The sequence below is a fragment of the Neorhizobium puerariae genome, assembly GCF_042429745.1.
Taxonomy (GTDB): Bacteria; Pseudomonadota; Alphaproteobacteria; order Rhizobiales; family Rhizobiaceae; genus Neorhizobium; species Neorhizobium puerariae.
Genome location: NZ_JBHMAA010000011.1, coordinates 282,088 through 339,511, shown reverse-complemented (window position 1 = coordinate 339,511; position 57,424 = coordinate 282,088). Strand labels below are relative to the sequence as shown.

Annotated in this window: 52 protein-coding genes (2 of these 52 running past the window's edge); 36 read left to right on the top strand and 16 right to left on the bottom strand. The window is 64.6% G+C overall.

Annotation, left to right across the window (positions count from 1 at the left end; genetic code table 11):
- The 6 genes from ACFFP0_RS10310 to ACFFP0_RS10285 all read left to right on the top strand — a co-directional run.
- Positions 1–770: the 3' portion of a branched-chain amino acid ABC transporter ATP-binding protein/permease gene (locus tag ACFFP0_RS10310; RefSeq protein ID WP_377260013.1), read on the top strand. Its footprint begins 1,129 nt before the window's first position; only the last 770 of its 1,899 coding nucleotides appear in the window; the start codon falls outside the window, past its left edge; the stop codon is at positions 768–770.
- 50 nt (positions 771–820) lie between these two features.
- Positions 821–1,948 carry an ABC transporter substrate-binding protein gene (locus ACFFP0_RS10305; protein WP_377260010.1) on the top strand — a complete coding sequence of 376 codons (1,128 nt, stop codon included), beginning with the start codon at positions 821–823 and terminating at the stop codon, positions 1,946–1,948.
- Between the two features lie 101 nt (positions 1,949–2,049).
- Entirely contained in the window at positions 2,050–2,802 is a 753-nt protein-coding gene (locus ACFFP0_RS10300; protein WP_377260007.1) for an ABC transporter ATP-binding protein, read from the top strand.
- Positions 2,803–2,823: 21 nt separating this feature from the next.
- Positions 2,824–4,206 carry an FAD-binding oxidoreductase gene (locus ACFFP0_RS10295; RefSeq protein ID WP_377260004.1) on the top strand — a complete coding sequence of 461 codons (1,383 nt, stop codon included), beginning with the start codon at positions 2,824–2,826 and terminating at the stop codon, positions 4,204–4,206.
- A gap of 50 nt (positions 4,207–4,256) precedes the next feature.
- Positions 4,257–5,255 (top strand): dihydroxyacetone kinase subunit DhaK, encoded by a 999-nt coding sequence (locus tag ACFFP0_RS10290; protein ID WP_377260001.1) that lies wholly within the window; start codon positions 4,257–4,259, stop codon positions 5,253–5,255.
- Entirely contained in the window at positions 5,252–5,866 is a 615-nt protein-coding gene (locus ACFFP0_RS10285; protein WP_377259998.1) for a dihydroxyacetone kinase subunit L, read from the top strand. The genes ACFFP0_RS10290 and ACFFP0_RS10285 overlap by 4 nt, the downstream gene beginning before the upstream one ends.
- Before the next feature lie 6 nt (positions 5,867–5,872).
- On the opposite strand, the gene ACFFP0_RS10280 is transcribed toward ACFFP0_RS10285, so the two are convergent.
- Entirely contained in the window at positions 5,873–6,682 is an 810-nt protein-coding gene (locus tag ACFFP0_RS10280) for an IclR family transcriptional regulator (RefSeq protein WP_377259995.1), read from the bottom strand.
- A gap of 197 nt (positions 6,683–6,879) precedes the next feature.
- Here ACFFP0_RS10280 and ACFFP0_RS10275 point away from each other — a divergent pair, with 197 nt between their 5' ends.
- The 9 genes from ACFFP0_RS10275 (at position 6,880) to ACFFP0_RS10235 (ending at position 18,000) form a co-directional block, all read left to right on the top strand.
- Positions 6,880–7,785 (top strand): dihydrodipicolinate synthase family protein, encoded by a 906-nt coding sequence (locus ACFFP0_RS10275; protein ID WP_377259991.1) that lies wholly within the window; start codon positions 6,880–6,882, stop codon positions 7,783–7,785.
- An 84-nt stretch (positions 7,786–7,869) separates the two neighbouring features.
- Positions 7,870–8,718, top strand: coding sequence for a fumarylacetoacetate hydrolase family protein (locus ACFFP0_RS10270; RefSeq protein WP_377259988.1), 849 nt, complete (start codon positions 7,870–7,872; stop codon positions 8,716–8,718).
- Between the two features lie 185 nt (positions 8,719–8,903).
- On the top strand, positions 8,904–9,950 hold the full coding sequence (locus ACFFP0_RS10265) for a DctP family TRAP transporter solute-binding subunit (RefSeq protein WP_377259985.1): 1,047 nt from the start codon (positions 8,904–8,906) through the stop codon (positions 9,948–9,950).
- 134 nt (positions 9,951–10,084) lie between these two features.
- Complete coding sequence (locus ACFFP0_RS10260) at positions 10,085–10,654, top strand: TRAP transporter small permease (protein WP_377259982.1); 570 nt, start codon at positions 10,085–10,087, stop codon at positions 10,652–10,654.
- Positions 10,651–11,931: a TRAP transporter large permease gene (locus ACFFP0_RS10255; RefSeq protein ID WP_377259979.1), complete on the top strand. Its 1,281-nt coding sequence runs from the start codon at positions 10,651–10,653 to the stop codon at positions 11,929–11,931. The genes ACFFP0_RS10260 and ACFFP0_RS10255 overlap by 4 nt, the downstream gene beginning before the upstream one ends.
- 547 nt (positions 11,932–12,478) lie before the next feature.
- Positions 12,479–13,543: an extracellular solute-binding protein gene (locus tag ACFFP0_RS10250; protein ID WP_377259976.1), complete on the top strand. Its 1,065-nt coding sequence runs from the start codon at positions 12,479–12,481 to the stop codon at positions 13,541–13,543.
- A gap of 233 nt (positions 13,544–13,776) precedes the next feature.
- Positions 13,777–14,814, top strand: a complete 1,038-nt coding sequence (locus tag ACFFP0_RS10245; RefSeq protein WP_377259973.1) for an ABC transporter ATP-binding protein — start codon at positions 13,777–13,779, stop codon at positions 14,812–14,814.
- A complete protein-coding gene (locus ACFFP0_RS10240) occupies positions 14,814–16,607 on the top strand; it encodes an ABC transporter permease subunit (protein WP_377259970.1) in 1,794 nt (597 codons plus the stop codon). The genes ACFFP0_RS10245 and ACFFP0_RS10240 overlap by 1 nt, the downstream gene beginning before the upstream one ends.
- Positions 16,608–16,629: 22 nt before the next feature.
- Positions 16,630–18,000 (top strand): LLM class flavin-dependent oxidoreductase, encoded by a 1,371-nt coding sequence (locus ACFFP0_RS10235; protein WP_377259967.1) that lies wholly within the window; start codon positions 16,630–16,632, stop codon positions 17,998–18,000.
- A gap of 114 nt (positions 18,001–18,114) precedes the next feature.
- On the opposite strand, the gene ACFFP0_RS10230 is transcribed toward ACFFP0_RS10235, so the two are convergent.
- The 9 genes from ACFFP0_RS10230 to ACFFP0_RS10190 form a co-directional block, all read right to left on the bottom strand.
- Positions 18,115–18,963, bottom strand: coding sequence for a sulfurtransferase (locus ACFFP0_RS10230; protein WP_377259964.1), 849 nt, complete (start codon positions 18,961–18,963; stop codon positions 18,115–18,117).
- Positions 18,964–19,063: 100 nt separating this feature from the next.
- Positions 19,064–19,789, bottom strand: coding sequence for a GntR family transcriptional regulator (locus tag ACFFP0_RS10225; RefSeq protein WP_377260138.1), 726 nt, complete (start codon positions 19,787–19,789; stop codon positions 19,064–19,066).
- Between the two features lie 142 nt (positions 19,790–19,931).
- Entirely contained in the window at positions 19,932–20,909 is a 978-nt protein-coding gene (locus tag ACFFP0_RS10220; RefSeq protein WP_377259961.1) for a hypothetical protein, read from the bottom strand.
- A complete protein-coding gene (locus ACFFP0_RS10215; protein WP_377259958.1) occupies positions 20,906–21,442 on the bottom strand; it encodes a flavin reductase family protein in 537 nt (178 codons plus the stop codon). Before ACFFP0_RS10215 ends, ACFFP0_RS10220 begins: the two co-directional genes overlap by 4 nt.
- Before the next feature lie 13 nt (positions 21,443–21,455).
- Positions 21,456–22,721: an NAD(P)/FAD-dependent oxidoreductase gene (locus ACFFP0_RS10210; RefSeq protein ID WP_377259955.1), complete on the bottom strand. Its 1,266-nt coding sequence runs from the start codon at positions 22,719–22,721 to the stop codon at positions 21,456–21,458.
- The gene (locus ACFFP0_RS10205) at positions 22,718–24,379 is read right to left on the bottom strand and encodes a thiamine pyrophosphate-binding protein (protein ID WP_377259953.1); all 1,662 of its coding nucleotides are present in this window, start codon (positions 24,377–24,379) and stop codon (positions 22,718–22,720) included. Before ACFFP0_RS10205 ends, ACFFP0_RS10210 begins: the two co-directional genes overlap by 4 nt.
- Positions 24,376–25,587, bottom strand: a complete 1,212-nt coding sequence (locus ACFFP0_RS10200) for a pyridoxal phosphate-dependent aminotransferase (protein ID WP_377259950.1) — start codon at positions 25,585–25,587, stop codon at positions 24,376–24,378. The genes ACFFP0_RS10205 and ACFFP0_RS10200 overlap by 4 nt, the downstream gene beginning before the upstream one ends.
- Before the next feature lie 34 nt (positions 25,588–25,621).
- Positions 25,622–25,972, bottom strand: a complete 351-nt coding sequence (locus ACFFP0_RS10195) for a RidA family protein (protein ID WP_377259947.1) — start codon at positions 25,970–25,972, stop codon at positions 25,622–25,624.
- Positions 25,973–26,004: 32 nt separating this feature from the next.
- Positions 26,005–26,931: an NAD(P)-dependent oxidoreductase gene (locus ACFFP0_RS10190; RefSeq protein WP_377259944.1), complete on the bottom strand. Its 927-nt coding sequence runs from the start codon at positions 26,929–26,931 to the stop codon at positions 26,005–26,007.
- A 286-nt stretch (positions 26,932–27,217) separates the two neighbouring features.
- Between ACFFP0_RS10190 and ACFFP0_RS10185 the strand changes: the two genes are divergently transcribed.
- Positions 27,218–28,546 carry an LLM class flavin-dependent oxidoreductase gene (locus tag ACFFP0_RS10185; protein WP_377259941.1) on the top strand — a complete coding sequence of 443 codons (1,329 nt, stop codon included), beginning with the start codon at positions 27,218–27,220 and terminating at the stop codon, positions 28,544–28,546.
- A complete protein-coding gene (locus ACFFP0_RS10180) occupies positions 28,539–29,903 on the top strand; it encodes an MATE family efflux transporter (protein ID WP_377259938.1) in 1,365 nt (454 codons plus the stop codon). The genes ACFFP0_RS10185 and ACFFP0_RS10180 overlap by 8 nt, the downstream gene beginning before the upstream one ends.
- A gap of 18 nt (positions 29,904–29,921) precedes the next feature.
- Here the strand turns inward: ACFFP0_RS10180 and ACFFP0_RS10175 are convergent, their stop codons facing one another.
- The 5 genes from ACFFP0_RS10175 to ACFFP0_RS10155 form a co-directional block, all read right to left on the bottom strand.
- A complete protein-coding gene (locus ACFFP0_RS10175) occupies positions 29,922–30,419 on the bottom strand; it encodes a flavin reductase family protein (protein WP_377259935.1) in 498 nt (165 codons plus the stop codon).
- A gap of 10 nt (positions 30,420–30,429) precedes the next feature.
- Entirely contained in the window at positions 30,430–32,070 is a 1,641-nt protein-coding gene (locus tag ACFFP0_RS10170; protein ID WP_446692709.1) for an ABC transporter ATP-binding protein, read from the bottom strand.
- Positions 32,071–32,122: 52 nt separating this feature from the next.
- Positions 32,123–33,121 carry a flavin reductase gene (locus ACFFP0_RS10165; RefSeq protein WP_377259932.1) on the bottom strand — a complete coding sequence of 333 codons (999 nt, stop codon included), beginning with the start codon at positions 33,119–33,121 and terminating at the stop codon, positions 32,123–32,125.
- Between the two features lie 132 nt (positions 33,122–33,253).
- The gene (locus ACFFP0_RS10160; RefSeq protein WP_377259929.1) at positions 33,254–34,018 is read right to left on the bottom strand and encodes a GntR family transcriptional regulator; all 765 of its coding nucleotides are present in this window, start codon (positions 34,016–34,018) and stop codon (positions 33,254–33,256) included.
- 219 nt (positions 34,019–34,237) lie between these two features.
- Positions 34,238–35,584, bottom strand: a complete 1,347-nt coding sequence (locus ACFFP0_RS10155; RefSeq protein ID WP_377259926.1) for an LLM class flavin-dependent oxidoreductase — start codon at positions 35,582–35,584, stop codon at positions 34,238–34,240.
- A 366-nt stretch (positions 35,585–35,950) separates the two neighbouring features.
- Between ACFFP0_RS10155 and ACFFP0_RS10150 the strand changes: the two genes are divergently transcribed.
- The 8 genes from ACFFP0_RS10150 to ACFFP0_RS10115 all read left to right on the top strand — a co-directional run bounded on the left by ACFFP0_RS10150 (position 35,951) and on the right by ACFFP0_RS10115 (position 44,064).
- Positions 35,951–36,988: an ABC transporter permease gene (locus ACFFP0_RS10150; protein ID WP_377259923.1), complete on the top strand. Its 1,038-nt coding sequence runs from the start codon at positions 35,951–35,953 to the stop codon at positions 36,986–36,988.
- The gene (locus ACFFP0_RS10145; RefSeq protein WP_377259920.1) at positions 36,985–37,869 is read left to right on the top strand and encodes an ABC transporter permease; all 885 of its coding nucleotides are present in this window, start codon (positions 36,985–36,987) and stop codon (positions 37,867–37,869) included. The genes ACFFP0_RS10150 and ACFFP0_RS10145 overlap by 4 nt, the downstream gene beginning before the upstream one ends.
- Positions 37,870–38,005: 136 nt before the next feature.
- Positions 38,006–39,226, top strand: a complete 1,221-nt coding sequence (locus ACFFP0_RS10140; RefSeq protein WP_377259917.1) for an FAD-dependent monooxygenase — start codon at positions 38,006–38,008, stop codon at positions 39,224–39,226.
- A 4-nt stretch (positions 39,227–39,230) separates the two neighbouring features.
- A complete protein-coding gene (locus ACFFP0_RS10135) occupies positions 39,231–39,875 on the top strand; it encodes an isochorismatase family protein (protein WP_377259914.1) in 645 nt (214 codons plus the stop codon).
- Between the two features lie 69 nt (positions 39,876–39,944).
- Positions 39,945–40,706, top strand: a complete 762-nt coding sequence (locus ACFFP0_RS10130; protein ID WP_377259912.1) for a maleate cis-trans isomerase family protein — start codon at positions 39,945–39,947, stop codon at positions 40,704–40,706.
- A 1-nt stretch (position 40,707) separates the two neighbouring features.
- Complete coding sequence (locus tag ACFFP0_RS10125; RefSeq protein WP_377259909.1) at positions 40,708–41,532, top strand: alpha/beta fold hydrolase; 825 nt, start codon at positions 40,708–40,710, stop codon at positions 41,530–41,532.
- A 27-nt stretch (positions 41,533–41,559) separates the two neighbouring features.
- Positions 41,560–42,591 carry a 2,5-dihydroxypyridine 5,6-dioxygenase NicX family protein gene (locus ACFFP0_RS10120; protein ID WP_377259906.1) on the top strand — a complete coding sequence of 344 codons (1,032 nt, stop codon included), beginning with the start codon at positions 41,560–41,562 and terminating at the stop codon, positions 42,589–42,591.
- 138 nt (positions 42,592–42,729) lie between these two features.
- A complete protein-coding gene (locus ACFFP0_RS10115) occupies positions 42,730–44,064 on the top strand; it encodes an LLM class flavin-dependent oxidoreductase (protein WP_377259903.1) in 1,335 nt (444 codons plus the stop codon).
- A gap of 16 nt (positions 44,065–44,080) precedes the next feature.
- Here ACFFP0_RS10115 and ACFFP0_RS10110 read toward each other — a convergent pair whose 3' ends face one another.
- Positions 44,081–45,529: an MFS transporter gene (locus ACFFP0_RS10110; RefSeq protein ID WP_377259900.1), complete on the bottom strand. Its 1,449-nt coding sequence runs from the start codon at positions 45,527–45,529 to the stop codon at positions 44,081–44,083.
- Positions 45,530–45,934: 405 nt separating this feature from the next.
- Here ACFFP0_RS10110 and ACFFP0_RS10105 point away from each other — a divergent pair, with 405 nt between their 5' ends.
- From ACFFP0_RS10105 to ACFFP0_RS10055, 11 genes are all read left to right on the top strand, one after another.
- On the top strand, positions 45,935–47,575 hold the full coding sequence (locus tag ACFFP0_RS10105; RefSeq protein ID WP_377259897.1) for an ABC transporter substrate-binding protein: 1,641 nt from the start codon (positions 45,935–45,937) through the stop codon (positions 47,573–47,575).
- A gap of 456 nt (positions 47,576–48,031) precedes the next feature.
- A complete protein-coding gene (locus ACFFP0_RS10100; protein ID WP_377259894.1) occupies positions 48,032–48,787 on the top strand; it encodes an IclR family transcriptional regulator in 756 nt (251 codons plus the stop codon).
- A gap of 5 nt (positions 48,788–48,792) precedes the next feature.
- Positions 48,793–50,502 (top strand): hypothetical protein, encoded by a 1,710-nt coding sequence (locus ACFFP0_RS10095; RefSeq protein WP_377259891.1) that lies wholly within the window; start codon positions 48,793–48,795, stop codon positions 50,500–50,502.
- The gene (locus tag ACFFP0_RS10090; protein WP_377259888.1) at positions 50,499–51,221 is read left to right on the top strand and encodes a hypothetical protein; all 723 of its coding nucleotides are present in this window, start codon (positions 50,499–50,501) and stop codon (positions 51,219–51,221) included. Before ACFFP0_RS10095 ends, ACFFP0_RS10090 begins: the two co-directional genes overlap by 4 nt.
- A complete protein-coding gene (locus ACFFP0_RS10085) occupies positions 51,218–52,189 on the top strand; it encodes a dipeptidase (RefSeq protein ID WP_377259885.1) in 972 nt (323 codons plus the stop codon). Before ACFFP0_RS10090 ends, ACFFP0_RS10085 begins: the two co-directional genes overlap by 4 nt.
- Positions 52,190–52,204: 15 nt before the next feature.
- Positions 52,205–53,245, top strand: coding sequence for an ABC transporter substrate-binding protein (locus ACFFP0_RS10080; protein ID WP_377259882.1), 1,041 nt, complete (start codon positions 52,205–52,207; stop codon positions 53,243–53,245).
- A gap of 198 nt (positions 53,246–53,443) precedes the next feature.
- Positions 53,444–54,292 carry an ABC transporter permease gene (locus tag ACFFP0_RS10075; protein ID WP_377259879.1) on the top strand — a complete coding sequence of 283 codons (849 nt, stop codon included), beginning with the start codon at positions 53,444–53,446 and terminating at the stop codon, positions 54,290–54,292.
- A gap of 4 nt (positions 54,293–54,296) precedes the next feature.
- Positions 54,297–55,103, top strand: coding sequence for an ABC transporter permease (locus ACFFP0_RS10070; protein ID WP_377259876.1), 807 nt, complete (start codon positions 54,297–54,299; stop codon positions 55,101–55,103).
- A gap of 15 nt (positions 55,104–55,118) precedes the next feature.
- On the top strand, positions 55,119–56,183 hold the full coding sequence (locus tag ACFFP0_RS10065; protein WP_377259873.1) for an ABC transporter ATP-binding protein: 1,065 nt from the start codon (positions 55,119–55,121) through the stop codon (positions 56,181–56,183).
- Between the two features lie 11 nt (positions 56,184–56,194).
- Positions 56,195–56,575 (top strand): RidA family protein, encoded by a 381-nt coding sequence (locus ACFFP0_RS10060; RefSeq protein ID WP_377259870.1) that lies wholly within the window; start codon positions 56,195–56,197, stop codon positions 56,573–56,575.
- A protein-coding gene (locus tag ACFFP0_RS10055; RefSeq protein ID WP_377259867.1) for an FAD-binding oxidoreductase crosses the window boundary here: on the top strand, positions 56,572–57,424 show its 5' portion. Its footprint extends 518 nt past the window's final position; only the first 853 of its 1,371 coding nucleotides appear in the window; the start codon lies at positions 56,572–56,574; its stop codon lies beyond the right edge, outside the window. Before ACFFP0_RS10060 ends, ACFFP0_RS10055 begins: the two co-directional genes overlap by 4 nt.

The following is a 57,424-nucleotide window of genomic DNA, read 5'->3' as shown; positions in this document are numbered from 1 at the left end:
AATCCTTCGGCGGGATCGTCGCCCTGAAGGATGTGTCGTTCGACGTCGGGCGCGGGGAAATCCTGGGGCTGATCGGTCCTAACGGTTCCGGCAAGTCGACGATGATCAACGCCTGTTCCGGCATCGTGAACGTTTCGTCGGGGCGGATCGCGCTCGATGGCCAGGTCATCTCCGGCCTGCCGGCCTGGGATGTGCATGCGGCCGGCGTGTCGCGCATTTTCCAGAACGTGCGCGTCTGGAATTCCATGGCGGTGCTCGAAAACGTGATGATCTGCCATCCGGCGACCCGGCAGGCCAGGGTGCTCGCCGGCGCGATCGGCACCGGCAGGGCGCGGGCCGACGAGGAACTGGCGCGCGACGACGCGCTGAAGGCGCTCGATCTCATGGGTATACGCCACCTTGCCGGCCGCCGTGCGGGCGACCTTTCCTTCGGGCAGAGCCGGCTTGTCGAACTGGCGCGCTCGATCGTCAACAAGCCCAGGCTTCTGCTGCTGGACGAACCCGGCGCGGGCCTGCGCGGCGGCCTGATCATGGAGCTTGCGGAAATCCTGAAGCAGCTTCGAGACCAGGGCATGACGATCCTGGTGGTCGAGCACCGGGTGAAGCTGGTCGTCAGCATGTGTGACCGTATCGTTGTCCTCAATCTGGGGGACAAGATCGCCGAGGGCCCTGCCCAAGGCGTGGCACGCGATCCGATCGTGATCGATGCCTATCTGGGAGGAAAGGTCGAGCGCAAGCGCAGGCCTGAAGTCGTGGAGATTGCGACCTGAGCATGCCGGTCAGAACGGCATCCGGTTGCAGGGAGAGGAGAGGAATGAACATGCACAGGAATTTCAAAGCGGCGCTTCTTGCGGGACTGCTGGCTGCCGGAGGTTTCGCGGGCGGCGCCGGCGCGGCTGATCTCACCATTGGCGCTTCCGCTCCGATGACCGGCCCCCGGGCCCTTCTCGGGAAATATTTCAAGCAGGGCGTCGACATGGCCGTCGAGGAGATCAATGCCGCGGGTGGCGTGCTTGGCCAGAAGCTCGCCGTGACCTTCGAGGACGATCAGGCGGACAATCCGAACGCCGCCCTCAACGCCATGAGCAAGCTGATGGAGGTCGCCAAGGTGCCGGTCGTCCTCGGTCCCCATTTCTCTGTCGCGCAACTCGCCACGATGAAAACCTATTGCAACGGCTCGCTCATCTCGATCACCGGGGCCAGCGGCGTTCCCGTCACCGCGCAGAACTGCAATTATGTCATCCGCATTCGCGGCAGCGACACGCTCCAGGCCGAAGCACTGGTGGCCTACGCGCTCGACCACCTCAAGGCGAACAAGATCGGCGTCATCTCCATCCATGACGACTTCGGCAAGGGAGGCGCCGAGCGTGTGATCGCCGCGCTCAAAACCAAGGGCATCACGCCCGTCGCGACCGAGAGCCACAATGCGGGCGATACCGATTTCTCCGCCCAGCTCTCCCGCCTGCGCGACGCCGGCGCGGAACTGGTGATCATGTGGACCCATGACAACGAGTCGGCCCTGATCGTCCGCCAGGCCCGCCAGTTCGGGCTGAACTTCAAGTTCGCCGGCAGCACGTCGCTCAGCCAGCCCGCATTCATCAATCTGGCGGGGCCGACCGGCGAAGGTGTGATCAGCGCGACGGACTTCCTGCCGGCCAATCCCGATCCGAACGTCAAGGCCTTCGTCGAGAAGTTCCAGAAGAAATACGGCGAATTGCCGGAACTCTACGCCGCCACCTACTATGACAGCGTGAAGCTCGCTGCGGAGGCGATCAAGATGGCGGGCAGCACCGATCCCGCAAAGGTCCGGGAGGCTTTCGGCAATATCGACACCCAGGGCGTCCTGGCGCGCTACAAGTGCGAGGCCAACGGCGACTGCAACCATCAGACCAACATCATCGAGATCAAGAACGGCAAGCCTTCCCTGCTGACCGTCGTCAAGTTCTAGCGCGGTCGAGCTTTCGCAGAACCGCTCTATCTCGTTGTTTTTACGCAATTCCGGATGAAAAGCGCGGCGTGCTTTTCCCGGGATTGCCCTAAGGAGCAGCCATGCTGTCTGTAACGGAAAGCTCGCCGGCGGAAGTCGGCGAGGTCATGCTCAAGCTCTCCAACGTCGACTCCTATTACGGCAAGGCGCAGATCCTCTTCGATCTGTCGCTGGAAGTCAGGGAGCGGCAGGTCGTCGCCGTCATCGGCGCCAACGGGGCGGGCAAGTCGACGACGCTCAACGTCATCATCGGCCGCGTGAAACCGGCGTCCGGCAGCGTCACGCTGGACGGACGCCCGATCGCCGGCGACAGCGTCCAGACGATCGTCGGGAAGGGCATCACCTGCGTTCCGCAGCGCCGCCGGATATTCCCCACGATGACGGTGCGGGAAAACCTGGAGGTCGGGTCCTATGCGCGCCGGCACGACAGGCAGGGAACGCGCCGCGTCATGGAGGAGGTGCTGGACCTCTTCCCCGTCCTGGCGAAGAAATCCGGTCTGCTGGGCGGCGTCCTGTCGGGAGGCGAGCAGCAGATGCTGGCGATCGGGCGCGGCCTGATGGCGCAGCCGCGCGTGCTGCTGCTGGACGAGCCGTCCATGGGCCTCTCTCCCAAGCTGACGACCGAGATGTTCGAGGATATCCGCCGGATCGCCGATACGGGGCGCACGGTTCTCATCGTCGAGCAGAATGCCTATGCCGCCCTGTCCGTGGCCGACCGCGGCTATGTCCTGGAGAACGGGCGGGTGGCCCTGTCCGGAGACGCCGACGACCTGATCGAGAACGATTATGTGCGGCAGACCTATCTCGGGGCGTGATCACGTCGACAGGTGAACATCGTGAACCAGACATTCCAGGACGAACTTGCCGGCATGCTCGGCGAAAGAGTTTCCTTCTCGCTCCCGCTGAGGGAGCAGCACAGCCATGGCGAAGGCTATACGGCGAAAGGCATGCCGGACGCGGTGGTCTTTGCGGAAAGCACCGAGCAGGTGGCGTCCGTCCTCAGGCTCTGCCGCAAGCATCTCGTCCCGGTCGTGCCCTTCGGGGCGGGATCGTCGCTTGAAGGCCATGTGGCGGCCGTGCGGGGTGGTGTCAGCCTGGACCTGACACGCATGAACGGGATTCTGCAGGTCTCCGCCGAGGCGCTCGACTGCCGCGTCGAGGCGGGCGTGACGCGCGAGGCGCTCAATGCCCATCTTCGCGCCGGGGGCCTCTTCTTCACCGTCGATCCGGGTGCGGACGCGACCATCGGCGGCATGGCCGCGACGCGTGCGTCCGGAACCAATGCGGTCCGCTACGGGACGATGCGCGAGAACGTGCTGGGCCTCACGGTCGTCACCCCGGCCGGCGATGTCATCAGGACCGGCGGGCGGGCGCGGAAGTCCTCCGCCGGGCTCGATCTGACGCGCCTCTACGTGGGAAGCGAGGGCACGCTCGGGGTGATAACCGAAATCCAGCTCAGGCTTCAGGGCCTGCCGGAGGCGATCGTCGCCGCGACCTGCCAGTTCGAACGGTTCGAGGATGCGGTCGGCACGGTGACCACGGCGCTGCAATCGGGCCTGCGCATGGCCCGCATCGAATTGCTGGACGAGGTCCAGATGCGTGGCTGCATCGGGTATTCCAGGCTGGAAGGTTTTGAGGAAAAGCCGACGCTGTTCCTCGAATTTCACGGCAGCCCGTCCGGCGTCCGGGAGGACGCCGAGGGCATGCAGGAACTGGCTCTCGCCTTCAACGGCAACCTCTTCCGCCACGCGGAGCGGCCCGAGGAGCGCACGCTCCTGTGGAAGGCGAGGCACAATTGCTATCACGCGTCCAAATGGCTGGCGCCGGGCAAGGACAATATGGGAACCGACGCCTGCGTGCCGCTTTCGGAATTTTCCGCCTGTATCAACGAGACGAAAGAGGACGTGCGCGAGAGCGGTCTGGTCGCGCCGCTGGTCGGCCATGTCGGCGACGGCAACTTTCATCTGGGCATCATGCACGATCCGCAAGACGCGGAAGAAACGGCAAGGGCCGAGGCGCTGGCCGCCCGGGTCGCCGAGCGGGCGATCCGCTACGGAGGCACCTGCACGGGCGAGCATGGCATAGGCCTGCACAAGAGGCGCTACATGGCGGCGGAGCACGGGGCGGCCCTTGATGTCATGCGGGCGATCAAGCTGGCGCTCGATCCGGACAATATCATGAACCCGGGCAAGATGCTGCCCGACGGTCCAGGTGGCTAGCGGCGCTCAATGATGGAATATATTCCCGTTATTCGGAATTTGGAGGATTTATGAAGAAACTGATGAACACGGCCTCAGGCTATGTGGACGAGGTTCTGGAAGGACTTGTCCTTGCCCATCCGCGTCTTGTCCTCGGCGGTTCTTCCAAAAGGGTCGTCTGCCGCGCCGAGGGGGCAAGAAAAGGAAAGGTCGGAATCGTATCGGGAGGCGGCTCGGGGCATCTGCCGCTTTTCACCGGTTATGTCGGCAGGGGAATGCTGGACACCTGCTCGATCGGCAACGTCTTCGAAGGCCCGAATGTCGACAGCTGCATCGAGGCGATCAAGCTCGCGGATGGCGGCGCCGGCGTGCTTCGCCTTTACGGCAATTACGGCGGTGACCGGATGAATTTCGACATGGCCGGCGAATTCCTCGAAGACGAGATCGAGACCACGACGGTCCTCGGGACGGACGACATCGCCAGCGCCTCTCCGGAAGAGGGCGCCAAACGCCGCGGCGTTGCCGGCATCATCTATGCCTACAAGATCGCCGGCGCGCGGGCGGAGGAGGATGCCGGTCTCGCCGACGTGACCGGGACCGCCCGCAAGGCGGTCGCGGCGACGAAGACGATCGGCATCGCCCTGTCGCCCTGCCAGGTCCCGGGTTCGGCCAGGCCGACCTTCGAGCTTGCCGACGATGAATTCGAGATGGGCATGGGCATCCACGGCGAACCCGGCCTTTGGCGAAGCAGGATGAAGCCGGCCGACGAGATCGTCGACGAGATGATGACGCGGCTTTTGGCCGAGCGCCCCTCCGGGCATCGGGGCAGGACCTCGATCCTGGTGAACAGCCTCGGCGCGACCCCGCTCGAGGAACTGCTGATCCTCTACCGGCGCGCGGCGTGGACGCTGAAGGCGCATGGCCTGGAGATCGTCCAGCCGCTGGTGGGGCATTACGCGACATCGATGGAAATGGCCGGCGCTTCCATCAGCCTCTGCTTCCTGGACGAGGAACTGGAACGGCTGCTTCGAGCGCCGTCCGGCAGCCCCTTCCTGGAGGTGCGGGCATGACCGGCATCACGGTTCACACGCTCGGTCAGGCGGTCAAGACGGCCAATGCGCGGATGGCCACTCTGGAAGGCGAGCTGAACGCGGCGGATTCGCTGCTCGGCGACGGCGACACGGGCGTGATGCTCGCCCGCGTGCTCGGCAAGTTCGCCGAAACCGGGATCGAGGCCGGCGCCGATCTCGGAGCTGCGTTCCAGTCGCTTGCGCGGGCGGCGGCGGCCGCGACCGGGTCGAGCCTCGGAACGCTTTTCGCCACCGCATTGCTGGCGGTCGGGAAAAGGACGAAAGACGTCGAAGAGGTGGCCTGGGCCCAGTTGTCGCCTTTGCTGCAGGCGGCCCTGGAGGCGATGATCCAGCGCGGCGGCGCATCGCTCGGCGACAAGACGGTCCTCGACGCGGTCGATGCCGTCGTTCGCGCCACCGCCGGTCTTGACGACGCGGATGAGATTTCGATCGCGGCTTGCGAAGCGGCGAACCGAACGCTGGCGTCCTTCAGGGACAAGCCCTGCAGGATCGGCCGTGCCCGGATGTTCGCCGAGAAAAGCATCGGCATGGACGATCCCGGCATGCTCGGTTTTGCCCGGCTCGTCGAGGCGCTGGCGGCGAAGGCCTAGGTTATTTCAGGGGTGGTGGCCTATCCGCTGGCCGATGAGGTTGGCGTGATGGATCACCACCTTCGACAGTTCCTCGATATCCGACATGTTGATCTGCCAGCTCGGCCCGCTGACGCTGATCCCGGCGATCACCTGACCGTTCTGGCCGCGGATGGGCGCGCCGACACATCGCAATCCCGGCTGGTGTTCGCCGTCGTCTATCGCGTAGCCGCGCTGGCGGGTCTTTTCGAGTTCCGCCAGAAGCGCCGGCCCCGAGGTGATCGTCGCGTCCGTATAAACTCGCAGGCCGGCATTGATCACCTTCTGGATGACGGCTTCCGACTGCCACGCCAGGATCGCCTTGCCGACGCTCGTGCAGTGGACCGGGGCGTTCTCGATCGAGGTCGAGGTGGGCGCGTGATCCGGCGACGGGTCGGCCCGGTGGATCACGACCGCGCTCTGGCCGTCGAAAATGGCCAGATGCACCATCTGGCCGCTCATTCGCTTCAGCGAGTCGACGATCGGGCGCGCTTCCCGGTGCAGATCGAGATTCATCAGGACGATGTTCCCAAGCTCGAACAGCTTCAGCCCAAGCCGGTATTTGTCCCGCTCGCGATCCTGGTCGAGAAAGCCGACCTCCTTCAGCGACGCCATCAGCCGATGCGTCGTGCTGCGCGGGAATCCGGTCCTTTCGCAGATCTCCGACAGCGACAGGGCCCGGTCGTTGACGGAGAAACACTCGAGCACCCGCATGATCTTCATCAGGGATTTCAGGTTCTCGTCGGATGCGCGGGCGGAGGAGGTCTTCGTTTGGGTTGGTTCATTCGTGGCGTCCATGGGCGTTCTTATAACACCAATCCCGGTATGCGGTACAGATGTTCCGAAAAAAAATTAAAAATGCCCGCCGGACCCCTGCCATCGTGTTGACACCGGTCTCGGCGGCCCATATCCTCAAAATACGAAACGTCATCCCGCATTACGGAATTATAGAGAGCCTTGATGAGGCGTTTCAGGCGATCAAGGAGGAGAGGATCATGCAGCAGGAAAGCAAGCTGGCACTGAAGAGAAAATTGCGGGGCATTCTGCCGCCCGTGACGATGCCTTTTGACGAGAAGGGGAAGCTCGTCGCTTCCGGCATCAGGAAGCAGATCGATTTCATGATCGAATCGGGCGTGCATGCCGTCGTTGCCGGCGGCAGCACCGGTGAAGGCCATACGCTTTCGACGGAAGAATTCGTGGAGTCCATGGAGGCGACCCATGAGGCGATCGCCGGACGCGTGCCCTTCGTCGTCGGCCTCATCGTCAATTCCACCATCGAGGCGGTCGAGCGGACCCGCAAGATCGCGCACCTGAAGCCGGATGCGCTGCAGGTCACCCCCGTCCACTACCTGTTCAAGCCCGGCCCGGAAGCGACCATCCGCCACTTCCGCGAGATCTACGATGAAAGCGGCGTTCCGGTCCTCATCTACAACGTCATTCCCTGGAACTATCTCTCCGCGGACCTGATGCTGAAGATCATGGACGAGGTTCCCGGCGTCGTGGGCATGAAACAGAGTTCGGGCGACCTCAAGTCGCTTTCCGACCTTCTCCAGCAGGCAAAGCCGGACAATCTGGTCCTGACCGGTATCGACGCCATGCTCTATCCGGCCTTCACCCTCGGCGCGGACGGGGCGATCTCGGCCCTGACCTCGGCCGTCCCGAAGCAGACCGTCAAGCTCTACGAAGCGGTCAGGAAGGGCGACCACGAGACGGCGCTTGCGCTTCACTGGAAGCTCAACGGTCTCTGGAACGTCGTTCGCCACGACAATCTTCCGGCCTGCACGAAATACATCCAGTCGCGCCAGGGCGTCGATTTCTTCCTCCCCCGCGCGCCGATGGAGCCGGTCAGCGACGAGCAGAAGAAGGTCATCGACGGGGCGCTCAAGGCGCTCGGCATCTGAAGGCCGCGTCGCGATGCGTCCCGATGATTGGGGACGCGTCGCCCTGCCGCGGCGGCATGGCCGCAATTGTGGAGGAGGGTGGATATGAAGCTGATCCGGTTCGGAGAGCCCGGACATGAACGGCCCGGGATCGTCGACCCCTCGGGGGCGATCCGAGCGCTCGGGGCGCTTGTCGACGATATTTCGGGCGAGCATCTTTCCAGGGCGGCACTCGGCAGGATCGCGGCCGTCGATCCCGACAGCCTGCCGGTCGTGCCGCCGCATGTCCGCATCGGCCCCTGCGTCGCGACTGTCCGCAACTTCATCTCGGTCGGCCTGAACTATGTCGACCATGCGCTGGAAAGCAATGCGCCCATCCCGCCCGAGCCCGTGCTGTTCAACAAGCTGACGTCGTGCGTTTCGGGGCCGGATGATCCCATCGTGCTCATGAAGGGATCGGAGAAGACGGACTGGGAGGTGGAGGTCGCCATGGTCATCGGCGAGCCTGCCTATCTCGCCGATGAAGCTGAGGCGTTGTCCGCCGTTGCCGGCTTCTGCGTCTGCCACGATGTCTCCGAGCGCGAATTCCAGCTCGAACGCGGCGGCCAGTGGATGAAGGGCAAGAGCGGACCGACCTATGGGCCGCTGGGGCCGTGGCTTGTGACGCCCGATGAACTCGATGTCGGGAACCTCGATCTATGGCTCGACGTCAACGGGCAGCGCATGCAGACGGGCAATACCGCCAGGATGATCTTCAGCTTCGCGAAGATCGTCTCGTACATCTCCCGGTTCATGAAACTCATGCCCGGCGACGTGATCACGACCGGCACACCCCGGGGCGTCGGCATGGCCATGAACCCGCCGCGGTTCCTGAAGGCGGGCGATGTGGTGACGCTTGGGGTTACGGGCCTTGGCCAGCAGCGCCAGAGCGTCGTGCCGCATCGGACCGTCTAGGGCATCCTGCGTTCAGGTGGAATCGCCTGATCGCAGATAAGATGCTCTGGATTCAAAGGATGAGAGCGTCCTTGGTGCGCCCGTTCGGCGATCCTGTTTTCGCCGGATGTGCTCCAGCGGCCTGCGTCGCGCGGAGGCGGCGGAAGGTGCGAATTTCAAAACCGGAAGAAACGGAGGAGGAGACCATGTTTCTCGATCTTGGGACGACAGCAAACCGCAGGAAGTTTTCACGCCTTGCATCGGTCGTAGTGGCGGCCCTGCTTGCGCTCCCGGCGGGTGCGCAAGCCGAGGTCCGCGAAATGCGGCTTCGGGCCGGCACCAGCCAGAGCGACCAGCATCCGGACTATCTCGGCCTGAAGAAGCTTGCCGATATCGTCAGCCAGAAAAGCGGCGGCAAGATCAAGATTAGCGTCGCCCCGGGCGCGACGCTTGGAACCGACGTCCAGATGCAGGCCAATCTTCAGGCCGGCACGCAGGATATCATGACGACTTCCCCCGTCACGATGGCCGGCCAGATTCCGCAGGTCTCCATCCTCGACCTGCCGTTCGTCCTCCGTTCGACGGAGGAATACGACAGGCTCATGGACGGTGCGGTCGGCCAGAAGTTCAACGAGCTGATGGCCGAGAAGGGCTGGATCGGCCTCGGCTTCACCAGCAACGGCTTCCGGCAGACCACGTCCAACAGGAAGCCGGTCACGAAATGGGAGGATTTCCAGGGGCTGAAGATCCGCGCGATCCAGAACCCCATGTATCTGGAGCTGTTCTCCACGCTTGGCGCGAACCCGACGCCGCTGCCGGTCAGCGAGATCTACACCGCGCTCGAAACCGGCACGGTCGACGCCCAGGAAAACCCGCTGCCGCAGATCGTCTTCATGCGCCTGTTCGAGGTGCAGAAGTTTCTCTCGCTGACGAGCCACAGCCTGAATTCCGTGGTCATGATCATCGGCAAGCCCTCCTGGGACAAGCTGAATGACGAAGAGAAGGCGATCATCCGGGACGCTTCGCGGGAGGTCACGCTCTTCAAGCGTGACCTCGTCAAGACGAAGACCGGCGACTGGCTGCAATCGGTCAAGGAGGCCGGCGTCAAGGTCAACGACATCACGCCCGAGGAGCGGGCGCGCTTTGCCGAGAAGGTCAGGCCGGTCGTCGAAAAATTCGGTGCGCAGCTCGGCAAGGACTTCTCCGACATGTACTTCGCCGAAGTGAAGAAGGTGCAAGCCGCTTCCAACTAGAGCGCCGTGCGCCCGAACGGACGCGCTAAGGACGTTCGTTCCAGTCCTTTGAATCCAGCGCATCGCGCCGGCATGCCTTCCTCTGCTGAAAGCCGGGGCATGCCGGCCTGTCTCCTCTTTCCGGAGGGTTCCCCATGCAATCCTGCTTGCTGGCCCGCATCGTCGATGCCTATTTCAGGCTTCTGGAATTCATCCTGTTCCTGTGCATGACCGGCATGGTCGTCATGGTCTTCGGGAACGTCGTGCTGCGTTACGGCTTCAATTCCGGCATCCTGATCTCGGAGGAGCTGTCGCGCTTCCTGTTCGTTTGGATGACCTTCATCGGCGCCGTTGTCGTTCTGCGCGAACATGGCCATCTCGGCATGGACACCGTCATCAGGATGCTGCCGCTCGCCGGGGCGAAGATCGCGAAGGCGATCAGCGACCTGCTGATCATCGCCGGCTGCATCTATCTGGTTTCCGGCACCTGGCAGCAGCACGACGTCAACATGGACAACCTGTCGCCGGTTCTCGCCGTGCCGATGGAGCTCGTCTACAGCGTCGCCTATATCTCCGGCCTCTCGATGATGGCGATCACCGCGGTCAGCCTCGTCATGACCTTCCTTCCAGGCGCTCCCGATCCCCGCCAGTCGACGTTCGTCGACGCGGAGGAGGAGGCTGCGCTGAAAAGCATCGATGCCGCATCAGGAAAGTCCAGCCCATGATCGTACTCGTGTTCATCGGCGCGCTGCTCGGCGCCATGGCGCTCGGCATGCCGGTCGCCTTCGCCCTGATCGTCTCGGGCCTGGCGATGATGTGGCACATCGACATGCTGAGCCCGCAGATCGTCGCCCAGAACATGCTGAGCGGCGCCGACAGTTTCACGCTGCTTGCGGTGCCGTTCTTCCTTCTGGCCGGCGAGCTGATGAATGCGGGCGGCATTTCGCGGCGCATCGTCAATGCGGCGCTCGCGTGGATCGGCCACTTCCGCGGGGGGCTCGGTTATGCCGGGATCGCCGCCGCGGTGATCCTCGCCGCCCTGTCCGGTTCGGCGATCGCCGATACCGCAGCCGTCGCGGCGCTGCTCGTGCCCGCCATGCGGAATTCCGGCTATTCGGTGCGCCGCTCGACCGGATTGCTGGCGGCGGGCGGGGTCATCGCACCCGTTCTGCCGCCCGCCATCGCGCTCGTGCTGTTCGGCGTCGCGGGCGGCGTTTCGATCACCCAGCTCTTTCTCGCCGGCATATTCCCCGGCCTGTTGATGGCGCTTTCGCTGGTGGTGACCTGGGCGTTCGTCTGCCGCCGGGACAAGATCGCGCCGCTGCCGCGAAAGAGCCTGCACGAACGCATCCGGATCACGCTCGATGCGAGCCTTGGCCTGCTTCTGCCCGTCATCATCATCGGCGGCATCCGCGCCGGCATCTTCACGCCGACCGAGGCCGCGGTCATCGCCGCCGTCTATGCCCTGCTGGTCGGGCTGTTCGTCTATCGCGAGATCAGGTTCTCCGATCTCTACGGCATCGTTGTGCGGTCCGCGAAGATCACCGCTTCGGTCATCTTCCTGGTGGCGGCCGCGATGGTGTCGGCCTGGCTGATCACCGCCGCCGATATTCCGAGCTATGTCCGCGACATGCTGGAGCCGTTCATCGAATCCCCCATCCTGCTCATGTTCGTGCTGATGGTGCTGGTCATCATCGTCGGGACGGCGCTGGACATGGCGCCGACCATCCTGATCCTGACGCCGGTGCTGATGCCCGTGATCCGCGAGGCGGGCATCCATCCGGTCTATTTCGGCATCCTGTTCGTCATGAACAATGCGCTCGGCATGGTGACGCCGCCCGTCGGCACGGTCCTGAACGTCGCCGCCAGCGTATCGAGGATTTCGGTGGACGATGCGTTCAAGGGCGTCTTTCCCTTCCTGATGGCGGAAATCGCGGTGATGTTCCTGCTCGTGCTGTTTCCCGACCTCGTGCTCGTGCCGCTGAAATTCCTGATGCGGTGACCGGATCGCCGCCGGGCGGGCCGCGTCGGTTCCGCCAGTCCGGCATTGCAATGATCTTCCCCCGATCCCTTCACCAGACCTTCCCCGGGAGGTCTGGCGAAGGGCGTTGGATGCCGAGGAAAGGCGTGCGCGCGCGAAAAGGGCAGGGCGGGGGATGCCGTTGCCGCATTGCGGAAGCCACACGGTCGGCTACCGGCGGGGCCGGCGTCCGCCGATAGCCGCGCATGCCGGAAACGGTGTCGTCCATCCCTCCGCAACGAGGGGCTGAAGGCCTTTGCCGCCCCGCCCGCATTGAATGCTGCGGCGCGGAAATCAGGGTGTAAAACCGGCTCCGACGGTCTGAGCGCAAGGCGGAATAATTAACTGCATACAGACTTGACTTTAGTTGGTGGCGGTAGATACTCGCCCTATAAAAGAACAAAAATGCCTTTCCCAAAAGCCGCCTGGACGCGATCCTAGGCAGGTTCCAGGATGGGAACAAGGTCGATGGAACAGAGGGAGACGGTCGAGCCATAAGCTCCCGTCGCGAACTGAACGGAGTGACGTTATGCAGACGCGCAGACAGTTGATGAAGGCGGGGGCCCTGGGCACCGGCTTGCTGGCGGCCCCCGCTTTCCTGAAGAAAGCCTGGGCGCAGCAGCCGCTTGTCGTGCGAATTCCCGGCGGATACGGCGATGTGTGGGATGTCCACTATTTCCAGCCGTTCACCAAGGCCACCGGCATCCCGGTCACCGGTACGTTCTCGACCGACATTCCCTACAGCGAGTTCAAGATTTCCGTGGAGACCGGGTCCTACCGGTACGACGCCGCGGCCGCGATCACCAAGGAACTTATCACCCGGCTGAAATCCGACAATCTGGTCGACAAGCTCGACCTCGACAGCCCCGATATTTCCGCCCGACCGGCGGCAAGCTACAACGAGAACTGGTTGACCCACAGCCTCTATTGCTTTGCGATGGTCTATCGCACCACGACCTTCCCGCAGGGTGTCTCGTCCTTCAAGGACATGTGGAACGTCAAGGGGTTCCCGGGAACGCGCGCGCTGCGCAAACGCGCCGTCGACACGATCGAGATGGCGACGCGCGGGATCGGCGTGCCGCGCGACAAGGTTTATGAATTCCTGTCGACGCCCGACGGCTGGGACAAGGTATTCGCCGGCCTCGACGAAATCCGCCCGCATATCACCAACTGGTGGGATTCGGATGCGACGCTGGAGCAGATGATCGGCCAGGGGGAGCTGGACATCTCGCCGGTCACCAGTCATCGCGCGCAGCGGCTGATCAACGAGGGAGCGGAAATCGCCATCGACTTCAACGAGGCCTATTACTCGACCATGGGCTATGCGATCCCGCGGGGGACGCCGAAGCTCGCGCAGGCACGCGAGTTCATCAAGTTCGCCGCGGCCCCGGAGCGCGAGGCGGCGCTGGTGAAATCGTCCCCCATGGGGCCGATCCATCCGAAGGCCTTCGACTATCTGGCGCCCGATTTCGCCAAACTCCTGCCGACCTATCCGGAAAACTTCGCCAAGATGAACGAGCAGGACCCGGTCTTCTGGCAGAAGAACGACAAATATGCGACCACCCGCTTCCAGGAATGGCTGCTGAAGGCCTGATCCGTCGCGGTCCGGAGTGTCGCATGATCCGCCCATACACGATGAAGCCGGTCTCCCGAGAGGGATACCGGCATGCGTCCGTGCATTCCGGCGGCCCCGTGCGCGGTGGGCCGCCGGGCGGATGGCGTGCGGCTTTCGGGAGGCTTCCGCCCGCGATGTCCCGGTCCATTCCTCCGGGCCCGGCGATCCGCACGGGATTCTGTCCATAACCAATCGATAGCGGAGAATGTCGAATGTCCCCCAAGCTTCGCCTCGTGGAGGTCAGCAAGTCCTATGGGCCGGTTCAGGCCCTGCGGCCGACCAGCCTGGAAGTGGAGGAGGGTGAATTCCTGACGCTGCTCGGGCCTTCGGGGTCCGGCAAGTCGACGCTCCTGCAGCTTCTGGCCGGGCTGGTGGCGGTCGATAGCGGGCAGATCTGGATAGACGGCGCGCTATCGACGCGCACCCCGCCCCACAAGCGGGGATTGGGGGTCGTTTTCCAGAACTATGCGTTGTTCCCGCATCTCACCGTGGCTGACAACATCGCGTTTCCGCTCGAAATGCGGCGCATGGAGCGGGCGGAGATCGACAGGCGGGTGAGGGAGATACTGGAGATCGTGCAACTGCCGCAGCTCGGCGATCGCCTGCCGCGCGAGCTTTCCGGCGGGCAGCAGCAGCGCGTCGCCTTCGCGCGCTGCGCCGTCTATGCGCCGCCGATCATCCTGATGGACGAGCCGCTCGGCGCCCTCGACAAGCAGCTGCGCGACCAGATGCAGGGGGAGATCCGCAGGCTGCACAGGGAGCTCGGAGCGACGATCATCTTCGTCACGCATGACCAGGAGGAGGCCATGTCGATGTCGGACCGGATCTGCCTCATGCGCGATGGCAGCATAGAGCAGCTCGCCAAGCCCTCGGAACTCTACTTCCGCCCCCGCACGCTGTTTGCCGCCGACTTCATCGGCCGCGCCAATTTCGTCCGGGGCGATTTCCTCGCACGTCACGCCGTTGCGCCTTCGGCCGCCGCGCCGGCGGATGCCCTGGTCATGCTGCGTCCGGAACATATCCGCTTCGTGATGCCCGGAACGACCGCAGATTTCCAGGTGGAGGCGGTCCTGGAGGATCATGTGATGCTCGGCTCCCATACCCGCCATACGGCGCGCACCGCCGACGGCACGGTTCTCGTCTGCCTGAGCGAGAGCCACGAGGGTGAGCATCGCAGCCGGCCGGGCGACAAGGTCATCCTGGGATGGGACAGCGTCCGCTGCGTCGTCATGGAAGGGGAGCGCGGCTGATGTCCGGTTCCTCCCCGCGGTTTGCCGCCATCAGGCAGAGGCTCCGAACGCATGGCGGCCTGTGGCCCGCGGGGGTCTTCCTGGTCGTGCTCTTCGCCATTCCCGTCGTGCAGGTCCTGTCCCTCAGCGGCTTCGACGAGGCCGGCAACCTGAGCTTTGTCCAGTTCGAGAGGCTGCTCGTCACCTCGACCTATTTCCAGGTCCTGATCAACACGTTCTGGCTGACGATCAAGGTCACGCTGCTCTGCCTGCTGATCGGCTATCCCATCGCGTATCTGCTGGCGAATGTCGACATGCGGTCGAGGAATGCATTGCTGGTCTGGGTGCTGGTGCCGATGTGGACGAGCTTCCTCGTGCGCATTCTCGCCTGGATGGTGATCCTCGGCCGCAACGGGGTGCTGAACCAGACGCTGCGCCAGCTCGGCATCACCAATGCGCCGCTTGTCCTCACCCAGAACAATATCGGCGTCATGATCGGTTCGCTGCATGCGATGCTGCCGATCGCCATCCTGATGATGTTGTCGGTGATGATGAACATCGACCGCAGCCTGGGACGCGCGGCGGCCACGCTCGGCGCGCAGGGGCCGATGATCTTCTTCCGCATCTACCTGCCCCTGTCGCTGCCCGGCATCGCCGCGAGCGGCCTGATGGTGTTCGTATCGGTGCTGGGTTTCTTCATCGCCCCGCAGATGCTGGGCAGTCCTTCCGAAATCGTCATCTCGCAGGTCATCATCACCCAGCTCAGCGAGACGCTGGACTGGAATTTCGCCTCCGCGCTGAGCGTGGTCCTGCTGCTCTGCACCTTCCTCGTGGTCGTGCTGTTCGATAAGGCGGTCGGCATGGCGGCGCTGACCGGGGATATGCCGGGCGCCGGACAGCGGCGCGGCGGCGGACTTGCGACAGCCCTGTCGCGGATCGGGCGCCGCTCAATGACGGCTGCCGGCTGGACCTTCGTCTGGCTGGGAAACCTCCTGCCGTCGCGCCGGCTTTCCCAGGATTTCGACGAACGGCCCGGCGTGTCGATCTGGCTTCTCGGCATCCTGGGCGTCCTGTTCCTGGCGCTGCCCACCTTTTTCCTGATCCCGATCTCGCTCTCGGAAAACCGTTTCCTCGCCTGGCCCCCGAAAGGGTTCACCTGGAACTGGTATGCCGCTTATTTCAATTCCGTCGCCTGGCGCGACGCGACGATCAGGTCCATCCTTCTTGGGCTCGGAACGGCTGCGATGTCGATGGCGCTCGGCCTTCCGGCGGCCTTCGTCCTTGCCCGCCAGAAGGTCTATGCCCGCGGGGCGGTGCTCGCCCTGCTGCTGTTGCCGATGGTCGTGCCGCATATCATCGTCGCGGTCGGGCTGTTCTACATCTACGCCCGCATCGGGCTGGTGGGCACGAATTTCGGCCTGATGCTCGGCAATGCGATCTTCTCGCTGCCCTATGTGGTCATCACCGTCATGGCGGTGCTGCGCAACTACGACGAGCGGCTGGACCAGGCGGCCTGGACGCTCGGCGCGAACCGGTTCACGACCTTCAGGCGCATCACCCTGCCCCTGCTGAAATCGGGCGTCGTCACGGGTTTCCTGTTCGCCTTCATGAAAGCCGTCGATGAACTGGCGATCGCGCTTTTCGTTGCCGATGCCGGGACGAACCTCATCCCGAAAAAGCTGTGGGAGGAGATGAGCTACAAGATCGACCCGTCGCTTGCCGCGGTGTCGACGCTGATCCTGCTGATCGTCGGGGTCGCCATCGCCATCACGCAGGTCGTCGGAGCATCGGACCGGACGCAGCGTCGCCGGTAATATCTGGAAAGGGATGAGGGATATGACGAGCAATCAGGTTGGAGCAGCGCCCGGCGATGCAGGTCCGGACGGAAGGATGCGTCTCAGCCTCGCGATCCGCGGCGTCGGATATCATCCCGCGGCCTGGCGCCTGCCCGGGACGGACCCGGCCGCCGAGCAGCGGCTGCAGCATTATGCCGAGGTCGCCAGGATCGCCGAACGCGGCAAGTTCGACATGATCTTCTTTGCCGATACAGTCGCCATCCGCGAAAGCGCGCTCGAACCGGATACGCTGGCGCGCAACAGCACGCTTGCCCGTATCGAGCCGCTGATGATCCTCGCCGGCGTCGCCTCGCAGACGTCCCGCATCGGCCTCGCCGCGACGGCTTCCACCACCTACAACACGCCGTATCAGATCGCCCGCCATTTCGGGTCACTCGACCTGATCTCCAACGGCCGGGCCTGCTGGAACCTCGTGACCTCCTGGTCCGATGCCGAGGCGAGGAATTTCGGGCTCGACGTCAATGCGAGCTATGGCGACCGTTACGATCGCGCGCGGGAATTCGTCGGCGTCGTCACCCGTCTGTGGAACAGCTGGGAAGACGACGCCTTTCTTTTCGACAAGCAGGGCGGGCTCTTCCACGATCCGGCCAAGCTCCACACGCTCGATCACGAAGGCAGGTATTACAAGGTCAAGGGTCCGTTGAACGTCCCGCCGTCGCCCCAGGGCCGGCCGGTCATCTGCGAGGCCGGCGCGTCCGAAGCCGGCCAGGAGCTTGCGGCCTACAGCGCCGACGTGGTCTACGCCATCGCCCAGACCGAGGAGGCCGCCGGCCGGTTCTACAGGTCCGTGAAGGCGCGCCTGCCGAAATACGGCCGCAGCGCCTCCGACGTGAAGATCATGCCGGGCATTTCGCCGATCGTCGGAAAGACCGAGGCGGAAGCCCGGGCGAAGTTCCGCGCCCTCCAGGACCTCATCGATCCCAGGCTCGGCCTGTCGCTGATAGCCCCCTATGTGGGGGATCTTTCAGGCTATCCGGTGGACAGCCCGATCCCCGATGTCGCCATGCAGGGCAGCACGCTCGAAACCATGCGCAAGCTGATGAAGGAGATCGCGGCCGGGCGCGAACTGACGATCAGGGCGCTTTACGAGCATGTGGCCGCCGGCCGCGGGCACTGGACGCTGGTCGGCAGCGCCGAATACATAGCCGACCAGCTCGAAGCCTGGTTTCGGGCGGGCGTCGCGGACGGTTTCAACATCGTCGCGGCCCACCTGCCGGGCGTGATCGAGGACTTCGTGGAACTGGTCGTGCCCATCCTGCAGGAACGGGGGCTTTTCCGCCGGGACTACGAGGGCGAAACGCTCAGGGAAAACCTCGGCCTGCGGAAGCCGGTCGGCCTCGTCGCGGGCTGAGGCATAGGCCAAGGCCTGAAAATCGGAAGCGATCTCCGGACAACAGATGCGTGGAGACGAAAATTCCGGACATGCCTTCCGCCACATCCGGAATTGGCCGAAATCCAGATGCAGTCACTCGCCGGTCGTGACCGGCAGGTCGTTTCGGGCACCCCATTCCGTCCAGGAGCCGTCATAGACGGCGACATCCGTTCTTCCCGTCGCCGCAGCCGCCGCGACGGCGATGACGCAGGCCGTCATACCCGAACCGCAGGAGGCGATGATCGGCCCGTCATCGGTGCCGAGAGCCGCGAACTTATCCTTCAACTCGTCGGCCGGCAGCAGGTATCGTCCGCTTGCATCGAGAAGGCTCGACGCCGGCAGGCTTTTCGCGCCCGGCATGTGCCCGCTTCGCAAGCCGGGCCGGGGTTCCGGCACCGTGCCCTGAAAGCGGCCGGCGGGGCGCGCGTCGAGAACGGCGGCTGTTTTCGCGGCAAGGCTGGCCAGCACGTCGTCGGCGGACCTCACCAGTTCGTCGCGCGGATGCGGCTCGAACGTCGTGGCCGGATAGCCGGCATATGCATTCGCCAGCGCGCCTCCGGCGGCGAGCCAGGCATCGAGGCCGCCATCGAGGATGCGCACCTTGTCGTGCCCGAAGGTGCGAAACATCCACCAGCATCGCGCCGCGCCCGCAAACCCCTCACGATCGTAGCAGACGATCTCGTGATCGGACCCGATGCCGCGAGCCTCCACCTCCGACCTGAAGACCGGCGCGGGAGGAAGCATGTGCGGCAGGCTGGACGCCGGGTCCTTCACCGCATCCACGTCGAACCGGATCGAGCCGGGAATGATATCCGCCGGATTGCGGCTCGGCTGAGCTCCGGGCAGGAGAAAGGTCGCGTCCAGCAGCCGCAGGGAAGGATCGCCGATATGGGCCTTGAGCCAAGCGGCATCGACCAAAGGGCCGGAGTCGGGGAAAGTCATCGGATTGTCACCATGTTCAACGAACTGATCTGTATTCAGAGAAGAGTTCAATTGGTATGGCGGCCATTTCCCGAGGTCAAGCGTTATCCATGCTCCCGGATCAGCCGGTCGCGCGGGACGGACGGCCGACATAGATGTGGCCGTAGATCTGCCGGATCGAGGAATCGATCTCGTCCAGGCGCCGGGTGATATGCTGCTCCATCAGGCTCGCCGCCTTGTCCGCGTCGCGTTCGATGAGAGCCGTCAGGATGAGCTGATGCTCCCGCTGGGTCGCAGGGCGGCCGCGGCGGTTGAGGTCGATCCAGCGGACCGGCCTGATGCGCTGGTTGAGGTTCTTCATGACCCGCAGCATCTCGGCGTTGCCGGACATCTTCACGATCGATTCGTGAAAGGTCTCGTCATAGGACAGGAGCGACTCGATCGGCTCGTCCTTCGAATCGGCGGTCGACATCAGGAAATCGCGCAGCTTCGTCAGGTCCTCGTCCCTGGCGCTCCTGGCCGCAAGCCTCACCCCGGCCGTCTCGATGATCGCACGGAGCTGATAAAGCTGGAACGTGTCTTCGGGATTGAGGTCCCGGCAGAAAAAGCCCTTGGCCGGACGGGTGGTCAGGAAACCCTCGATCGCCAGCCGGTTCAACGCTTCGCGAAGCGGCGTCCGCGACACGCCGAGCTTGCGGGCGACAAGGACTTCGTTCACCCGTTCGCCGGGCTTGATTTCGAAATCGTTGATCATCGCGAGCAGGCGGTCGTAGACCACCTTGACCATGGTGGCGGTCGAATCGTCCTGGGCCCTGTTCGCCTCGGTTGCCGTTTCCTTCGGGTCCACTTCCAATTCCACTATCCTTGGTTGCGCGTTCGCATCATCGCTGAGATATGCGTCACCGGCGATCGACGCCAGGCTCCTCCTCCGCTGCGGAGGCAGAATACACGCTGGAACACAATTTGCAACGGAAGCGCTGGGTTCGGTTCTAAAGAGCCAGGGCTGTGCCGAGGCCCCTCTCGCGGGCCGCGCGGACGATCACGTTGGCCGCGGCAAGGTCGGCCAGCGCCGTTCCGGCAAATACGAAGCCGATCCGCTGATCGACCGACTGCCGCCGGAAACCACCGCCGATCTGCGTCAGGTCGCCGGAAACCGGTATCCGCTTGAGATGCGGGTCGACCAGGGCCCTGTCGGCGGTCGCGGCCAGATCGTCCGTAAAGAGCGACCCCAATGGCGCGAGCCCTTCGATCGTCCAGCTATGACCGTGGTCCACCATGCTCACGAATGCCCCGGCCGGCAGGCGGCGGGCATCGAGGAAGGGGGCGGCGATCGCGTCGGGCGGGACCGAGCTGACGACGATATCGCTCTGCGCGATCAACTCTTCCGGCCCGTCCACCTTCTCGGCCGCAAGCCCCAGCGTCCGGGCAAGCTCCTGCATCGTCTCGATGCCCGTCTGGCTCCGGCCGAGCAGAAGCACGCGCCGGATCGGGAATTCCCGGGCGATCGCCGTGAGGTGGGCACGCGCCTGTGCTCCGCAGCCCGCCAGCCCCAGGACGGCCGCATCCTGTCGCGCCAGATGCCGGGCGGCGAGGAGGCTCGTCGCCGCGGTCCGCATCGCCGTGATGTCGGAGGCGCTGAGAAGGGCCGCCGGTACGCCGGTTTTCGGGTCGCTGACCACCATGAAGCCCATGAAGGAGGGAAGCCCGGCGGCATCGTTCCGGGAGGGATTGCCGAGCCATTTCATCACGCTCCCGTCGCCTTCGGCCAGGGCGGTCATGGCATAGAAAGCGGCTCCGTTCTCCTGCCTGAGAATGATCTTGGGCGGAATTTGAACGCGGCCCGCGGCGCGGGCGCGGGATGCGCGGGCGATCTCGTCGGCAATGGCGCCCGCGCCGATTGCGAGCGCTGCGATGTCGGCGCTGGAGAGATACAGGAACTCCTGGCGGTTCTGCCTGCTTCCCGTCATCGGGCGATGCCCTCGAAACGGCCGTATTGTCCCGTGCAGTAAAGCAGCGGATCGACGCGGCCTGCGTTTTCGATCGCGAGAACACGACCGATGAAGATGACATGCGTCCCGTAGGCATGGACGTCATCGGTCTCGCAGAAGACGGTCGCCTGCGCGTCCCTGAGCCACGGCAGGCCGTGGGCGGCGCTGCCCGGCGCGGAAAAACTGTCCCAATTTCCTTGTGAAAAGCGCTCCTCGCCCTTGGCCTGCGGCAGCCGGAGGCTCATCGCCGCGAGATCCGCCCCGAGCAGGGCAAGCGAAAAGGCGCCGCGCCGCTGCAGGCTCGGAAATGCGGAGGCGCTTCTGTTCACGCAGACGAGCAGGGATGGCGGCTCCATCGAAACCGAGCTGACCGCGGTGGCCAGCATCGCATGGCGCATGCCGTCGAATGCCGTCGCGACGAGGGTGACGGTCGAGCCGAATCCGCGCCACGCGACGCGGAATGCATCCGCCGGCGAGGGATCGGCAGTCGGACAGGCGGATGTTGCGGACATGGCGACCTCCAGATTATCGGAACCGCTTCGGGCTGAATGGAGCAAGGGGAATTTCAGGAGGCTCGCCGGCGACGATCTGGCCGATCAGCCGCCCGGTTCTGGCGGAGGAGGCAAGACCGACATGGCCGTGGCCGAAGGCATGGAGCACGTCCGCCGTCGCGCGCGACGGGCCGATGCAGGGCAGGCCGTCAGGCGTGGAAGGACGGTGTCCCTGCCAGGCGTGAAGGCGTCCGACGGCCCCGTCCCGCGCAAGGCCGGGGAACGTGGCCAGAAGGTGCTGTTTGAGGATCTCCGCCCGCTGCCAGTTGGGAGCCGCCGCGATGCCGGCGATCTCCACCTGCCCCGCCGCGCGCAGCCGCCCGGCGACCGGCGTGATGACGATCTTCCGGTCATGCACCATCATCGGACGTGACGGCACGATCTCGGGTGCGTCTATTGCGACATGGTAGCCGCGCTCCGATTCCAGCGGGATGCGATCTCCGGCAGCCCGGGCCAGCGGCTGGGAGAATATGCCGGCGGCGATGACGGCGATATCCGCAGGCACGTCGCCCGTCCCGGTCCGGACGGCGCGAAGCCTGCCGTCGGCAAACGAGAACCCGGTTGCCCGGGTTTTCAGAAGGCTGGCGCCGCGCGCGACCGCGTATCCCGTCAGGCCGGCGACATAGGCTCCCGGATCGCTGCAATGGCCGGCCTCGCCCACGAGCACGCCGAAGCGGTATTCCGGGCTGAGATCGGGCTCCATGGCGTGGAGCGACTGATCGTCCATCTCCTGCCATTCGATGCCGACCCCGCTACGGATGCGCCAGGCGCGGGCCTCGCGCCCGAAGGTGGCGCGGTCCGGGTAGATATGCAGAAGCCCCCCGTCGTCGCGCACCAGATCGCGGATACCCGCTTCCGCCGCGATCCTCGCATGGAGGCGCGGCGCATCCTCGAGCAGGCTCCGCAGGGCTTCAGCCGTGCGGACGAGCTTTTCCTCGCTCGATCCGGCGGCAAGATAGCGAAGCAGCCAGGGCAGGGCGGCCGGAAAACGCCGCGGCCGGATCGCAAGCGGTCCCAGCGGATCGAGCAGATATCCCGGCACCTTCTTCCAGAGCCCGGGTTCCGAAGGCGGAAGGACAGAGTGGGAGGAGAGCCAGCCGGCATTGCCGAAGCTTGCCGCCTGTTCGCCGCCGGGCTCGCCCGGCTCCAGGATCGTGACGGAAAGGCCGCGGCGCAGGATTTCCAGCGCACACATGGCGCCGATCGCTCCTCCTCCGATGACGACGGCCTTCCTCGTCATTGCGGTGTCCCGTCTGCCGGCGGGACGAAATCCCGGGCGTGCGACTGTGCATCGGGATGCAGGAAACAATGCAGGATGGCCGGGCGCCTCGACGCGACGGCCCGCTCGAAGGCCGGAAAGAATTCCCCGGTTGTCCTGACGGTTTCCCCATGGCCTCCGAATGCCCGCGCATAGGCGGCAAAATCCGGATTGCTGAGCTGCGTCGCGATCACCCGCCCCGGATAGTGGTTTTCCTGGTGCATGCGGATCGTGCCGTACTGGCCGTTGTCGACGACGATCACGATGATCGGCAGATCGTATTGGACGGCGGTGGCGAATTCCTGGCCGTTCATCAGGAAGCAGCCGTCGCCCGCGTAGGCGATCACGGTGCGGGAAGGGTATTCCGCCTTGGCGATGACCGCGGCCGGCACGCCGTATCCCATCGATCCGCTGGTGGGGGCGAGCTGGCTGCCGAAGGCCCCGAACCGGTGATGGCGGTGAAGCCAGCCGGCATAGTTGCCGGCGCCGTTGCAGATGATCGTGTCCGGCGGAAGCCGGTCGCTGAGTTCGCGGACGATCCTGCCGAACTGAAAATCCCCCGGAAGCGTGCGCGGCCTGCCGGACCAATCCAGATAGTCCGCATGCGCCTGCGCGGCCCGGCCTGCCCAGGGCGGACGGGCCGAAGGCCTAAGGTCCGCCATGGCCTGGGTGAATGCGATCGGGCCTGCCTGTATCGCGAGCACGGGGTGATAGACATGGCCGAGTTCTTCCGCGCCGGGATGAACATGGACGAGTTTCTGGGATGGGACCGGAATGTCGAGAAGCGTGTAGGAGGCCGACGGCATCTCCGACAGGCGCCCGCCGATCAGGATGATCAGGTCGGCATCCGCGACCATGGCCTTCAGGCGAGGGTCGGGGCCGATGCCGAGGTCGCCCGCGTAGTTCGGATGTCCGGCCGGGAAGATCGACGCGCGCCGGAAGGATGACGCGACCGGCAGGTCGAACCGTTCGGCGAACGCCGCGAGGCGGCCGGCCGCTCCTTCGTCCCATCCGCTGCCGCCGATGATCGCAAGCGGGCGCTCGGCCCGGGAGAGAAGCGCCTGCAGCCGCGCGATGTCCTCGGCGGCGGGCGCGGCGCGCGCCGGCTCGATATAGGGTACGGTCACCGCCTCGGCGGTCTGTACGAGAACGTCTTCCGGAAGGGCCACGACCACCGGGCCCGGACGGCCCTGCATCGCCACGCGGAAGGCATGGGCGATGTGCTCGGCCATGCGGGCGGCGCTGTCGATCTCCACCACCCATTTCGCCATCGATCCGAACACGGCCTTGTAGTCGAGCTCCTGGAATGCCTCGCGCTCGCGCATGCCGCTTTCCACCTGTCCGACGAAGAGGATCATCGGCGTGGAATCCTGCATGGCGATGTGAACGCCATGGCTGGCATTGGTGGCGCCGGGGCCGCGCGTGACGAAGCAGATGCCCGGCCGTCCGGTCAGCTTGCCCTGCGCCTCCGCCATGATGGCGGCGCCGCCTTCGTTGCGGCAGCTCAGCACCTCGATGCCGCTCTCGTAGAGCGCGTCCAGCACGGCGAGATAGCTTTCTCCCGGCACGCAGGTGACACGCCGCACTCCTTGCGCCTTCAACTGATCCACCAGAATCCGTGCAGCGCTGGGCAGGGTCATCTGAGCGCCTCGTTGGCTCGGGAAATGCGGTCGCAGGCTTCCATCAGCGTCTCCTGCGCCGCCGCGTAGGAAATGCGGAAATAGGGTGCAAGGCCGAAGCAGCTGCCGGGCACGACGGCCACATTGGCCTCTTCGAGAAGATAACGGCAATAGGTGCTGTCGCTGTCGAGAACCGCTCCCTCGGGCGTCCTGCGTCCGAGCAGGCCGGAGCAGTTGGCGAATGTGTAGAAGGCGCCTTCGGGCTTGCGGCACGAGATGCCGGGCATCGCGTTCAGCCGCTCGACGACGATGTCGCGCCGGCGCTGAAAATCGTCGCGGCGCTGCGCCACGATGTCCTGCGGGCCGGTCAGGGCCTCGATCGCGGCCGCCTGGCTGATGGATGAGGGGTTCGTCGTCGCCTGGCTCTGGACGATCGACATGGCCTCGATGAGGCTCGCGGGGCCGGCGCAATAACCGAGCCGCCATCCGGTCATCGCATAGGCCTTGGATACGCCGTTGATGACGAGCGTCCGGTCGCGCAATCCGGGTTGGAGATTGAGCGCGGTTGCGAATGTCCGCCCGTCGTAGAGCAGATGTTCGTAGATGTCGTCGGTCATCAGCCAGACATGCGGATGGCGCAGAAGCACGTCGAGAATGGGTTTCAGGTGTTCCGCCTCGTAGGCGGCGCCCGAGGGGTTGGAGGGGGAGTTGAGAAGCAGCCACCGTGTCCTCGGGGTTATGGCCGCTTCGAGATCCTCGGCGGTGATCCGGAAGCCGTTTTCCTCCCGCCCGGCCAGCGCCACCGGCGTTCCGCCGGCAATCGCCGCGATATCGGCGTAGGTCGTCCAGTAGGGGGCGGCGAGCAGGGCCTCGTCGCCGGGGTTCATCGTCGCCATGAAGGCGTTGAAGAGGACCTGCTTGGCGCCGGCAGTGGCCATGATTTCGGCGGGCTCGAAATCGAGCGCGTTCTCCCGGCGAAATTTCCCGATGATGGCGGCCTTCATTTCCGGCGTGCCGTCAAGGGCGGTGTATTTCGTCCGGCCGTCCCGGATCGCGCGGACCGCCGCTTCCTTGACATTGTCCGGCGTGTCGAAATCCGGCTCGCCGGCGCCGAGGACGATCACCGGCTTTCCGGCGCGCCGCATCCTTCTGGCGGTCTCCCCGATCACGAGGATTTCCGAAACCCCGATGGAGGATATGCGGCTTGCCCGCGTCAGAGCCGAGGCCATCCTGATCCCTCTTTCCTATCCGCTCCGCCTGCCGCTATCTCGCCGCCGTCACGACAATTTCCACCCTGTAGGCGGGATCGGCAAGCTTGACCTCGCCGCAGCAGCGGGTCGGGGCGTTGTCCGGCGCCACCCAATTGTCCCAGACGGCGTTCATCCCCGGGAAATCGGCCATGTCTGCCAGCCATATCTGGGCGCTCAGGAGATTGTCCTTCGACGTTCCCGCCCTGGACAGCAGATCGTCGATCTTCGCCAGCGCCTCGGATGTCTGGGCTGCGATATCGCCGCGAGCGTCGTCGGCGACCTGGCCGGCCAGATAGACGACGTCCTTGTGGACGACCATTCGGCTGCGGCGCTGATTGCCGTCGATGCGGGTTATGTCGGGCATTCTGGAGACTCCGGGGCGATGGTTGACGGGGTTCAGACGGGGACGGCGGTCCGCAGCGCAGCCCGGCAGTGGGCGAGCGCCGCGCCGATCAGGTTGTCGTTGGCCTCGGGCGTCCGGAATGCCGAATGGGCCGACAGGACGACGTTCGGAAGGGTCGTGAGTTCGTGGCCGGCCGGCATGGGTTCGATGTTGAAGACATCCAGCCCGGCTGCGCGCAGGTGCCCCGATTTCAGGGCGGCGATCATGGCGGCCTCGTCGACGAGCGCCCCGCGGGCGGTATTGACGAGGATGGCGCCGGGTTTCATCGCGGCCAGCCGGCCGGCATCGAGAAGGCCCCGGGTTTCGTCGGTCAGAAGCAGATGCAGGGACAGCACGTCGCTTTCCGCCAGCACCCGTTCCAGGGGCAGGAAGGAAACCCCCGCCTGGCTTTTCGGCGAGCGGTTCCAGGCGACGACGCGCATGCCCGAGCCGGATGCGATCCGCGCCACCTCCGCGGCGATCCCGCCGAAGCCGACCAGCCCCAGCGTCTTGCCGGTCAGCTGGACACCCTCGGTCCTCACCCAGCGGCCGTCGCGCATTTCCCGGTCCATCATCGGCGTGCTCTTGGCGCAAGCCCACATCAGGGCAATCGCCGTCTCGGCGACCGCGGTATCGCCGTAACCCTTGATCGTATGGACGGTGATGCCGAGTTCCGCAGCCAGCGCGTCAGGGTCCATGTAGCTTCGCGCCCCGGTTCCGAGGAAGACGACATGTCGCAGGGCGGGGCAGCGCCTGGCAATTTCCATCGGAAGGGCGGTGTGGTCGATAATCGCGATGCCGGCCCCTTCGAGGACCTTCGGAAACTCCGCAGGGGTGATGTCCGGCTGGCGGTTGATCGTCAGGTCGATGCCGCTTCCGGCGAACAACCGTTCGGAAACGCTGGAAAGGGTGGGATTCGCATCCACGAATACTACGCGCACGGGCGGCCTCCAGATCTCGGATATCGTGCCGTCAGTCCGCTGCTCGGCTGTTCCTCGACGGCATTCCTAAACTGCACTCTGATGTGTATTCAATTATGAACGCAATATCAACCCGATTGTTTTCCGCATGTGGAACGGCTGTTCGGGTCTGCTCGGGACAAGTTGCCGCTCTGTATTTTTTTCTGAACGCAACTCTGTTTACAAGCCTGTAGGCTTTGGCTAGCGTGGATTTCCATGCGGGTTTCGATGCCCCTGGCTGAAGGCGGCGCGGGAAGAGAGGTGGAGCATGGCGACGGGAAAACGGCAGATGAAGCTCGGGGCTTCCATCCGGGGCCTGGGTTACAACGCGTCAGCCTGGAGGCATCCCGACGTGGACCCGGGCGCCTCGGAATCCTTCGCGCATTTCGCGGAATGCGCGCGGATCGCGGAGGCGGCGAAATTCGACACGGTGTTTTTCGCCGACGGGCTGGCGATCCGCGCCGCCGACGAGCCGAAGGGGTCCCTGTGCCGCTCGCACGAGAACGTGGAGCTGGAGCCGGTCACGCTCCTGTCGGCTCTCTCCGTGGTGACGAAGAACATCGGTCTCGTCGCGACGGCCTCGACGAGTTACAACGAGCCCTATCACGTCGCCCGCAAATATGCCTCCCTGGATCATCTCAGCGGCGGGCGCGCAGGCTGGAATGCGGTAACGTCCTGGTCGGAGCAGGAGGCCTGGAACTTCAATCGCGACGAGCACTACGGCAAGGACGAGCGTTACGACCGCGCCAACGAATTCATCGAGGTGGTGCTCGGCCTCTGGGACAGCTGGGATGCGGATGCCTTCATCCATGATGTGGAGGGCGGCCGGTTCTACGATCCGGAGAAGATGCATGTCCTCGATTTCAAGGGCCGGTATTTCAAGGTCCGCGGCCCGCTGACCTCCTCGCGGACCCCGCAGGGCCGCCCGGTGATCTTCCAGGCCGGCGCTTCCGACAAGGGGCTCGATCTGGCCGGCCGGTTCGCCGATGCGGTCTATATGGCGCCGCATACGCTCGACGCCGCGATCAAGGGACGAAGCGTCATCCGCGAACGGGCGGCGGCCTTCGGCCGGTCCATGGATGACGTCAAGATCCTGCCCGGTGCGCAACTGGTCGGCGGCAGGACCCGCGGGCAGGCGGAAGACAAGCTCGAATACCTGAAATCCCTGATCGATCCCCTGAGCGCGATGGCGCGCATTGCCGCGCAGTTCGGCGATCTGAGCGTTTACGATCTGGATTCCCCCTTGCCGGACGATCTCGGCGACAGCGGCAAGATCACGGTTTCCAGCAACATGATCCGGAAGGCGCTCGAAAACCGCTGGACGCTTCGCAAGCTGTGCCAGGAAGTGGGCATGGGCCAGCAGCTCGTCATCCTCGGAAGCTATGATGAGATCGCGGACACCATGCAGGAATGGTTCGACAAGGGCGGCGCCGACGGCTTCAACGTCATGCCGAGCTACCTTCCGGGCGGATTGGCCGACGTGGCCGAGCATATCGTGCCGAGGCTGCAGGATCGGGGCGTCTTCCGCAAGGAATACGAGGGTTCGACCCTGCGTGAAAATCTCGGCCTTGCCCGGCCCGCAAGCCGTTATGCCTGACGGCGCAGCCGCCGGGAAGGAGCAGGCGGAAAACAGCGCGCGGGGACGCCTCGCGGCGATGCTTGCCGTCGCCCTGCCGATGATCCTCGCCAACCTGACGCTTCCGCTCATGGCCCTTACCGGCACCATGATCGCGGGGCATTTCGACAATCCTGCGGAACTGGCCGGCGTCACGCTCGGAGCGAGCTTCGTGACGATGATCTACATGCTGTTCACGTTCCTGCGGATGTCCGCGACGGCCGTCGTGGCGCAGGCCGACGGTGCCGACGACATGGAACTGGTCCGCGACACGTTCGTCCGCATGACGCTGCTCGCGGTCGTCCTGGGCCTCGTGCTTGCGGCGCCTTCCGGACTGTGGGTGCCGATGCTCCTGCCGTTTTTCGGCAGCGGTCCCGATGTCGAGCTGAAGGCTATGCAATATATCGGCATCCGCCTGCTTTCCGCGCCTGCGGCGCTTGCCGGCGTCATCGCCGCGGGATACCTGCTCGGCAGGCGGCGCGCGATCTCGGCACTTGTTCTGCAGGCGGCGGCCAATCTGATCAACATCTGCTGCGCGCTCCTGCTCGTCTACGGGCTTTCGGGCGGTGTCGACGGCATTGCCTGGGCGGCCGTCGTCGCGGAATATGCGGGTATCGCGCTGGCTCTTCTCCTGATCGCCGGCGCCGGTTTTCCGGAAGCGCCGCCGCTCAGCCTTCGCCGCCTGATCGACCACAGGCATCTCCTGCGGCTCGGCTATCTCGGCCGCGATCTCCTGATCCGGAGCCTTGCGCTTCTGGTGTCGCAATTCCTGATGACCCGGTTCTCCGCCATCCAGGGCACCACCATCCTCGCGGCGAATGCCATTCTGCTTCATCTGCATACCCTGGTGGGTTATGCGATCGACGGTTTCGCCTATGCGACGCAGGCGCTCGTCGGAGCCGCGATCGGCGCGCGCGACCTGCGGCGGCTGCGGGAGACGGCCCGCGCGGCTTTCGAACTCGCGGGCGTGACGGCATTTGCATTTGCCCTGGTCTTCCTGCTGGGCGGCCGGGAGATCGTCGTGCTGCTCACCAGCCATCAGGATATCGCCGGGATGGCGATCCGCTACATGCCGTGGCTGATCCTGCTGCCCTTCGTCACGCTGTGGTCCTATATCTTCGACGGCCTGTTCATCGGCTCGACGCGCGTGCGGGAGGCGCGCGACACGACGCTTCTCTCCGTCGCGGCGTTCGCCATCCTGGTCTTTCCGGCCTACCGGCTGCTGGGAAACGATGGCCTGTGGGGTTCCTTCGCGTTGCTCATGGCCTTGCGGGGCATGCTGCTGGCGCGGATATGGGCAGGCCTGAGCTGGGAGGAACGGCTGACATCCGGCCGATGAAGGCCGGTTCGCCTGCAGTCACTCCATCATCGTACCTTTGTAGATGACGGCGGGCAGGCCCTCCGCAGGGGCCTTGAAATCGATCAGGCGCCCGATCGCGATGACGCTGCCATGCCGTTCGATCAGTTCCTCCAGACGGCAGTCGAGAACGCCGAGGGCGGTCTTCAGCACGGGGGCTCCCGATGCCAGCGTCGACCACCGGCCGGCATCGAACCGGTCCGCACCCTTTCTGTCCGTCTTGCCGCCGAAGAGATCGATGAGATCCCTGTCCGCCCTGGCGAGATAGTTGAGGGCGAAATGTCCGGCATTGCGGATCGCGCCAAGCGCCGAGGTCGTGTTTCCGATGGACACCATCAGCATCGGCGGGGAGGCCGACAGATGGGTGGCCGAAAGTCCGAGAAACCCGGCGGGGCCTTCCGCATCCCGTGCCGTCACGACCGAGGCGCCGACGGCGCGGACCCCGATCGCTTTCCAGAAATCCCCCGGGCCGATTTCCCTGCCAGCACTTTCCGTCATGTCATTCCTTTCAGGCTGCCGGTTCCCATTCCTTGCCCGGAATGGCCGAGATCAGTTGGCGCGTATAGTCGTTCGTGGGCGAGCGGAAGATCTGCGATGGAGGGCCGTATTCCACGACGCGCCCCCTGTGCATGACGGCGACCTGATCGCAGATCTGACTGGCGACCCGCAGATCGTGCGTGATGAAAATCATCGCGACGTTCAGCTCCTTCTGGATGCGCGCCAGAAGCCTGAGCACCTGCGCCTGGATGGACACGTCGAGCGCCGAGACGGCCTCGTCGGCCACGAGCAGGACGGGGTCGAACATCAGGGCCCGCGCGATGCCGATGCGCTGGCGCTGGCCACCGGAAAACTCGTGCGGGTAACGATCGTAGGCACCATGGTCGAGGCCGACCAGTTCCAGAAAGCGCAGGGCCTTGGCCTTCGCCTCCGAAGGCGAAATTCCGTGCGCGAGCGGGCCGCATGTCAGAATCCGGCCGATCGTATGCCGCGGATTGAGCGAGGCGAACGGGTCCTGAAAGATCATCTGGATATAGGGCCTCATGGTCCTGAACTGGTCTTCCTTCAACGGCGCGATGTCCTGGCCGTTGAAGATGATCTGGCCCTCGTCGCTGTTCATCAGCTTGACCAGCAACCGGCCGAGCGACGACTTGCCGGAGCCGCTCTCGCCGACGATCCCCAGCGTCTGGCCCTTGCGGATGGAGATATTGACGTCGTTGACGGCATGGACGGTGCGGGTCGGCGCGAAAAAGCCGCCGAGGCGATAGGTCTTCCTCAGGTTCCTGGTCTCCAGGACGACCGGCGGTTCGTCCACGGCGTCGCGGCTGCCGTCGCCCAGGCGGGGAACCGAGGCGATCAGGCGCCTGGTATAGGGATGCTCCGGAGCGGTGAGGACCCTGGCGGCCGGCCCCTGTTCCACGAGGTTGCCTTTCTCCATGACGATGACCCGGTCCGCGATTTCGGCGACCACGCCGAAATCATGGGTGATGAACATGACGCTCATGTTCTTGCGCCGCTGGATCTTGCGGATCAGTTCGAGGATCTGGGCCTGCGTGGTGACGTCGAGCGCCGTCGTCGGTTCGTCAGCGATGAGGACGTCGGGATCGAGCGCCAGCGCCATCGCGATCATCACCCGCTGCCGCTGCCCGCCGGAAAGGCGGAAAGGGTATTGCCGGACGATGACCTCCGGCTCCGGCAGGCCGACCTCGTGAAGCAGTTCGATGACCTTTGCCGCGCGGCTCTGCGGTGTTCCGATCCTGTGGGCGACCATCACTTCGAGGATCTGGTCGCCGATGGTCATGACCGGATTGAGGGAGGAGAGGGGGTCCTGGAAAACCATGGACACCGCCCTGCCGCGGAGATCGCGAAGCGTCTGCGGATCGGCGGCCAGCATGTCGGTGCCGTTGAAGGTGATGCTGCCGGCGGAAACCCTGATGGCCGGCGGCAGCAGGCCCATGATCGCATTGGCCGTCACGGATTTCCCCGAGCCCGATTCCCCGATGATGCAGAGGATTTCCCCGGGGTTCAGGTCGAAGGAGATGTTGCTGACGGCATGCCGCCGCTCCATGGTGCGGGGCAGGTCCACCGTCAGCTCTTTCACGGATAGAACCGGCGATGTGGCGTTTTCCTCGAATGTCGTCGGATTGGTCACCCTGAATTCCCCTTTTTGTCGTGGTGGACCGTCATTCTGGCGGCGGGTCTCCTCATGCGGCGTCGTCGGTCGCTGCCTGCTCAGCCAGTCCTTCGATGAAGCGGGCGAGGACGTCGCGCGTCGTGTCGAGCCTTTCGGCGGAAATGCCGGCAAACTGTTCGCGCTCGTATTCCTGCAGCCGCATCCGGATCGAGCGCGCCAGCATCTGGCCTGCTTCCGAGAGGCTGAACCGGTCGTCGCCATCGCACTCCAGGCAGCCGCGCTGGAGAAGCTCGCCCAGGGCATCATCGACCGTCTGCGGCGTCATGTAAACCTGCCGGACGATCGATTGCCTGGACAGGGGCGATCGGCGGGTGAGAGCCGACAGGATTCGGCTCTGGGTCAGCGAGATGTTCTCCTCGCGCCGGTGGCGCTCGAACGCGGCGGACGAATTGTGATGGGCGAGATAGAGCAATGTCGTGAGCGGCAGGTCGCGGAGCGTCCGGCCGGGCGGCGCCGTTCCCGGATCGGCGGCGGCCTGCGCCCTGAAGGCCGGATGCTCGTCGACGACGCCGTACTGGCCCTGCGCATAAAGAAGCGCCTTCCCGGGATAGCGCCTGTGCTGCAGGACCCGGCCGACCAGGATGATATGGTCGCCGCCTTCGTGGACCGCGAATGTGCTGCATTCCAGCGTGGCGATGGCGCCTGCCATGACCGGCGAGCCCCCGATGCCCGGATACCAGTCTACCTCGGCGAACTTGTCTTCCCTGGAACTGGAAAGCTTTTGCGAAACGTCGATCTGATCCTCGCCGAGAATGCTGACGCTGAAATGCGACGCCGCGCTGAATGCGGCGAAGCTGCGGGATGTTCTGGCGATCGACCACAGGACAAGCGGCGGATCGAGCGAAAGCGAGCTGAAGGAATTCGCCGTCACGCCGACGGGGCGGCCCTCATGCCGCGTTGCGATGACCGTGACGCCCGTCGCGAACTGGCCCAGACTGCGGCGGAAGGCTTTCGGGTCGGCGGCGGGGTCTCCTTCTTCGATCGGGGTGGCAAGGCTGACGTTCTTCATCGTTCCGTTCCCTTCTTCGAAACTTCGCTTCGGCAAGGCCCGCGAATTTTGTATATTGTATAATATATGGCGCGCGGTCCCCGTCAATATCGTATTGTCGATGGAGGGCCGGTATTGCCTTGCGGCCGCCGTTCAGGCGGCCGAGCCTGTCATTGCCGAACCGAAGCGCGAGTCCGGTTCCTTCGAGATGCGGGCGAGGACCGTATGCGTCACTTCGTTGAGATGTTCCCGCATCGCGCGCGCCGCGCCATCGGGATCGCCCGCCAGGATGCGCTCCACGATTGCATCGTGATGTTCCGCGGCGCTCTTGGTCAGCGGTTCGCGCTCATTGGCGTAATTGCGGGCACGGCTGACATGCCACATGATGGTTTCATGCATCTTGGCCAGGGTGTTGTTGTCGCATCCGAGCACGATGGCGCGGTGGAATTCGTCGTTGAGCGAATAATACTTGCTGGTCTGGCCGTTCTTGGCGGCCCCGGCCATGGCCTTGTGGAGGCGCTCTATCTCCCGGATCGCCGGCGGCGGCTGCCATTCGGCGACTTTCCGGGCCGACATCTGTTCCAGCCCGCTCATCACCTCCAGCTTCTCGGCGAGGTCGGGAGGGTCGAGCGGAGTGACGATCGCGCCGATATGGGGAACCAGCGTCACGAGGCCCTCGACTTCCAGTATCTTGAGCACGTCCCTCAAAGGCGTACGGGAAACCCCGAATTCCTCGCAAAGCTCCATTTCGGGAAGGCGTTCGTCCGGCGCCCAGCGGTTGAGGACGATGTCCCGGCGGATATGGGGGAGGATCTGCTCGTGTATCGGTTCTTTCGAGACCACGCGCATCCTGCTGCCGGCCTCAGCCTTGCGGTGGGTGGTGCTCGTCTTGCCCTGTGCCTTGCCTCTACCAGCCAAAAGTATTCCTCCAAACAATAGGGCCCATTGCCTGAACCTCTCGAAAAAATCGCGGAAATCACTGCGAAATTTCGTATATTGTATTGCGCCTGCCGTCAATCGGGCCGCCTGACGATCAGGCGCCCGCCGCTCCGCCTCGCCGCCGACGGTAGCGGGATATCCTTCGATTCCCTTTTTGCAGGGTGACTGCCCGCCGGATCGCGACGGGCAGTTGTCCGTTCAGGCCGAACGCTTGATCCGGGTGGCCGGATGCGCGGGCCGCGCCAGGCCCAGGTTCTCCCGCAGCGTGTTGCCTTCGTAGTCCGTCCGGAACAGCCCCCGCTTCTGGAGGACGGGGACGACCTGATCGAGAAATTCGTAAAGCCCGTCCGGGAAATACGGTGCCATGATGTTGAACCCGTCGCAGGCCCCCGCGTTGAACCATTCCGCCATCGTGTCGGCGATGCTTTCCGGCGTTCCGCAGAGCTGCAGGTGGCCGGCCGCGCCGGTGACGCGCATATAGAGCTGGCGGATGGTGAGGTTTTCCTCGCGGGCCATGCGCAACAGGGGATCGCGGTGGCTTTTCACGCCGTCGAGCGTGGGAAGGTTGTCGGGCAGCGGGCCATCCAGCGGATAGCTCGACAGATCGCCGAAGGTGCGCGCCAGCATGGCGAGGCCGACCTTCGGGTGGATGAGTTCTTGTATCCGCTGATACCTGGCCTGCGCTTCCTCCATCGTCCGGCCGATCACGGGCATGATGCCGGGCATGACGAGCGCGGAACCGGTGGAGCGGCCGTATTTGCCGAAGCGGCCCTTGACGCTCTGGTAGAAAGCCCGCGCATCCTCGCGCCGCTGCTTGGCGGTGTAGATGAGGTCGGCGGTGCGCGCCGCCAGTTCCTGGCCGGGCTCCGACGAGCCTGCCTGGGCGATGACCGGATAGCCCTGAGGCGGGCGGGCGATGTTGAGCGGTCCCCTGACCGAGAAATCCTCGCCCACATGGTTCAGGACGTGCATCTTGGCCGGATCGAAATACCGGCCGCCTTCCTTGTCGCGCATGAACGCGTCGTCTTCCCAGCTATCCCACAGGCCGCGGACGACGTCGACGAACTCTTCCGCGCGGCCGTAGCGTATGGAATGTTCAAGATGTTTCTCGCGGCTGAAATTCCTGGCTTCCGCCTCGCTCCACGAGGTGACGACGTTCCAGCCGACGCGGCCGCCGCTGATGAAATCCAGCGAGGCGAACTTGCGGGCGATATGGAAGGGTTCGTTATAGGTGGTCGAGGCGGTCGCGATATAACCGATCTTCTGCGTGGAGGCGGCAAGCCCCGCGATCAGGGTGAGCGGTTCGAACTGGTCGATGCGGCCGCTGTAGCTCAAGGCGTCGTCGTCGCTGGCCGCCGTCCTCACGGCGATGCCGTCGGCCAGGAAGATGAAATGGATCTTGGCCTGCTCGGCCGCCTGCGCCATTTCCTTCCAAAGGGAGAAATCGAGCGCGGCGTCGGCGCGCGCCTCCGGCAGCCGCCAGCCGGCGGGATGGGTGCCGTTCGATACAAGGCTGAGGCCTATCTTCAATTGTCGATCGCTCATCTTTCCTTCGCCCTCTATAAAGGTATTTGATGCTGGAGCGGGTCATCTGATCCGGGACGGTTTCCTCATCGCCCCGCGTGCCCTTTGTGCATATCGTATATTGTGCACGATGGGTATGTAACGCCTGTTTTTCCGCTGTTGTCAATAGGTCAAAAAATTGCCGCGGGATAGCGCTTCCTCGTCAAGGAGTCGAATAAATCGAGCAAAAACAACGGACTGCGGAATTGTGGCGGCGCTGGCGCGGCGGAAATTAGGTCTTGCCATTTGACAAAAGTTATGATGCTATGAATATACATTATACGAAATTGTCGCTGGCAGACATGCAGGCCAGACGACGGGGAACCCGAAAATCAAAGAGGAAAGTCTGTGGCAACAGATGTCATGAACGCAGCGGTCGCCGCAGGCGGGAAGAAGCGCAGCCTTGCCGGGAGATTGAAAGCCCTGCAATTCATCGCCGTCAAGATCCTGAGCGCGCTCCCGATGCTGGTCGGCGTGATCACGGTGAACTTCATCCTGGTGCATCTGGCGCCCGGCGATCCGGTCAGCATCCTGGTGGGCGAGAGCGAGCCGACCGAGGCCCAGCTTGCGGCGCTCTATGCCAAGCTCGGCCTCGATCAGCCGCTCTACGTCCAGTATTGGGAATACCTGAAATCCGTGCTGACCGGCGATCTCGGATACTCCTACGTTCTCCAGTCGGATGTGCTGAGCCTCATACTCGGGCGGGTTCCCGCGACGCTGCTCCTCATGCTGACTTCTCTCATCATCTTCACCGTGATGGGGGTGGCGCTGGCGGTTGCCGTCGCCCGCAAGCCGCGTTCGGCCTTCGACAGGGTCGGGTCGTTTCTCGCGGTGATCGGCTATTCCGTGCCCGCCTTCTGGCTGGCGCAGCTTGCCCTGCTGGTCTTCGCCCTGAACCTGCGTTGGTTTCCGACCAGCGGCATGACGAACAGCCGATATGCCTATGAGGGCTTCGCCTATGTCTGGGACGTGGCCCTGCACCTGATCCTGCCTGGCTTCGTGCTCGGCATGCGCTATCTCGCCATCAATTTCCGCTATGCGCGCGCTTCCATGCGGGACGCCTTGTCCCAGGACTATATCACCACCGCGAAGGCGAAGGGGCTGGGCGAGGGGCGTATCCTGTTCCACGCGTTCCGGAATGGCGTGCTGCCGGTCATCACCGTCTTCGGCCTCAATGTCACGGATATCCTCGCCGGCGCGGTCCTGACCGAAATCGTCTTCGGCTGGCCGGGTCTCGGCCGCCTGATGTACGACGCGATGTATGCCCGCGACTATCCGCTGCTGATGGGCATGTTCGTCTTCGTGTCCATCGGCATCATCATCACCAATCTGGTGATCGACATCGTCTACAGCATCTTCGATCCGCGCGTGGGGCAGGCACAATGACCGTTCAGGACCACCATATGGCGACGCATCCGCCGCGCGGACGTCTTTCCGGGCTGATGAGCCCGGTCCGTGCCCTGAGGCTCGAGGGATCGGCAACGGTTGCCTTCGCCACCCTTTGCGTGATCGCCGTGTTTGCGGTCGTCGTTCCGCCATTCCTCGGCGACGTGAACACGATGGGCAGCAATTCCTTCGATCCTCCGAGCCTTGCGCATCTCATGGGAACGGACGATCTCGGGCGGGACGTGTTCAGCAGGTTCGCCCATGGCGCCCGGACGTCGCTGCTGGTCGGGGTCCTCGCCGCGCTCACCGCCTGCGTGATCGGGGTGACGCTCGGGGCCGTGTCGGGTTACTGCCGCGGTTTCGTCGATATCGTGCTGATGCGGATCGCGGAACTTTTCCAGGTCATTCCGCGCTTCTTCCTGGCGCTTCTGATCATTGCGCTGTTCGGCAGCAACATCCTTTTCATCATCCTGACGATCGGCCTTCTCGGCTGGCCGGAAGTCGCCCGCATCACCCGCGGCGAATTCCTGAGCCTGCGTGAACGGGAATATGTCCTGGCGGCGCGCGCCGGTGGGCAGAAAGCCCAGGCGATCATCTTCTCCGAAATCCTGCCCAACGCCATGCCGCCGCTGATCGTCGCGATGACCATGCAGATCTCCTCGGCGATCCTGCTGGAAGCCGGGTTGAGCTTTCTCGGCCTGGGGGATTCGGCAAATCCGAGCTGGGGGCTGATGCTCAACGAGGCGCAGCAGTTCCTGACCCGGGCCTGGTGGATGGCGGTGTTCCCGGGGCTCGGCATCCTGGTCACGGTCGCGGCGCTGAATGTTTTCGGCGATCATCTCACCGACGTGCTGAACCCGCGGCTCAGGGGAGGCCGCTAGACGAAGCTCGCCTGCTGCCGAAATTGCGGGTGCAGGCCGGATGGAACGGCTGTAAAAATCGTATGCAATATTACGAGTGCAATATAACAGAATCGACCGCAGGTCGGCGGCGAGGAAATTCAGGACGGGCAAGAGAATGCGCAAGCTGAAAGTCGGAATCATCGGTGGCGGCATAGGGGGCGTGGCGCTAGCCACGTCCCTGAAAAGCCGGGGAATAGAGTCGCATATCTTCGAGCGGGCGCCGGCCTTCGGCGAAGTCGGCGCGGGCATCCAGATGACGCCGAATGCGGTCAAGATCATGCGGGCGCTGGGGATATTCGATGCCCTGCAGGGGATCAGCTTCCTTCCCCAGAACATCATCGGCCGCAACTGGAAGACGGCGCGGGAGATGTGGCGGACCCCGCTTGCGAAGGATTGCCCGCGCCTTTACGGCGCGCCGTTCTTCCATGTCCATCGCGCCGACCTCCACCGCATCCTGCTCGATTGCGTCGACCTCGACACGACGACCCTTGGCGCCACCTGCACCGGCATCAGGCAGGACGGAAAGACCGCTGTCGCGACCTTCGCGGACGGCAGGGAATTCGAAGCCGACGTGATCGTCGGCGCGGACGGCATCCACTCGACCATCCGCAAGTCGCTCTTCGGAGACGAGCCGCCGCGCTTCACCGGCAACATGTGCTGGCGCGCGGTCGTGCCTTTCGACACGCCGCCCTTCGACTACGTCACGCCGGACAGTTCCTTCTGGCTCGGGCCGAACGGCCATGTCGTCACCTATTACGTCTCCGGCGGCGCGGCGGTGAACATCGTCGCCGTGCTGGAGACCAGGGACTGGGTCGAGGAGTCCTGGAACGTCCGGTCGAGCCGCGAGGAGCTGCTGGCCGGCTACAAGGGCTGGCACGGAAACCTGCAGAAGCTTTTCTCGCGCGCCGACAACGTCTTCAAGTGGGGCCTGTTCGACCGCGATCCGATGACGTCCTGGACGAAGGGGCGCATCACCCTGCTGGGAGACGCTGCCCATCCGATGCTGCCCTTCCTTTCGCAGGGGGCCGCGATGGCGATCGAGGACGGTTTCGTCCTGGCGGGTGCGCTTTCCGACACGCCGGACGTCGACGCCGCGCTGCAGCGATACGAAAGCCTGCGGCGGCCCCGCACGACCCGCGTCCAGCTGGAATCGCGCGAGCGCGGCCGCACCTACCATCTGACCTCGCGTTTCGCCCAGATCAAGCGCGACCTCGGCTACCGGTGGAAGAGCTTCATCAATCCGCAGACCAGCGGCCTCGGCGCCAACTGGGTCTATGAATACGATGCGGTGGCGCAATTGCGGGATGCCGGCCCGCTCCATCAGGCGGCGGAGTGACCCCATGTCTTCGGCACAGGTCAATCAGGTCTATACTGCCGCGGGCTTCGGAACCCGCCTTGCGCGCGGAAGGCGGCCGGCCATCGTCGTCGTCGATTTCACCTATGGCTTTACCGACCCGTCATATCCGACCGCCTCGGACATGACGGAGGAGGTGCGGGCGACCCGCAGGCTGCTGGATGCGGCCCGCGAGAGGCACGTTCCGGTGATCTTCACGACGATCGCCTACGAGAAGGGGCATCTCGGGTCGCTGGCCTGGCTCAGGAAGGCGACGGGCATGGCGGCGCTCGTGGCGGGCACCCGCCTCGTTGAGGTCGATGACCGGCTGGCCCGGCGCGATGACGAGGTTCTGGTGGTCAAGCACGGCGCTTCCGCCTTCTTCGGCACCGATCTCGCCGCGCATCTGGCCGCGCTGCATGTGGACACCGTGATCCTGACCGGCGCGACGACCAGCGGATGCGTGCGCGCCAGCGCCGTCGACGCCGTGCAGAGCGGTTTCGACGTTCTTGTCCCCCGCGAATGCGTTGCGGACAGGGCGTCGGGACCGCACGAGGCCAACCTGTTCGATATCGACCAGAAATACGGAGACGTCATCGGCCTCGATGACGCGCTCGGTTACCTGTCGGGTCTGGTCGCGCGCCGGGCCTGACCCTTGAACCATCGCCAACCGCCCGCAGGGCAGGATCTCGTTTCGCAGGAAACGGGAAAGGAGGAACTTATGTATCGCATAGGGCTGATCGTCCCGAGCTCGAACACGACCATGGAGACGGAAATTCCGTTGATGCTGGCCGCGCATGCAAGGGAACACGCAACGCAATTCACCTTCCATTCGAGCCGCGCCAGGCTCCACACCGTCGACGTGGAGTCGCTTTCCTGCATGGTCAACGACGGCGAGCGCTGCGCCGCCGAGGTGGGCGATGCAAGCATCGACGTGGCGGCCTATGCATGCCTCGTGGCGCTGATGTCGCGCGGGGCGGGCGCCCATACGGGCATCGAGGCGAAACTCGGCGGGGTGATCCGGCAGGAGACCGGGCGCGACGTTCCGGTGGTCAGCAGCGCCGGCGCGCTGGTCCGCACCATCAACGATCTGGGCCTCAGGAAGATCGCGCTCGTGGCGCCCTACATGCCGCCGCTGACGAAGATGGTGATCGACTATATCGAAGCGGCCGGCATCGAGGTCGTCGACAGCATCAGCCTGTCGGTTTCCGACAACCTGATGGTCGGCCGTCTCGATCCGGCGGCGCTGCCGGGTTACGTCTCGCGCCTCAACCTTGCCGATGCCGAAGGCATCGTTCTGAGCGCCTGCGTCCAGATGCCTTCCTTCCCGTCCGTGCAGCTCGTTCAGGACCAGACGGGCCTGCCGGTTCTCACCGCGGCGACATCGACAGTGAGGGAGATCCTGTTGTCGCTCGGCCTTTCTCCGTCGATCCCGGGAGCGGGAGCGGCGCTCGGCAGCCTGCCGCTCAGGAAGGCGGCCTGACATGGCGATCGAGATTTCCGGACGGTCACGCTTCGTCCGCGCCAACGGGTTGCGTCATCATTTGCTCGACTACGGGCGGGGGGACAAGGGCACGATCGTCTTGCTTCCCGGCATCACGAGCCCGGCCGCCACCGCGGATTTCATCGCCGTGCCCCTTTCCGAAATGGGCTTCCGCGTCGTCGTGCCGGACCTGCGCGGCCGCGGGCAGACCGATATCGCCCCTCCCGGCAGCTACCGGATCGAGGATTATGCGGCCGATGTGGCGGGCCTGATCGACGTGCTCGACATCACCGACGAGATCGTCATCGGCCATTCGCTCGGCGCGCGCATCGCCGCCGCCTATGCGGTGCTGCATTCCCCGGAGAAGCCGCCGGGACTGGTCCTCATCGATCCGCCGACCTCGGGGCCGGATCGCGGCCCCTATCCGACGACGCGCGAATCCTTCCTCGCCCAGATGAACGAGGCGAAGCGCGGCAGTTCCGTGGAGGAGATCCGCCGATTCTATCCGAAATGGCCGGAGCGGGAGCTGAGGCTGCGGCTGGAAGTCCTGCCGGGCTGCGACGAGACGGCCGTTCTCGAAACGCATGCGGGCTTCGAGAACGAGGACTTCTTCCCGTTCTGGACGAAGCTGAAGCGGCCCGCGGTCCTGCTCCGGGGCGCCGACAGTCCCGTCGTGCCGCCGGCGGCGGCCGCGGATCTCGCGGCGGCCAATCCGACGATCCCGATCATCGCCATTCCTAACGCCGGGCACATGATCCCCTGGGACAATTTCCGCGGTTTCTTCGAAGCCGTCACGCCGGTGCTCACCGGCGGGCGCAAGCATTAGCCAACGTCAACAAAGGGAACGAAAATCATGGATCTCAGTACCTTAACGGCAATATGCAAAATCCAGCTCGAATTGAGCGGCGTGCACGAGGGCGAAAAGGTCATCGTCCTTTCCCAGGGCAACGAGCGCCTCGACTATGCCGACGCGTTCCTCGCCGCCGGCCAGATGCTCGGAGCCCGCATGTTCCACATGCGCCTGCCGCCGCCGATGCCTGCCAGCGGTGCGTGGGCCGTCGGCGAGACCGGCCTTGCCGCCAATCCCGACGCCGTGGAGGCGCTCAAGCAGGCCGACATGGTGGTGGACCTGATCTTCCTGCTGTTCAGCGAAGAGCAGATGGCGATCCAGGCCGCCGGCACGCGCATCGTCACCGCCGTCGAGCCCGCCGACCTTCTCGCGCGCCTCATTCCCACGAAGGAGCTTCGCGAGCGTGTCGAGGTGGGGGCGGAGCTGCTTTCGAAGGCGAAGGTGATGCGCATCACCAGCGAGCACGGGACCGACGTGACCTACAAGATCGGCATGTATCCGACGATGAGCGAGTACGGCTATACCGACGAGCCCGGCCGCTGGGACCATTGGCCGGCAGGTTTCGTTTTCACCGGCGGCGCCGATGACGGCGTCGACGGCCAGATCGTCGTGGCTCCGGGCGACGTTCTCCTGCCCTTCAACAGCTATGTGCGCGACCCGATCACCTACACGATCGAAAAGGGCATCATCCGCGACATCCGCGGCGGGCTCGATGCGGAGCTCGTGAAATCCTACATGGCCGGTTTCAACGATCCGCGCGGTTTCGGCATGTCGCATGTCGGCTGGGGGCTGGACGAGCGGGCCAAGTGGCACGGCCTTACGCAGTTTCCGGGCGGCATGGGGATGGAGCTGCGCTCCTTCTACGGCAACGTGATGTTCTCGACCGGCCCGAACAACGAGCTTGGCGGCCCGAACGACACGGCGTGCCACCTGGACATACCCATGCGCGATTGCAGCCTCTTCCTCGACGACGAACCGGTCGTGCTCAAGGGGAAGGTCGTCGTCCGCGAGATGCAGCCGGCCAAGGCGGCATAACGAGGCGTCCGAAACCGGCCGACAGGAAAGACGGGCGCGGCCGCAAGCGGGGTTCGTCCGTCTTTCGCCTTCATGGATATCAGGAAACGGGAAGCCGGACCGTCTCGTCCGGCCATCCCCGGCTTATGGGGAACGACAATGAGAAAACCTGGAGCTAAGATCAAGTTCGGCGTCTACGGGACGGCGACGGGTGCCAATTCTTCCGGCTGGCGGCATCCCGATGCGGCGGCCGACATGGGCATGAACATCGAAGCCGCCGCGGCCATGGCGCAGCTTGCCGAAGATGCCCTGATGGATTTCGTTTTCCTGGCCGACAGCATGGCGATGCGGGGACATGACTGGGAGATCCTCTCGCGCGGATCGACACGCTACGTCGCGCAGTTCGAACCGCTGACGCTGCTTTCGGCGCTCGCCATGGTGACGACGCATATCGGCCTCGTGGCCACGCTCAACACCAGCTACGAGGAACCCTATCTGCTGGCCCGCAGGTTCGCCTCCCTCGATCTCCTGAGCGGCGGGCGCGCGGGCTGGAATCTCGTCACCTCCTCCAACATCGAGGAAGCCGGCAATTTCAGCCGCGAGGAGCATCCGGACCATGCCGAACGCTACGACCGGGCGATCGAATTCGCCAGGATCGTGCGCGGCCTCTGGTTCAGCTGGGACGACAACGCCTTTCCGGTCGACAAGCAAAGCGGCATCTTCTTCGACGCCCGGAAACTGCATCTCCTGAACCACAAGGGCAAGCACTTCTCCGTGCGGGGCCCTCTCAATGTCCCTCCCTCGCCGCAGCGCCATCCCGTCATGGTGCAGGCCGGGGCGTCGGAGCCGGGCAAGGAACTCGCCGCGGAATTTGCCGAAACGATCTTCGGCGGGCATGCCACGATGGCGGACGCGCAGAAATTCTACGCCGATGTGAAGGGGCGTATGGCCAAATACGGACGTTCGCCGGATGAGCTGGTGATCATGCCGGGCGTATCGATCTATGTGGCGGACAGCAAGGACGAGGCGCAGAGAAAGCGCGACGAACTGCTGGAACTGGTCGATCCGGTCGTCGGGCGGGACTTCCTCAAGCACATCCTGGGCGACGTGATCGACCTTTCCCGGTTCGGCGAGAACGATCACCTGCCGAGGGAGCTGCCGCCGAGCAACGCCAACAAGAGCTATCAGGAAAAGCTGCTCAAGCTCGCCCATGAGGAGAACCTGACCCTTCGCCAGCTTTACATGCGGCAGGCGTCGAAAGGGGCTTATCCGATCATCGGCACGCCCTCCGAGGTGGCCGACGAACTGCAGCAGTGGTTCGAGGAGGAAGCCGCGGACGGCTTCATTTTCCTGATGGACTATTTCCCGACCAGCCTTGAGGATTTCAAGCGCCTCGTCGTGCCGGAACTGCAGCGTCGCGGTCTCTACCGCACCGCATACGAGGGGACGACCCTGCGCGGGAATCTCGGCCTGCCGCTGCCCCGCCGGCCATAGGTCGTCCGCATGCCGCTCATCCCCGCTGCCCCGTCTGCAGCCGGCGGCGGGGGATGGCGGCGGCGACGGCCGTCGCGAACAGCGCAAAGGCGGCGACCGCCGCGAACACGGTCTGGAATGCCTGTTCGACAACCGCGCGATCGACGGTCGCCAGATCTCTCCCCGCCAATGCCTCGGCAAGCATGACGCCTGCCGCGGCCGTGCCGGCGGATGCGCCGAAGGAGCGGGCGACCATGGTGGTTGCCGTGCCGATGCCCAGCCGCGCCGGCCCCACCTCCGCCTGAACGGTCAGTTGCACCACCGCCATGGTTGTTCCCATGAAAACGTAGATGGCCGTGAAAGCCGCCGAGATTTCCCAGTTGGAAAGGTGCTCGCCCTTCAGGCAGAGGAAGCAAAGCAGCATGGCTATTGCGGCAAGGCCGGTGATCGGAAATATCGTCGTGCGGCCGGTGGCCGAGATCAGCCGGCCGGTGATCAGCGCTCCCGCGCCCGTGCCGAAGGTGACCGGCAGCATGTAGAGGCCGAGGTCCTGCACATCGACCCCTCTCGCAAGGGCGAAGAAGGCGGGCGCGAACGTGAGGAGGGAAACGTAGAGGGCGCCGTGCGCCATGGCCAGGATATTGGAAAGCAGCACGGCCGGCATGCGGAACAGGAGGGGAGGAAAGAGCGGATCGCCCGCGCGGGGCTGCTGCATGAGCAGGATTGCCAGGACGAGGATGCCGAAGGCCGTCAGGAGAAGGTTCGGCGTCGCGGTGATTGCGCCGGATTTCGTCCGTTCGATCAGCGTGATCAGCGCCGCCGTGAACGCGGTGAACAGCAGGAGCCCGACGAAGTCGAAAGCCATCGCATCGCGCGGCTTGAGACGCGGCGGGAGCCTGAAGATCAGGAAGATGGCGAGCAGTCCGACCGGGATGTTGAGAACGAAGATCCAGCGCCAGCCGGCCAGCGCGGTGATCGTGCCGCCCAGCGGCGGGCCAAGCGCGGAGGAGACCATGGCGATCGTGGCGAGGTAGCCCTGATACCGGGCGCGCCGCTCCAGCGTCGACCATTGGGCGACCAGGGCATAGGAAAGGCTGATGATCCCGCCGCCGCCGAGGCCCTGGACGACCCGCGCGGCGACGAGCATCGAAAATGTCGGCGCGAGGGCGCAGAGGAAACTTCCCGCGATGGTCATCAGCAGGCTGAGGCCGAGCATGTTGCGCCGGCCGAATGCGTCGCCCAGCCTGCCGTAGACCGGCGCGGAGATCGCGGTGGCGGCAAGATAGGCGACGACGACGAGGGGCATCCGATCGAGGCCGCCGAGATCATGCACCATGGATGGGAGCGCGGTCGCGACGATCGTCTGGTCGATCATGCCGATGAACAGTGGTGGAAACACCGCCGTCATCAGCTTTCGGGAGTTCGGCGGGAGCGGCGCCGCCTTCTCGGGGGAGCCGGGAGTCCGGCGGGTTTCAGGCTTCTGCATGAAGGGATATCGACGAATGACCGGAACGAGGGGTGAGATTTCGTATAATGTATTTGCGATGCGCAATGCGCAAGCCCGATGCCGGCTTCAATCCGATGGAACGGGAATATATGACGCCGGATAAGACCGGGAAAACAGGCGTTAAGGCCGTTTCGGAAGCCGGAGCGCCGGAATGGCGGTTCTGCCGAGAAGATTCGTTGACAAGGCCTCTCGGACTTGATTAATCTCAATACAAATATGGTATACGATATGCGACATGAGGGGGCGGAGGGGAGAAGCCGCTTCCATTTCATGCGCGCGATACGAGATGTTCCGGAAGCCCGGCGGCAGGACCTCGACAGTCTCCGCCGTTTTCGCCGGAACCTCAAGGCTTGATGTTGGAACCAACCATAAGAGGGAACGAACATGACGATATTCGAGCAGATGACAGGGGGTGGCGTATCGCGCCGCGGGATGCTGAAGGGGGGCGCCGCCGCGGTGGCGGCGCTTTCCATGCCGGGCTTCGTGCGCGCCGCCGGCGACGCGCCGCTTTACGGGGGCGTGTTCATCGTCGGCGCGGCGGAGGAGCCCCGGCATCTCAATCTCAACACGTCCACGGATATCGCGATCAAGCTGATCGCCAACCCGATCTTCAGCAAGCTGGTCGGGCTGAAAAGCGACCTGACGACGAAGCCGGACCTCGCAAAGTCCTGGGCGGTCTCCGACGACAAGCTGGTCTATACCTTCAATCTGAACGAGGGCGTCAAATGGCATGACGGCAAGCCGTTCAGCTCGGCCGACGTGAAGTTCAGCTTCGAGAAGATCCTGTTTCCGCTCCACAATGTCGGCAAGACGCTGCAGCCTTTCGTCAAGTCGGTCGAGGCGCCGGACGCGAACACGATCGTCTTCACCCTCAACAGCCCGAACGACTATTTCGTCACCTTCGTCGCGGGGCAGGGCTTCATCCAGCCCGCCCATCTCTATGAGGGCACCGATTTCAGCCAGAATCCCGCCAACCTGAAGCCGGTGGGCACCGGTCCGTTCAGGTTTTCGAGCTGGAGCCGCGGGCAGGAGCTGGCGCTCGTCCGCAACGAGAATTACTTCCTCAAGGACCAGCCCTATGTGGATCGGATCGTTACCCGCTTCATTCCCGAACCGTCCGCGCGCATCAACGCCCTGGTCAACGGCGAGGTCGATTATGTGACCTATGCGGACCTGCCGCCGTCGATGGTCGCCGAGTTGCGCAAGAACAGGGACCTCGTGGTCACCAGCGCCGGACACGAGGCGTGGGGGTCGATCGTCGAGCTGATGATGAACCTCGACAAAGAGCCTTTCTCCAAGCTCGAGGTCCGGCGGGCGATCGCGCACGCGATCAATCGCGATTTCATCATCGAAAAGGCCGTCTACGGACTGGCGAAACCCGCGACCGGCCCGGTTTCGAGCCAGCTCGGCTGGGCCTATGCGCCGGACACGATGCAGTATCCTTTCGATGTGGCGAAGGCGAACGCATTGCTCGACCAGGCCGGTTATCCGCGCGACGCCGGCGGGGTCCGCTTCTCGACTTCGGTCGTGACCAACCGTTCGACGGAGGCCTTCGTCAAGGCCGCCCAGATCATCGCCGAACAGCTCAAGGCCGTCGGCATCGCGGTCACCGTCAGTGCGCTCGATACGGCGACGATCAACGACACCGTCTTCACCAAGCGTGATTTCGGCATGTACATCAACAGCCTCACGACGGGGCCCGATCCGGCCATGGGCGTGCAGCGTCAATACGTATCGAGCAATATCCGCCCTGTGCCTAATACCAATGCCATCGGATACAGGAATCCGGCGGTGGACAAGCTTCTTGCGGATGCGGCGCAGAGCCCCTCGCGGGACGAACGGGCGAAGCTCTACAAGGAGGCCTCCCGCGCCCTGTGCGAGGACGTCGCCATGGTCTGGCTCTACGAAAACCCGACATTCAGCGCGTTCAACGCCCGGTTCGGCAATCTTCACAGCTGGGCGGCCGAATCGATCTATGCCTATGGCGACGTCTACTGGAAGGAAGGCAGCGCCAGGCGCAGCTAAGTTGCCCCGGAACTAGCTCGATCTTCAGCCGGGGGCGGATCAGGCGGTCCGCGCCCGGCGCCTGTGCATTCCTCTCTGCCTGTACGTCTTTAGAGCGCCGCGCGTTCTTCGGGACGCACGGCGCTCTAACTTATTGAATCTACGCATCGTGCTGTCGCCGCCGGAGCGGTTTGGCTTGCGCGTTCTTCCGGATGCGGGCGAGGCGTCTCGTCGTGCGGCAGGCGCGGCGCGGCGGAGATTTGTTTTTCCCGGATTTCCTTCCGAAGCCGTCTCCCGGCGGACGGCGATGACATCGCGCCAAACCCCGGCGCGCCCGCGCCGCCCGTGCGGCTGACGAAAATCAAGAAAAACTTCCCAGATATTTGAACGACTTAGGGGATCGAGAGGCCAAAATCCCGCCTCGTCGCTGTCAGGTGCAGTTGACAGCGATCAATTCCGGCGACCATTATATTTTCTATGGATACGACATATTCAAATAGAATACAAGAGGAGGGCGGCGTCAGGCCCCTGTCCACGGTTCTCAAGACGATGGCCGTGCTGGACGTGCTTGCCGCGAGCCCGCGCGGAATGAAGCTTCCGGAGGTTGCCGCGGCCATGGAACTGTCGCGGCCGACGGCCTACCAGCGCCTGCTGACGCTCATCGAGGCCGGCTGGGTCGAGCAGGACCAGGAGATGCGCTACCGGCTCTCCATGCATGCCTGCCGGATCGCCGCTTCGGCCCTGGAACAGGCCAATCTCGGCACCCGCGTCCAGCCGGTGCTGGAGATGCTGGTTCACCGGGTGAAGGAAACCGCCTCGCTGGCGGTGCTCGACCGGGGCCTGCCCTGCATCGTCTCGCGCGTCGAATCCGAAAGCGTCCTGCGGGCCGAGCAGAAGATCGGCACCACCATGTCGCTCGAGGGCTCCGCATCCGGGCGCATCCTCACCGCCTTCGCCGATGAACTGACGCGCAGCCGGCTGCGCGAAAGCGGCGAGCCGTTTGCATCCGACGAGATCCTCAGCGAGGCGCGCGAGAACGGCTACGCCCTGTCGAGCGGCTACACCCAGAGCGGCGTGACGGCGATCGCCGCGCCGATCTTCGATCTTCAGGGCAGGTGCACGTCGACCATTTCGCTGGTCATGCCCGAGACCCGCTTCGATCTCGAAACCTTCCGCGCACCGCTCCTCGAAGCGGCGCGCACCATCACGAAAATGCAGCAGGGGGAGCGCTGACGGCGATGACCGTGACTTCCAGACAGGCGGCGATGCCGCTTCCAAGGCCAGGCGAAGAGGTGATGAAGCCTTTGCGGCTGGCGGCGATGCAACCGAGCAGGCTGAGCGGCACGCGGGCCTTCATGAACAGGATGATCCGCGAGCGTTGGGATATCTCCAACCTGCGCTTCGACGTGGACGGCGATGCCGGGGGCACGGTCGTCTATTCCATCAAGGCGCCGGGCCAGGAATTCTCCTTCATCGGCTTCTCCCGCCCGCCGAGCCGCGTTGCCCGCACCGGCCGCATCATCGGCCAGGCCTGGGACATGATGGGCACGTTGATCGAGGGCGCGGCGACCGAGGCGGATGTCGAGACCGCGCGCGTGGAAATCCCGAAGCTCTATACGGGCCGGGCGACGCCGAACACGCTGATCTGGTGCCGTTCCAACCGGTCGATGCGCGTCTTCGACCAGACGCTTGAGGCGCTCGCCGAAGGCCGGCAGCCCGCCGTGGCCGATCTTGCCAAGGTGTGCTACCTGATGCGCAACACCGGCCTCGACGGCAACGGAACGTTCGGGACGCGCTCCTTCCCCTCGCTCGGGGCCGGACATGCGCTTGGAGGCGTTCTGGAAGCCCAGCTTCTCACCGCCTACCTGATGCGGGAATTCTCCTGCGATCTCGTCGAGCATCTGGCGGCGATCAGGTCGGAAAAGGCGGTGCGGCTTGATCCGCAGCTTCGCCGCTATATCGGCGTCGGCAACGGCTCGGCGCTGGGGCTGATCTTCTTCGTGCACAAGCACCCGCGGCTCATCGACGCGTTCCTCCGGGCGCGGGAAACCGCCGTCGCCATGGCGCGGGGGCTGAAGCTCGATCCGTCCGATCCGCGCATCGCCAGGCTGATCGAACTGCTCGGACAGGCGATCGTCTTCCGCAGGCAGGACCGGATGGTCTACGAGACCTTCGCGTCCAGCGCCGAGATCGCCGCCGATCTGGAAAACATGGTGGAAGCGCTCGAAGAGTTCCGCGGCAGCGGAACGGTGCTCGGGCGAAAGGCGGACTATCCGCTCGATATTCTGGCCTGCGAATTCGAGGCCGAATGTGTGCCGGAAGCCTACGAGACCTTCCTGTCGCTGCTCATCGAGCTCGTGCCGCAGGAGGCCGACCGCCTGCTGGAGGCGATCCAGGCGCCCGACGAGCTGAACGTCTCTCCGGCGGAAACCGCAGAAAGCCTCGCGGACCTCATCCGCCAGGAATACCGGTGGGCGCTCGGCACCGACATGAGCGGCCGGGAGGCCTACAAATATGTCTGGTACAAGTCGGAGACCGCCGAGGAGCCGCGCCGTGGCGCGCGCGAGGAAGTTCCCGATGCGCTCGATCTCGGGCTCGACGTCTGCGGCGGCATCCAGTCGCTGCATGCCGATCTCGGCAAGGTCGACGGCAAGCTCAGCATCGCCCGCTTCCTGATGCGGCATCCGCAACACCGCCACATGGTCGCCCGCATCCAGAGCCTGCGCGGCCTCGGCTACCATACGCCGCATGCCAATATCAACGCGGAGGAATTCGTGCCGATCGATCTCGTCCGGCTGATGAATGTCGGCTTCCACGGCATCGACAAGACGCGCGACTTCCTGAGCCGCAACCTGCGCGGCGTGCTCTATCACGGTGCGCCGACGCCCGACGATCTGCGCTCCGGCTACACCGGCACCTGGTATTATCCGGCGGAACCTGTTCTATGACCTTCTCACAGTCCGATATCTCCATGCGCGTGATGCCCCGCGAAATGCGGCTGATGTCCGAGCGCATATTCTCGCTCAGCAGCCTGCCCAAGGGTTTCTTCCTCGTGGTCGGCGATTTCCCGATGTATTCGCAGAAGCTCGGCCTCGGCGGTTTCCGCCTGTTCGAAGAGCGGTCCGAAAGCTTCAGGTCCGCCGATCCGGCCCGCATCTCCATCTCGGCCGAAGAGGGCAACCGCATCACGCTCGATGCGGCGGGCGAACATGCCTGGTTCGTGCTGCCGGCGGCGCTCGATCTCCTCGGCGAGCTTACGGCCCCCTTCGGTTCCGCCGAGTTGACAGCTGTCAACACGGCCGATGCCGAAGAACTGGCGATCGCCGCAAGCTTCGGCGGCCGGACCGGCCTTTCGGTCACGGTTTCCGGCAATGTGCTGAAGGCCGTTCCGGCGCCCGTCTCCGGCGATGTCCGCAAGGACGATCCGCTGCTCCGGGCGCTGCTCGAAAACGGCGTTCAGGTCGAGGTGGAGCTCTGGTGGCGCATCTACCATCTGGCCAAGCAGGCGCTTGCGACCGACAGCGTCGTTTCCCGCCGGCATGCCGGACCGATGATCATCAACGAGGACGGCACGATCATCGGCCGCAAGGACAATGACGACGAAACGGATGTGACCTTCCTTTCGTCCAGACTTTCGGAACGCGAGAAGGAAGGCGCGAGATCATGATCATCGACGGTTTGCAATGCGGGCATTTCGATCGCGCCGCTTTTGAAGCGCTCCGGGCGGGAACGGTCGGCGGTGTTGTCAACACCTGCGGCTTCTGGGAAGGTGCGATCGAATCCATGGATTCGATCGGCCGCTGGCGCGATCTGGTTCGCGAGAACTCCGATATCGCCGAAATCGCGCTGACGGCGGACGACATCAGCCGGATTTCCGCACAGGGCCGGCTCGCCGTCATCATGGGCTTCCAGAACGCCAACCTCTTCCAGGGACGCATCCGTTTCGTGGAGATGTTCGCGGAACTCGGCGTGCGCGTCGTCCAGCTCACCTACAACAACCAGAACGAGCTCGGAGGCTCCTGCTACGAGATCGAGGATTCCGGCCTTACCCGCTTCGGCAGGGAAGTGGTGCGCGAGATGAATGCCGCCGGCATCCTCGTCGATTGCAGCCATGTCGGCGACCGCACGACGCTGGACGCGATCAAGGTGTCCGAAAAGCCGATCGCCGTCACCCATGCCAATGCGCAGTCGCTGTTCTTCCACAAGCGCAACAAGTCGGACGACGTGATCCGGGCGCTCAGGGACACCGGCGGAGTGATCGGCTGCGCGGCCTATCGCAACATCACCGGCGACGAGTTCTGCGCTTCGATCGAGGCCTGGTGCACGATGGTCGCCCGCACGGTCGATATCGCCGGCATCGATTCCGTCGCGATCGGGACTGACAAAAGTCACAATTTCACCGCTCCCGATTATGCCTGGATGCGCCAGGGCCGCTGGACGCGCGGCGAGGACTATGGCGCGAGTGCCGCCGGCCGGCCGCTGAAGGCGCCACCGCCCGCATGGTTCCAGAAGGTCGAGGACATGAAGGTGATACCGGACGGCCTCCGCACGGTGGGGTTCTCGCAGGAGGAGGTCGCGAAGATAACCCACGGGAACTGGCTCCGGCTCTACGAAGCCACCTTCAGAAAACCATAAAGAGGAGAACTGACCATGCCCGGAATGAAGACTTTTCTCATGCCCGACCGCCGCAGCTTCCTGAAGGCTGCGGGTGCTGCGGTCACGGCCTCGCTCGCAGCGCCCTATGTCGTTCGCGCCGAGGACAAGATCCTCTACGTGAACACCTGGGGCGGCCCCTGGGAGGCGGCGGCCAAGGCAAATCTCATCGATCCCTTTACCGCCGAGACCGGCATCCAGGTGAAGACGGTTTCCCCGGTTTCCTTCGCCAAGCTCGCCCAGCAGGTGCAGACCGGCGTCTATGAATTCGACGTCACCACGCTTGGCGGCGGCGAGCTGGTGCGCGCCAACCAGGCGGGCATCATCGAGGAGCTGAAGGCGCCCTACGAAGGCGGGCTTTTCCAGAACGGCGTCGCCTCGCACGCCTTCGCGACCGTCATGGCCTGGCGCACCGACAAGTACAAGGAAACGCCGAAGACCTGGGCCGATTTCTGGAACGTCGAGAAATTCCCGGGCGGGCGCTCGCTGCAGCGCTATGCGGCGCGCGTCGTGCCGATCGCGCTTCTGGCCGATGGCGTCGCCGTGAAGGACCTCTATCCGCTCGATATCGACCGCGCCTTCAAGTCCCTCGACAGGATCAAGGATCACGTCCGCGTCTGGTGGACGGCGGGCGCCCAGTCGACCCAGATCCTGCGCGACGGCGAAATCGACATGATCGGCATCTGGCACGGCCGTTACTTCGAGGCCGAGAAGGCGGGGGCTCCGGTCGCCATGACCTGGAACCAGGGCGAGATCGAGCGGGCCTACTGGGTCGTCGCCAAGAAGACGCCCAATCTCGAAAACGCCAGGAAGTTCGTCGAATTCGCCACCAGCGCCAAGCCGCTGGCCGGCTTCGCCAAGGCGGCCGACTACGGCGCGCTCAACCCGGCTTCCAACCAGTTCGTCGATGCGGCGGCGGCGAAGCGCATGCCGACCTCGCCCGAGAACTATCCGCTCACCTTCGAGCAGGACATGGCGAATTTCGGGGCCGATCCGGCCGAAGTCGCCGAGCGTTTCGAGGAGTGGGTCGCAAGCTGATCCACTGCTCCGGAACGGCTGTTCCGCAGACCGGCGCCGCGCCGCATGGCGTGGTGCCGCATGGCGCGTGATCCCCCGCCGGCATCGGTTCGGAGGAGGGATTTTTCGCGGAATTCACAAATGTTGCGGCGTCCTCTTCGCGTCATGGCCGACGCGCGGCGCCGGAGACCTTGCCAGCCACAATAAAAGGGAACGGCAATGGGCATAAGCCTTTCGAGACTGACGGAAAAGACGAACCTATGGCCCTGGCTGCTGCTGGCGCCGCTCGGCATCTACATGCTCATCTTCTTCGTCGTGCCGCTCGCCGATGTGGCGATCATGAGCTTCACGGAACCGAGGGTTTCGTTGGCGAACTATCAGAAGGTGCTGACGGGCGCGCTCTATCAGCGCGTCTTCGTCAATACGTTCCTGACGGCCGCCTTCGTGACGCTGTGCTGTCTCGCGGTCGGTTATCCGCTTGCCTATGTCATGGCGCATTCCAGGCCGCGCACGGCGATGCTCATCCTGCTGCTCGTCACCATGAGCTTCTGGACCAGTTTCCTGGTGCGCACCTATTCCTGGATGGTGCTGCTCGGCAATAACGGCCCGCTCGTCGCGCTCCTGCAGATGATCGGTGTCGAGAAGCCGCCGCAGCTTCTCTTCACCCGGTTTTCCTCGACGCTCGCCATGGTGCACATCCTCGCGCCCTACATGATCATGAACGTCTATTCGGTCATGAAGAAGATCGATCCGGCCCTGATCCGCTCGGCCGAAAGCCTCGGCGCCAAGGGTTTCTCGCTGTTCCGGCATGTCTATCTGCCGCTCACGGCTCCCGGCATCGCCAATGGCTCGGTGCTCGTCTTCGTCATCTGCCTCGGGTTCTATGTCACGCCGGTGCTGCTCGGCAGCCCGCGCGAGCAGATGATCGCCGGCCTGATCGGCCACCAGATCGAGGAATTCCTGGCCTTCGGCCTCGGTTCCGCCATGGCGATGGTGCTGCTCGTCCTGACGCTCATCATCCTGACCATCTATCACCGCCGCTTCGGCCTCGACAAGCTCTGGGGGTGAGGTGATGAATACGTTCATGCGCTGGGCAGGCTTCGTCGTCGTGCTCTTCATCGCCGCGCCGCTGGTCATCGTCGTGCCGATGTCCTTCTCGAACGCGAGTTCGCTGCAGTTTCCGCCGCCGGGATACTGGCTCGGCTATTATCGGGCCTATTTCACGGACATGAACTGGCTCGTTCCCACCTGGAACAGCATCCTGATCGCCACGGCGACGACGGTCCTCACCATGGTGCTGGTCGTTCCGGCGACCTTCGCCCTGGTGCGCCACAGGTTTCGTGGAAAAGGCATCGCCGACCTGATGATGCTGATGCCCATGGCGGTGCCGCATATCGTCATGGCGATCGGCTACTACTCCTATTTCGGTCAGCTGAAGCTGGTGCACACCCATCTCGGTGTCATCCTGGCGCATACCTGCCTCTCGGTCCCGATCGCCTTCCTGGTCCTTTCCGCCAATCTCAAGGGTTTCGACCGCAATCTGGAGCGGGCGGCCCAGAGCCTCGGCGCGAGCCCTACGAGGACCTTCCTCCACGTCACCCTGCCCATCCTGCGGCCCGGTCTCGTGATCAGCGCGCTGTTCGCCTTCATCCAGTCCTTCGACGAGACGGTGGTGGCGATCTTCATCTCCGGCCGCGATGCCGAAACGCTGCCGCGCAAGATGTTCGACAGCATCCGCCAGGAGGCCGATCCCGTCATCGCGGTCATCTCGACGCTGCTTTTCTTCGTCGTGCTGATCGGCATCGCGGCCCCTTATTGCATCAGCGCGCTTCGCAGCCGCGCTCCCAGGCCGAGCCGTCCTCCGGCCGGCGCACACTGATCCCAAGGACTTCCCATGACGAGCTACCTGCAACTCTCCAGCATCACCAAGACCTACGGGCATTTCACCGCGCTCGACAACGTGAGCCTGTCGGTCGACAAGGGGGAGTTCGTGACCTTCCTGGGTCCCAGCGGCTCCGGCAAGACGACGACGCTGATGATCATCGCCGGCTTCGAAAGGGCCAGCGCCGGGACGGTCGAGATCGGCGGGCAGTCGATCTCGCAGCTTGCGCCGCACGAGCGCAATATCGGCATCGTTTTCCAGAACTATGCCCTCTTTCCGCACAAGACGGCGGTGGAGAACGTCTATTTCCCGCTGCAGATGCGCGGCGTCGGCCGCAGCCAGGGGCTGAAGCAGGCGGAAGACATGCTGTCGCTCGTCGGGCTGAAGGGCTTCGGCCACCGCCATCCGAAGGAGCTTTCCGGCGGCCAGCAGCAGCGCGTCGCGCTCGCCCGCGCGCTGGTCTTCGAGCCGTCGCTGCTGCTGCTCGACGAACCGCTCGGCGCGCTCGACAAGAACCTGCGCGAGCAGATGCAGATCGAGATCAAGCGCATCCAGCGCAGCCTCGGTGTCACGACCATTTTCGTGACCCACGACCAGTCGGAGGCGATGTCCATGTCCGACCGTATCGTGGTGTTCGAGAAGGGCCGGATCGATCAGGCCGCCGCGCCGCTCGACATCTATCACCGCCCGCAAACCGCATTCGTCGCCGCCTTCATCGGCGAGAGCAACCTGATCCCGGCAATTATCGCCAGCGCGCAGGCAAGGACGGCGGAGAACCCGACGCTCGGCGCTTTCGACTACGCGAGCGCGGAAACGCTTGTCGACGGACAGAAGGTGACGCTGCTGATCCGCCCCGAGCACATCAAGCTTTCACGCAATCCGGTCGAAGGGCGCAAGAACGTGCGCATGAAGGTCGAAACCATCGTCAACTACGGCGACAACGCCCTCGTCATCGGCAAGGCGGGCGACCTTTCGATGCGCGTCCGGGTGCTCGGCGCGGACGTCGTGATCATCAGGGAAGGCGAGGAATGCTGCATCAGCTGGACGCCTGAAGCCGTCTTCGTCATCACGAGGTAACGAGAGCCGACATGAACCAGGATTTTTCGACGATCATCGAACGCTTCGGCATCGGCAAGCGCGGCAGCCTTGCCGTCGTGCACCAGGGCACCGGTTATTTCGCCTGCACGCCGCAGGCGCCCTATGACGGTTCGCTGAGCACGGCCGACCAGACCCGCCAGCTTCTCGCAAAGGCCGAGGCGCGGCTTGCCGAGATCGGCAGCGCCCGGGAAGGGCTGCTCTTCTGCGCCATCATGCTGGCGGACATGGGAGACTACGCGGCGATGAACGAGGTGTGGGACGAATGGGTCGCGGGCATCGCCCCTCCGGCCCGCGCCTGTTTCGAGGCGCGGCTTGCAAGCCCCGACCTGAAGGTCGAGATGATCATGGTCTGCGCCGTCAAGCCGGCATGACGTCCGTGGCGTTCATCGAGCGCCTGCCGGCAGGCGGCCATGACCTTGGCATCGAAACCGACAGGGACATGATGGCGCGGCATCTTGCCGACGCCACCCGCAAGCCGGGGCCCGTGCCGTCGCTGGTGGCAAGGCCGAAAACGACGGAAGGCGTCTCGGCCTTTCTCAAGGCCTGCCACGACGCCGGGCAGCCGGTCGCCGTTCAGGGCGGGTTGACGGGACTTTCCGGCGGCGCCCGGCCGCTGGAAGGAGAGGTCGTCCTGTCGCTGGAGCGGATGAGGAGCCTCGGCCCGGTCGATGCGGTCTCCGCCACGATCGTCGTGGAGGCCGGGGCGCGGCTTCAGACGGTGCAGGAGGCGGCGGAGAGCGCCGGCCTGTGTTTCGGCGTCGATATCGGCGCCCGCGGTTCGGCCACGATCGGCGGGATGATCGCCACCAATGCCGGCGGCATCCGCGTCCTGCGCCATGACATGATGCGGGCGCAGATCCTGGGGCTGGAAGCCGTGCTGGCCGACGGGACCGTCCTGTCTTCCCTGCGGGGGCTGATGAAGGACAATTCGGGTCCCAACCTCAATCAGCTCTTCATCGGCGGCGAGGGTCTGTTCGGCGTCGTCACCAGAGCCTGCCTCCGCCTTTCCGCGAAGCCGGCGGCGGAGCGCAATGCGCTTTGCGCCGTGCCGTCGGTCGACAGCGCCCTTGTTCTGCTGCAAAGGCTGCGCAGCGCCCTCGGGCCGCAACTGACGGCCTTCGAGGGCATATTCGCGCCGGTCTATGAAGGCATATCGGCGATGCGGCGCGGAGCAATCCCGCTTCCGGCCGGCTCCCCGCTCTACGTGATCGCGGAGATGC

Coding starts and splice junctions, on each gene's coding strand:
- ACFFP0_RS10305 (WP_377260010.1), top strand. CDS start 821: ATGCACAGGAATTTCAAAGCGGCGCTTCTTGCGGGACTGCTGGCTGCC.
- ACFFP0_RS10300 (WP_377260007.1), top strand. CDS start 2,050: ATGCTGTCTGTAACGGAAAGCTCGCCGGCGGAAGTCGGCGAGGTCATG.
- ACFFP0_RS10290 (WP_377260001.1), top strand. CDS start 4,257: ATGAAGAAACTGATGAACACGGCCTCAGGCTATGTGGACGAGGTTCTG.
- ACFFP0_RS10285 (WP_377259998.1), top strand. CDS start 5,252: ATGACCGGCATCACGGTTCACACGCTCGGTCAGGCGGTCAAGACGGCC.
- ACFFP0_RS10280 (WP_377259995.1), bottom strand. CDS start 6,682: ATGGACGCCACGAATGAACCAACCCAAACGAAGACCTCCTCCGCCCGC.
- ACFFP0_RS10275 (WP_377259991.1), top strand. CDS start 6,880: ATGCAGCAGGAAAGCAAGCTGGCACTGAAGAGAAAATTGCGGGGCATT.
- ACFFP0_RS10270 (WP_377259988.1), top strand. CDS start 7,870: ATGAAGCTGATCCGGTTCGGAGAGCCCGGACATGAACGGCCCGGGATC.
- ACFFP0_RS10265 (WP_377259985.1), top strand. CDS start 8,904: ATGTTTCTCGATCTTGGGACGACAGCAAACCGCAGGAAGTTTTCACGC.
- ACFFP0_RS10260 (WP_377259982.1), top strand. CDS start 10,085: ATGCAATCCTGCTTGCTGGCCCGCATCGTCGATGCCTATTTCAGGCTT.
- ACFFP0_RS10255 (WP_377259979.1), top strand. CDS start 10,651: ATGATCGTACTCGTGTTCATCGGCGCGCTGCTCGGCGCCATGGCGCTC.
- ACFFP0_RS10250 (WP_377259976.1), top strand. CDS start 12,479: ATGCAGACGCGCAGACAGTTGATGAAGGCGGGGGCCCTGGGCACCGGC.
- ACFFP0_RS10245 (WP_377259973.1), top strand. CDS start 13,777: ATGTCCCCCAAGCTTCGCCTCGTGGAGGTCAGCAAGTCCTATGGGCCG.
- ACFFP0_RS10240 (WP_377259970.1), top strand. CDS start 14,814: ATGTCCGGTTCCTCCCCGCGGTTTGCCGCCATCAGGCAGAGGCTCCGA.
- ACFFP0_RS10235 (WP_377259967.1), top strand. CDS start 16,630: ATGACGAGCAATCAGGTTGGAGCAGCGCCCGGCGATGCAGGTCCGGAC.
- ACFFP0_RS10230 (WP_377259964.1), bottom strand. CDS start 18,963: ATGACTTTCCCCGACTCCGGCCCTTTGGTCGATGCCGCTTGGCTCAAG.
- ACFFP0_RS10220 (WP_377259961.1), bottom strand. CDS start 20,909: ATGACGGGAAGCAGGCAGAACCGCCAGGAGTTCCTGTATCTCTCCAGC.
- ACFFP0_RS10215 (WP_377259958.1), bottom strand. CDS start 21,442: ATGTCCGCAACATCCGCCTGTCCGACTGCCGATCCCTCGCCGGCGGAT.
- ACFFP0_RS10210 (WP_377259955.1), bottom strand. CDS start 22,721: ATGACGAGGAAGGCCGTCGTCATCGGAGGAGGAGCGATCGGCGCCATG.
- ACFFP0_RS10205 (WP_377259953.1), bottom strand. CDS start 24,379: ATGACCCTGCCCAGCGCTGCACGGATTCTGGTGGATCAGTTGAAGGCG.
- ACFFP0_RS10200 (WP_377259950.1), bottom strand. CDS start 25,587: ATGGCCTCGGCTCTGACGCGGGCAAGCCGCATATCCTCCATCGGGGTT.
- ACFFP0_RS10195 (WP_377259947.1), bottom strand. CDS start 25,972: ATGCCCGACATAACCCGCATCGACGGCAATCAGCGCCGCAGCCGAATG.
- ACFFP0_RS10185 (WP_377259941.1), top strand. CDS start 27,218: ATGGCGACGGGAAAACGGCAGATGAAGCTCGGGGCTTCCATCCGGGGC.
- ACFFP0_RS10180 (WP_377259938.1), top strand. CDS start 28,539: ATGCCTGACGGCGCAGCCGCCGGGAAGGAGCAGGCGGAAAACAGCGCG.
- ACFFP0_RS10175 (WP_377259935.1), bottom strand. CDS start 30,419: ATGACGGAAAGTGCTGGCAGGGAAATCGGCCCGGGGGATTTCTGGAAA.
- ACFFP0_RS10165 (WP_377259932.1), bottom strand. CDS start 33,121: ATGAAGAACGTCAGCCTTGCCACCCCGATCGAAGAAGGAGACCCCGCC.
- ACFFP0_RS10155 (WP_377259926.1), bottom strand. CDS start 35,584: ATGAGCGATCGACAATTGAAGATAGGCCTCAGCCTTGTATCGAACGGC.
- ACFFP0_RS10145 (WP_377259920.1), top strand. CDS start 36,985: ATGACCGTTCAGGACCACCATATGGCGACGCATCCGCCGCGCGGACGT.
- ACFFP0_RS10140 (WP_377259917.1), top strand. CDS start 38,006: ATGCGCAAGCTGAAAGTCGGAATCATCGGTGGCGGCATAGGGGGCGTG.
- ACFFP0_RS10135 (WP_377259914.1), top strand. CDS start 39,231: ATGTCTTCGGCACAGGTCAATCAGGTCTATACTGCCGCGGGCTTCGGA.
- ACFFP0_RS10130 (WP_377259912.1), top strand. CDS start 39,945: ATGTATCGCATAGGGCTGATCGTCCCGAGCTCGAACACGACCATGGAG.
- ACFFP0_RS10125 (WP_377259909.1), top strand. CDS start 40,708: ATGGCGATCGAGATTTCCGGACGGTCACGCTTCGTCCGCGCCAACGGG.
- ACFFP0_RS10120 (WP_377259906.1), top strand. CDS start 41,560: ATGGATCTCAGTACCTTAACGGCAATATGCAAAATCCAGCTCGAATTG.
- ACFFP0_RS10115 (WP_377259903.1), top strand. CDS start 42,730: ATGAGAAAACCTGGAGCTAAGATCAAGTTCGGCGTCTACGGGACGGCG.
- ACFFP0_RS10110 (WP_377259900.1), bottom strand. CDS start 45,529: ATGCAGAAGCCTGAAACCCGCCGGACTCCCGGCTCCCCCGAGAAGGCG.
- ACFFP0_RS10105 (WP_377259897.1), top strand. CDS start 45,935: ATGACGATATTCGAGCAGATGACAGGGGGTGGCGTATCGCGCCGCGGG.
- ACFFP0_RS10100 (WP_377259894.1), top strand. CDS start 48,032: ATGGATACGACATATTCAAATAGAATACAAGAGGAGGGCGGCGTCAGG.
- ACFFP0_RS10095 (WP_377259891.1), top strand. CDS start 48,793: ATGACCGTGACTTCCAGACAGGCGGCGATGCCGCTTCCAAGGCCAGGC.
- ACFFP0_RS10090 (WP_377259888.1), top strand. CDS start 50,499: ATGACCTTCTCACAGTCCGATATCTCCATGCGCGTGATGCCCCGCGAA.
- ACFFP0_RS10085 (WP_377259885.1), top strand. CDS start 51,218: ATGATCATCGACGGTTTGCAATGCGGGCATTTCGATCGCGCCGCTTTT.
- ACFFP0_RS10080 (WP_377259882.1), top strand. CDS start 52,205: ATGCCCGGAATGAAGACTTTTCTCATGCCCGACCGCCGCAGCTTCCTG.
- ACFFP0_RS10075 (WP_377259879.1), top strand. CDS start 53,444: ATGGGCATAAGCCTTTCGAGACTGACGGAAAAGACGAACCTATGGCCC.
- ACFFP0_RS10070 (WP_377259876.1), top strand. CDS start 54,297: ATGAATACGTTCATGCGCTGGGCAGGCTTCGTCGTCGTGCTCTTCATC.
- ACFFP0_RS10065 (WP_377259873.1), top strand. CDS start 55,119: ATGACGAGCTACCTGCAACTCTCCAGCATCACCAAGACCTACGGGCAT.
- ACFFP0_RS10060 (WP_377259870.1), top strand. CDS start 56,195: ATGAACCAGGATTTTTCGACGATCATCGAACGCTTCGGCATCGGCAAG.